This window comes from Enterobacter sp. JBIWA003 (assembly GCF_019968825.1).
GTDB classification, from domain to species: Bacteria; Pseudomonadota; Gammaproteobacteria; order Enterobacterales; family Enterobacteriaceae; genus Enterobacter; species Enterobacter quasiroggenkampii.
This window is the reverse complement of sequence record NZ_CP074172.1, coordinates 57672-114426: the sequence shown is the minus strand read 5'-3', so window position 1 is coordinate 114426 and position 56755 is coordinate 57672. Positions and strand designations below refer to the sequence as shown.

Annotated in this window: 59 protein-coding genes and 4 pseudogenes (2 of these 63 only partly in view); 46 read left to right on the top strand and 17 right to left on the bottom strand. The window is 53.3% G+C overall.

Annotated features, from left to right (window positions below):
• The 5 genes in view from KGP25_RS26185 to traD are tightly spaced (at most 41 nt apart) and all read right to left on the bottom strand, a layout consistent with a single transcriptional unit that may run on beyond the window.
• Positions 1–619, bottom strand: partial view of a hypothetical protein gene (locus KGP25_RS26185; RefSeq protein WP_223540754.1) — the 5' portion only. It extends 92 nt beyond the left edge of the window; 619 of the gene's 711 nt are visible here — the first part of the coding sequence; its start codon is at positions 617–619; its stop codon lies off the left edge, out of view.
• Positions 616–957, bottom strand: a complete 342-nt coding sequence (locus KGP25_RS26180; protein ID WP_223540753.1) for a hypothetical protein — start codon at positions 955–957, stop codon at positions 616–618. Before KGP25_RS26180 ends, KGP25_RS26185 begins: the two co-directional genes overlap by 4 nt.
• 41 nt (positions 958–998) lie before the next feature.
• Complete coding sequence (traX, locus tag KGP25_RS26175; RefSeq protein ID WP_223540752.1) at positions 999–1730, bottom strand: type-F conjugative transfer system pilin acetylase TraX; 732 nt, start codon at positions 1728–1730, stop codon at positions 999–1001.
• The gene (traI, locus tag KGP25_RS26170) at positions 1730–7027 is read right to left on the bottom strand and encodes a conjugative transfer relaxase/helicase TraI (protein ID WP_223540751.1); all 5298 of its coding nucleotides are present in this window, start codon (positions 7025–7027) and stop codon (positions 1730–1732) included. Before traI ends, traX begins: the two co-directional genes overlap by 1 nt.
• Positions 7027–9264, bottom strand: coding sequence for a type IV conjugative transfer system coupling protein TraD (traD, locus tag KGP25_RS26165; protein ID WP_223540750.1), 2238 nt, complete (start codon positions 9262–9264; stop codon positions 7027–7029). The genes traI and traD overlap by 1 nt, the downstream gene beginning before the upstream one ends.
• A 137-nt stretch (positions 9265–9401) precedes the next feature.
• On the opposite strand from traD, the gene KGP25_RS26160 reads away from it, so the two are divergent.
• Together KGP25_RS26160 and KGP25_RS26155 are read left to right on the top strand one after the other, a co-directional pair.
• Entirely contained in the window at positions 9402–9680 is a 279-nt protein-coding gene (locus tag KGP25_RS26160) for a DUF1778 domain-containing protein (RefSeq protein WP_223540749.1), read from the top strand.
• Positions 9671–10153 (top strand): GNAT family N-acetyltransferase, encoded by a 483-nt coding sequence (locus KGP25_RS26155; protein WP_223540748.1) that lies wholly within the window; start codon positions 9671–9673, stop codon positions 10151–10153. The genes KGP25_RS26160 and KGP25_RS26155 overlap by 10 nt, the downstream gene beginning before the upstream one ends.
• A 142-nt stretch (positions 10154–10295) precedes the next feature.
• Here the strand turns inward: KGP25_RS26155 and KGP25_RS26145 are convergent, their stop codons facing one another.
• The 10 genes from KGP25_RS26145 to KGP25_RS26100 all read right to left on the bottom strand — a co-directional run bounded on the left by KGP25_RS26145 (position 10296) and on the right by KGP25_RS26100 (position 18894).
• Entirely contained in the window at positions 10296–11867 is a 1572-nt protein-coding gene (locus KGP25_RS26145) for an IS66 family transposase (protein WP_223540620.1), read from the bottom strand.
• Positions 11868–11886: 19 nt separating this feature from the next.
• Positions 11887–12234, bottom strand: a complete 348-nt coding sequence (tnpB, locus tag KGP25_RS26140; protein ID WP_143345776.1) for an IS66 family insertion sequence element accessory protein TnpB — start codon at positions 12232–12234, stop codon at positions 11887–11889.
• Positions 12231–12854: an IS66-like element accessory protein TnpA gene (tnpA, locus tag KGP25_RS26135; RefSeq protein ID WP_143345831.1), complete on the bottom strand. Its 624-nt coding sequence runs from the start codon at positions 12852–12854 to the stop codon at positions 12231–12233. Before tnpA ends, tnpB begins: the two co-directional genes overlap by 4 nt.
• Before the next feature lie 46 nt (positions 12855–12900).
• Positions 12901–14246, bottom strand: a protein-coding gene (locus KGP25_RS26130; RefSeq protein ID WP_123060779.1) for an IS3 family transposase whose coding sequence is annotated in 2 segments (ribosomal slippage) — positions 12901–13761 and positions 13764–14246 — 1344 coding nt in all. Because the reading frame shifts where the segments join, the coding sequence is not laid out codon by codon here.
• Positions 14247–14449: 203 nt separating this feature from the next.
• On the bottom strand, positions 14450–14878 hold the full coding sequence (locus tag KGP25_RS26125; protein ID WP_223540747.1) for an antirestriction protein: 429 nt from the start codon (positions 14876–14878) through the stop codon (positions 14450–14452).
• Positions 14879–15285: 407 nt separating this feature from the next.
• A complete protein-coding gene (locus tag KGP25_RS26120) occupies positions 15286–16068 on the bottom strand; it encodes a hypothetical protein (protein WP_223540746.1) in 783 nt (260 codons plus the stop codon).
• 54 nt (positions 16069–16122) lie between these two features.
• Positions 16123–16542 (bottom strand): DUF1380 family protein, encoded by a 420-nt coding sequence (locus KGP25_RS26115; RefSeq protein ID WP_223540745.1) that lies wholly within the window; start codon positions 16540–16542, stop codon positions 16123–16125.
• Between the two features lie 278 nt (positions 16543–16820).
• Positions 16821–17840: an IS110 family transposase gene (locus KGP25_RS26110; protein ID WP_223539455.1), complete on the bottom strand. Its 1020-nt coding sequence runs from the start codon at positions 17838–17840 to the stop codon at positions 16821–16823.
• Positions 17841–17992: 152 nt separating this feature from the next.
• Positions 17993–18214 (bottom strand): hypothetical protein, encoded by a 222-nt coding sequence (locus tag KGP25_RS26105; protein ID WP_223540774.1) that lies wholly within the window; start codon positions 18212–18214, stop codon positions 17993–17995.
• Positions 18214–18894 (bottom strand): DNA methylase, encoded by a 681-nt coding sequence (locus tag KGP25_RS26100; protein ID WP_223540744.1) that lies wholly within the window; start codon positions 18892–18894, stop codon positions 18214–18216. Before KGP25_RS26100 ends, KGP25_RS26105 begins: the two co-directional genes overlap by 1 nt.
• A gap of 457 nt (positions 18895–19351) precedes the next feature.
• On the opposite strand from KGP25_RS26100, the gene umuD reads away from it, so the two are divergent.
• From umuD to KGP25_RS26075, 5 genes and pseudogenes are all read left to right on the top strand, one after another.
• Positions 19352–19771 carry a translesion error-prone DNA polymerase V autoproteolytic subunit gene (gene umuD / locus KGP25_RS26095; protein ID WP_223540743.1) on the top strand — a complete coding sequence of 140 codons (420 nt, stop codon included), beginning with the start codon at positions 19352–19354 and terminating at the stop codon, positions 19769–19771.
• Positions 19771–21045: a Y-family DNA polymerase gene (locus KGP25_RS26090; protein WP_223540739.1), complete on the top strand. Its 1275-nt coding sequence runs from the start codon at positions 19771–19773 to the stop codon at positions 21043–21045. The genes umuD and KGP25_RS26090 overlap by 1 nt, the downstream gene beginning before the upstream one ends.
• Before the next feature lie 193 nt (positions 21046–21238).
• A pseudogene (locus KGP25_RS26085) lies at positions 21239–21466 on the top strand (AAA family ATPase); the annotation flags it as partial.
• A gap of 599 nt (positions 21467–22065) precedes the next feature.
• Positions 22066–22554, top strand: a complete 489-nt coding sequence (locus KGP25_RS26080; protein ID WP_223540742.1) for a hypothetical protein — start codon at positions 22066–22068, stop codon at positions 22552–22554.
• Between the two features lie 94 nt (positions 22555–22648).
• Positions 22649–23470, top strand: a pseudogene (locus tag KGP25_RS26075) (IS256 family transposase); the annotation flags it as partial.
• A 62-nt stretch (positions 23471–23532) separates the two neighbouring features.
• Here the strand turns inward: KGP25_RS26075 and istB are convergent.
• The gene (gene istB / locus KGP25_RS26070) at positions 23533–24324 is read right to left on the bottom strand and encodes an IS21-like element helper ATPase IstB (protein ID WP_223540741.1); all 792 of its coding nucleotides are present in this window, start codon (positions 24322–24324) and stop codon (positions 23533–23535) included.
• Positions 24321–25298: an IS21 family transposase gene (gene istA, locus KGP25_RS26065; protein WP_245405062.1), complete on the bottom strand. Its 978-nt coding sequence runs from the start codon at positions 25296–25298 to the stop codon at positions 24321–24323. The genes istB and istA overlap by 4 nt, the downstream gene beginning before the upstream one ends.
• A gap of 15 nt (positions 25299–25313) precedes the next feature.
• On the opposite strand from istA, the pseudogene KGP25_RS26060 reads away from it, so the two are divergent.
• The 39 genes and pseudogenes from KGP25_RS26060 to KGP25_RS25870 form a co-directional block, all read left to right on the top strand.
• Positions 25314–25826, top strand: a pseudogene (locus tag KGP25_RS26060) (transposase); the annotation flags it as partial.
• A gap of 62 nt (positions 25827–25888) precedes the next feature.
• Positions 25889–25966 (top strand): annotated as a pseudogene (locus KGP25_RS26055) (peptidase); the annotation flags it as partial.
• Positions 25966–27240, top strand: a complete 1275-nt coding sequence (locus KGP25_RS26050; RefSeq protein WP_223540739.1) for a Y-family DNA polymerase — start codon at positions 25966–25968, stop codon at positions 27238–27240. The pseudogene KGP25_RS26055 and the gene KGP25_RS26050, both read left to right, overlap by 1 nt.
• Before the next feature lie 169 nt (positions 27241–27409).
• Positions 27410–28036, top strand: coding sequence for a ParA family plasmid-partitioning AAA ATPase (locus KGP25_RS26045; protein WP_223540738.1), 627 nt, complete (start codon positions 27410–27412; stop codon positions 28034–28036).
• Positions 28033–28335 (top strand): hypothetical protein, encoded by a 303-nt coding sequence (locus KGP25_RS26040; RefSeq protein ID WP_181244197.1) that lies wholly within the window; start codon positions 28033–28035, stop codon positions 28333–28335. Before KGP25_RS26045 ends, KGP25_RS26040 begins: the two co-directional genes overlap by 4 nt.
• Positions 28336–28442: 107 nt before the next feature.
• Positions 28443–28634, top strand: a complete 192-nt coding sequence (locus KGP25_RS26035; protein ID WP_176454398.1) for a hypothetical protein — start codon at positions 28443–28445, stop codon at positions 28632–28634.
• A gap of 359 nt (positions 28635–28993) precedes the next feature.
• Positions 28994–29245 carry a type II toxin-antitoxin system Phd/YefM family antitoxin gene (locus KGP25_RS26030; RefSeq protein ID WP_172686957.1) on the top strand — a complete coding sequence of 84 codons (252 nt, stop codon included), beginning with the start codon at positions 28994–28996 and terminating at the stop codon, positions 29243–29245.
• The gene (locus tag KGP25_RS26025; RefSeq protein ID WP_223540737.1) at positions 29242–29529 is read left to right on the top strand and encodes a type II toxin-antitoxin system RelE/ParE family toxin; all 288 of its coding nucleotides are present in this window, start codon (positions 29242–29244) and stop codon (positions 29527–29529) included. Before KGP25_RS26030 ends, KGP25_RS26025 begins: the two co-directional genes overlap by 4 nt.
• 355 nt (positions 29530–29884) lie before the next feature.
• Positions 29885–30202 (top strand): hypothetical protein, encoded by a 318-nt coding sequence (locus KGP25_RS26020; protein WP_223540736.1) that lies wholly within the window; start codon positions 29885–29887, stop codon positions 30200–30202.
• 171 nt (positions 30203–30373) lie between these two features.
• Positions 30374–30625 carry a type II toxin-antitoxin system Phd/YefM family antitoxin gene (locus KGP25_RS26015; protein ID WP_223540735.1) on the top strand — a complete coding sequence of 84 codons (252 nt, stop codon included), beginning with the start codon at positions 30374–30376 and terminating at the stop codon, positions 30623–30625.
• Positions 30622–30909 carry a type II toxin-antitoxin system RelE/ParE family toxin gene (locus tag KGP25_RS26010; protein ID WP_223540734.1) on the top strand — a complete coding sequence of 96 codons (288 nt, stop codon included), beginning with the start codon at positions 30622–30624 and terminating at the stop codon, positions 30907–30909. Before KGP25_RS26015 ends, KGP25_RS26010 begins: the two co-directional genes overlap by 4 nt.
• Positions 30910–31260: 351 nt before the next feature.
• Entirely contained in the window at positions 31261–31596 is a 336-nt protein-coding gene (locus KGP25_RS26005; RefSeq protein ID WP_223540733.1) for a hypothetical protein, read from the top strand.
• Positions 31597–32000: 404 nt separating this feature from the next.
• The gene (locus KGP25_RS26000) at positions 32001–32633 is read left to right on the top strand and encodes a recombinase family protein (protein ID WP_223540732.1); all 633 of its coding nucleotides are present in this window, start codon (positions 32001–32003) and stop codon (positions 32631–32633) included.
• Positions 32634–32921: 288 nt separating this feature from the next.
• Positions 32922–33620 (top strand): type VI secretion system protein TssL, short form, encoded by a 699-nt coding sequence (gene tssL / locus KGP25_RS25995; protein WP_223540731.1) that lies wholly within the window; start codon positions 32922–32924, stop codon positions 33618–33620.
• Between the two features lie 28 nt (positions 33621–33648).
• Complete coding sequence (vgrG, locus tag KGP25_RS25990; RefSeq protein WP_223540730.1) at positions 33649–36033, top strand: type VI secretion system Vgr family protein; 2385 nt, start codon at positions 33649–33651, stop codon at positions 36031–36033.
• A 9-nt stretch (positions 36034–36042) separates the two neighbouring features.
• Positions 36043–36801, top strand: coding sequence for a DUF4123 domain-containing protein (locus KGP25_RS25985; protein WP_223540729.1), 759 nt, complete (start codon positions 36043–36045; stop codon positions 36799–36801).
• A 46-nt stretch (positions 36802–36847) separates the two neighbouring features.
• Positions 36848–37321 carry a DUF3304 domain-containing protein gene (locus KGP25_RS25980; RefSeq protein WP_223540728.1) on the top strand — a complete coding sequence of 158 codons (474 nt, stop codon included), beginning with the start codon at positions 36848–36850 and terminating at the stop codon, positions 37319–37321.
• A gap of 52 nt (positions 37322–37373) precedes the next feature.
• Positions 37374–37883: a DUF3304 domain-containing protein gene (locus KGP25_RS25975; protein ID WP_223540727.1), complete on the top strand. Its 510-nt coding sequence runs from the start codon at positions 37374–37376 to the stop codon at positions 37881–37883.
• A complete protein-coding gene (locus KGP25_RS25970) occupies positions 37871–38374 on the top strand; it encodes a DUF3304 domain-containing protein (RefSeq protein WP_223540726.1) in 504 nt (167 codons plus the stop codon). Before KGP25_RS25975 ends, KGP25_RS25970 begins: the two co-directional genes overlap by 13 nt.
• The gene (locus KGP25_RS25965) at positions 38362–38868 is read left to right on the top strand and encodes a DUF3304 domain-containing protein (protein ID WP_223540725.1); all 507 of its coding nucleotides are present in this window, start codon (positions 38362–38364) and stop codon (positions 38866–38868) included. Before KGP25_RS25970 ends, KGP25_RS25965 begins: the two co-directional genes overlap by 13 nt.
• Complete coding sequence (locus KGP25_RS25960) at positions 38856–39353, top strand: DUF3304 domain-containing protein (RefSeq protein WP_223540724.1); 498 nt, start codon at positions 38856–38858, stop codon at positions 39351–39353. Before KGP25_RS25965 ends, KGP25_RS25960 begins: the two co-directional genes overlap by 13 nt.
• The gene (locus KGP25_RS25955; protein WP_223540723.1) at positions 39341–39841 is read left to right on the top strand and encodes a DUF3304 domain-containing protein; all 501 of its coding nucleotides are present in this window, start codon (positions 39341–39343) and stop codon (positions 39839–39841) included. Before KGP25_RS25960 ends, KGP25_RS25955 begins: the two co-directional genes overlap by 13 nt.
• Complete coding sequence (locus KGP25_RS25950) at positions 39829–40344, top strand: DUF3304 domain-containing protein (RefSeq protein WP_223540722.1); 516 nt, start codon at positions 39829–39831, stop codon at positions 40342–40344. Before KGP25_RS25955 ends, KGP25_RS25950 begins: the two co-directional genes overlap by 13 nt.
• A complete protein-coding gene (locus tag KGP25_RS25945; RefSeq protein WP_223540721.1) occupies positions 40329–42653 on the top strand; it encodes a DUF2235 domain-containing protein in 2325 nt (774 codons plus the stop codon). Before KGP25_RS25950 ends, KGP25_RS25945 begins: the two co-directional genes overlap by 16 nt.
• Before the next feature lie 2 nt (positions 42654–42655).
• Positions 42656–42913 carry a PAAR domain-containing protein gene (locus tag KGP25_RS25940; RefSeq protein WP_223540773.1) on the top strand — a complete coding sequence of 86 codons (258 nt, stop codon included), beginning with the start codon at positions 42656–42658 and terminating at the stop codon, positions 42911–42913.
• A complete protein-coding gene (locus KGP25_RS25935; RefSeq protein WP_223540720.1) occupies positions 42910–44055 on the top strand; it encodes a hypothetical protein in 1146 nt (381 codons plus the stop codon). Before KGP25_RS25940 ends, KGP25_RS25935 begins: the two co-directional genes overlap by 4 nt.
• Complete coding sequence (locus KGP25_RS25930) at positions 44036–47377, top strand: ImcF-related family protein (protein WP_223540719.1); 3342 nt, start codon at positions 44036–44038, stop codon at positions 47375–47377. The genes KGP25_RS25935 and KGP25_RS25930 overlap by 20 nt, the downstream gene beginning before the upstream one ends.
• Positions 47378–47418: 41 nt before the next feature.
• Positions 47419–47922 carry a DUF3304 domain-containing protein gene (locus tag KGP25_RS25925; RefSeq protein WP_223540772.1) on the top strand — a complete coding sequence of 168 codons (504 nt, stop codon included), beginning with the start codon at positions 47419–47421 and terminating at the stop codon, positions 47920–47922.
• On the top strand, positions 47910–48413 hold the full coding sequence (locus tag KGP25_RS25920) for a DUF3304 domain-containing protein (protein ID WP_223540718.1): 504 nt from the start codon (positions 47910–47912) through the stop codon (positions 48411–48413). The genes KGP25_RS25925 and KGP25_RS25920 overlap by 13 nt, the downstream gene beginning before the upstream one ends.
• Positions 48401–48901: a DUF3304 domain-containing protein gene (locus KGP25_RS25915; RefSeq protein WP_223540717.1), complete on the top strand. Its 501-nt coding sequence runs from the start codon at positions 48401–48403 to the stop codon at positions 48899–48901. Before KGP25_RS25920 ends, KGP25_RS25915 begins: the two co-directional genes overlap by 13 nt.
• Entirely contained in the window at positions 48889–49407 is a 519-nt protein-coding gene (locus KGP25_RS25910; RefSeq protein ID WP_223540716.1) for a DUF3304 domain-containing protein, read from the top strand. The genes KGP25_RS25915 and KGP25_RS25910 overlap by 13 nt, the downstream gene beginning before the upstream one ends.
• Positions 49395–49895, top strand: coding sequence for a DUF3304 domain-containing protein (locus KGP25_RS25905; protein WP_223540715.1), 501 nt, complete (start codon positions 49395–49397; stop codon positions 49893–49895). Before KGP25_RS25910 ends, KGP25_RS25905 begins: the two co-directional genes overlap by 13 nt.
• Positions 49883–50401, top strand: a complete 519-nt coding sequence (locus KGP25_RS25900; RefSeq protein WP_223540714.1) for a DUF3304 domain-containing protein — start codon at positions 49883–49885, stop codon at positions 50399–50401. Before KGP25_RS25905 ends, KGP25_RS25900 begins: the two co-directional genes overlap by 13 nt.
• On the top strand, positions 50386–52707 hold the full coding sequence (locus tag KGP25_RS25895; RefSeq protein WP_223540713.1) for a DUF2235 domain-containing protein: 2322 nt from the start codon (positions 50386–50388) through the stop codon (positions 52705–52707). The genes KGP25_RS25900 and KGP25_RS25895 overlap by 16 nt, the downstream gene beginning before the upstream one ends.
• Positions 52704–53243 (top strand): type VI secretion system lipoprotein TssJ, encoded by a 540-nt coding sequence (tssJ, locus tag KGP25_RS25890; RefSeq protein WP_223540712.1) that lies wholly within the window; start codon positions 52704–52706, stop codon positions 53241–53243. Before KGP25_RS25895 ends, tssJ begins: the two co-directional genes overlap by 4 nt.
• A complete protein-coding gene (gene tssF / locus KGP25_RS25885; protein ID WP_223540656.1) occupies positions 53240–55024 on the top strand; it encodes a type VI secretion system baseplate subunit TssF in 1785 nt (594 codons plus the stop codon). Before tssJ ends, tssF begins: the two co-directional genes overlap by 4 nt.
• Complete coding sequence (tssG, locus tag KGP25_RS25880; protein ID WP_223540655.1) at positions 55021–56052, top strand: type VI secretion system baseplate subunit TssG; 1032 nt, start codon at positions 55021–55023, stop codon at positions 56050–56052. Before tssF ends, tssG begins: the two co-directional genes overlap by 4 nt.
• Positions 56030–56416: a hypothetical protein gene (locus KGP25_RS25875; protein ID WP_223540769.1), complete on the top strand. Its 387-nt coding sequence runs from the start codon at positions 56030–56032 to the stop codon at positions 56414–56416. Before tssG ends, KGP25_RS25875 begins: the two co-directional genes overlap by 23 nt.
• Positions 56417–56574: 158 nt before the next feature.
• Positions 56575–56755 carry the 5' portion of a recombinase family protein gene (locus tag KGP25_RS25870; protein ID WP_223540659.1) on the top strand. The gene runs 437 nt beyond the window's last position, so 181 of the gene's 618 nt are visible here — the first part of the coding sequence; it begins with the start codon at positions 56575–56577; its stop codon lies beyond the right edge, outside the window.

Below are 56755 nucleotides of genomic sequence, written 5' to 3'. Positions count from 1 at the left end.
CTTTCGCCAGAAACGCCTCACGGAAGCAGTTCACCGGAAGCCTGTCCATCGCAACGTCGCACATCACAAACGCCAGCCCGGTGATGATATACATCGAAGCCAGTCCGCCTGCCGTCCACCTGACAATGCTTTCAGGCGGACTTGCCCTGAGCTGTTCGACGATTTTCACTCCCGTTTCAGGCTCCAGCCAGGACAGGAGGAATGCTGTCATCAGAACCATTGCGGGCAAATACCGAAAACTCAGCGTCAGATAACGGCCGATACCGCGCCACCATTCCTGCCGCTGTCTACGGATAACGTCATCATCGAGCAGCACCTCACGGACCAGACGGGCCTTCTCGTGAAGTTTCATTCTGGCCACAATGTCGGACTTACCGTTACGAACAGCGATCATACGTGAGTCAGCAAGCAGGCAGACACGGTCATTATCCCGCGTATAGAGCGCAAGCCCCCCCCACGTCAGCACCATCAGCGTCATGAACCAGACAAAAAAACACGGAACGGACCAGGTACCAGGTGGCGAGAACACCGTAGTCAGCAATATCGCCACCGGCATGCTGTATGAGAAACAAAGCATCTGCTGAGCCGCACGAAGGCGTAAATAGCGGAAGAAAGTCATGATTTTCCTCCTTCCACCCACTCCGGATAGCCGCTGCCGGTATCACAGCGCAGCGTTTTTTTATCGACGCTGATGATATAGCCCGGCGAGTAATGCCTGTCGCCATCGCTGCAGCGCCTCTCCTCTTTCAGACTGTTTGCCTTTATAAGCTCAGCCAGAATCTGGCGCAGAAGCACGTTGGTCGTGATCTGCTCCGGCACTGCGGGAGGCTCAGCCAGAATCTTTTCAGGTACTCCTGAATCGACTTGTACAGGCCGTTCGAACGAACCAAACGTCAGACCGCTGAATAACAGACAGCCTGTGATAATCGCAGATACAGCGATTCGCTTATTTTTCATGTTATGTCCTTTTGTTTGATTGAAGTAACAGCAAAGACAGATCAGAGAACACTGACCAGAAAGCCAATACACAGCAGATGAAGGGCATACGCTGGCGCAAACCACCGTCCGGCCTGCAGGCGTCGTCCGGAAGCCGGCACCACCCCGTGCACGCAGAACAGCACCGTCAGCGTCAGTAACACCCCGGAGAGCATCATCGCGTCACCGTGACGGGTATTAAGCAGCGCAACCAGCAGCAGCCAGACAGCAAACAGGCCGGGACGCAGTATGTCCCGTACCTGCCAGACCGCCAGCGCGCCCGCCAGCATCACCAGACCGGGGATGCCATAGCTGGCGCTACTGAGCGGCAGATAGGCCAAAAGGGCTGCGACCGCCGCAATCCCATTACGCGCGGTCACGCCCTGCAGAAAACGCGCTGCCTGCATCACGACGGCAAAGGTGAACAGAATATTCAGCTGCCACCACATGAGTCCTGCCTCCCTGAAGGCCAGCCAGTAGCCGGGCTGCGCCAGCAGCGCCATCAGCCAAAGACGGTTCAGGGACGACTGACGCAGGGCGTGTCCGGCCAGATTGCAGCCGCTCACCAGCGCAAACAGCGGAAAGGCGCAGCGTCCCGCCATATTCAGGAGGGGGACGTCAGCCTGAAACGCCGTGGCAAGATGGTCCAGCACCATCGCCACAAAGGCCACCATCCTGATAACGTCACGCTGCAGCGGAGACAGCATCAGCAGTGCGATGCGGGACGGTACGGATACCGGTAACGTAACTCGCATCAGTCACCCCCCAGCGTTTTTTCAAGCTCAATGACTTTCTCCGGCAGGTTAATAACCCAGTCCCGCTCGGTGCGCAGCATCTGTTCGCGCACATGCTGGCGGATACCCCGACCGTCCGCCACCGCGTCACGAATGGCCTCTTCCAGCTCGCGTTCTCCCCGTGCAGTACCGTCACGCAGACGACGCTCCTCACCGGCAGACAACACGGGGTCGGGTCTGGCGCTCTCCTCACCCGGCGCCACCGGCAGCCGTTCCTGCCGGGCCTTTTCCGCCAGCTCCCGGGCCGCTTTTTCCTGTTCCTCTGCCAGTTTCTGCTGCTCATCCTGAGGCCGCGTGATGAGGTCTTCCGCTTTCGTCGCCGTTTCGGCGTCCGCCACGCTGCGCACCGTCCGGGCCACCCCGTCAGGCTCCGTGATACGCCCCCCGGTCAGCCGTACGGCATTCAGCAACCGTTCTTCGCCGTGCAGGCGTATCACCACCCCGCTCTCCGGGTTCTCCTGTGCCAGGCGCAGCGCCGTCTGTGCATCATCAGCAATCAGTGTCTGTCCGTTACGGCTGGCCTGCAGGCCGACGAACTGCGCATCCTCCCCGCCACGCAGCCTGGACGCATCACTGAGCACCACGCGCATCCCGTCATCCTCAATGCGGATTTCAGTCAGCAGCGCCCCGGCCTCCTGTCCGTGACGGGTCCACGCCGGCAGGGCCACATACGGTGTCGGGTACTTTTTACCTGCCGCGATAAAGCGGGCCATCGTTTCACCCTCAAGGCCGTTTTCGGCCAGAACCCTGCGCCCCAGCGCGGTTTTATCCAGTCGGGAGGCTGTGGCCAGCAGTCGGTTACCGGTGGCGGCATCCCGGTCACTCTCCTGGTGCAGCAGGTCGTGGGCCGTTTTTCCGGCATCAGACTGCTGAACCAGCTGCTGCCAGCGCGCCTGGTTGTCCGTATAGACCTGAACGTGCTCCTTCGCGCGTGACAGCGTCACGTAAAGCGATTCCATCGACGCCATCCTTCCCCGCCCCCCTTCCGAACCGGTCAGGGCAATGGCAAAGCGTTCACTGGCCCCCTGCACCCCATACACCGTCAGGGCGTACGCGAGGTCAATATGACGGTCCTCCGTCATGGCCTGCGGGTCGACAATCTTCTCCTCATCTCCCTGGCGGAAGCGGATTGCCCCTTCGTCAGTGAAACCTGCCACCTCCCACAGGCTGTTGGCCACATAGCCGCGGTCGGTGTCCGAGCGGGTAAAGCGCACCCGGTCCCCCTGACTGATTGTCAGGCTGCGGAGTGTGAAGAGGGAAATATCCTGCGACGTGTTCTGCTGGGGGGAAATCAGCACCGACTCCCCGTCGGCATTACGCAGCGTGACCACGGCGTCCTGCGTATTAACCTCCGCCACCGTCCAGTAGCGCTCGTTCATCATGGCCACGGCGCCGGTGTACTCCGCAAAGGTTTCAGCCGCACGCAGGGCGTTGTCAGGCACCCGCAGCGGCTCCAGGACGGTGAACGTGCGCTCTTGCGCACCCGTATCGCCTTTCTCATGCCGGGCGGCATGAATGGCATCATTGATGGCGTGACGGTCGGCGTTGAGTTCAGCCACAACCAGCGTCTGCTGCTGCGCCTCCGGGGTACGGCCCATCCAGTCATCCCGGATAGCTTCAATGATGTCGGTCCGCACCAGTGACAGCTGCTCAGCTGTCGGCGTCTGTTCACCGGCGGCAGGCGTGTCCTGCTCCTGGCCCTTTTTCGGCGCACGGATTTCCATGACGGAATTATCGGGCACCCATGCCCCTTCCTGACGCGGGACCTGCTGCGGGCTGACCTCATCCACCTGTCGCAGGGCGGTATCGACCTGACCTGCGATGATGCTTTCAATCGCCGGGCGCAGCGCCGGGGTCTGGCGAACAATCTCCTGCATCACCACCGTATCGATGGCGCTGCGCTGCTGCACCAGGCGGAACGGCAGACCTGTTGAGATGGCCTGCAGCTGCGCGTTGTCCCCGCTCGAGACCATCCGTCCGCCGCCTGCGGCAACCAGCTGATAAAGCTCTGCCATATCGCGGTTGCCCACCATCGAACTCTCATCGGTCAGGAACAGCACGTTACGGAAGTCGGGCGTTTCCCCGGCCTGAATGGCCAGCCGCGTTTCGCTCAGGAAGCCTGCCAGCGTGCGGGCCTCCACCCCGGCCTCACGCATCTCATGCACGGCCCGGTGCGTGGGGCCCAGGCCGATAACCTGCGGGCGCACGGATTCAGACAGGGTATTCAGGGCACCCATCACCGCCCGGAACTGGGTGGTTTTCCCCACCCCGGCATACCCCTGAATGGCCATAAAGCGGTCAGTGTTCTCAAGCACTGTCCGCGTGGCCTCCCGCTGGCCTGCCGTCAAACCGGCCAGCACTGAGGCAGGCGTCAGCGCCATCAGGGGCTGAACGGAGTCCTTACCCTCAGCAATATGACGGATGATGGTCTTTTCCATCTCATACGCCACGCGTGGAACCAGCACCCTGTTTCCCGCCCCGGCAACCGAATCCAGCTTAATCAGCGCGCCACTGTCCACCTGGCGGGCGATTTCAGCCCGGACTTCAGCCAGCGGCTGGCCGGATTTTACCGCCTCTCCCAGCAGGGTAAGTTCACTCAGATGCACCTTCCCCTGCTGCGCGCGCGGAATCGCCAGATTCACCGCCTGCTCCGCATCCGTCATCAGACGGTCACGGCTTGCCATTATGGCCGCGTCCAGATTTGCCTCACCGGTCGACTGGCGGACCTGGTCACTGGCCAGCCGCACGGCAGACACGCTCTCCACCTTGCGCGCCGCCTGCTCAGGCGCAAGCGGCGTATAAATCCGGATGTCGCTGCCGCTCTGCGCCAGCGCGTTCAGGGTCTGTTTATTCAGGCCTCGCGGACCGACTGCGGCCAGTACCGTGCGCGCCGCGCTGGTACCCGCCCCGGTCCCTTCCACATAATCATGAGCCAGTTTCACGGCCCGTTCCGTGGGCAGGCGCAGCTCACGGTCGCCGCTGCGCAGCCGCACCGCGCCATTTTCCAGCCCCGCCACGGTGAACTGCTCTTTCGCCCTGATGGCTCCCTTCAGCTCTCTCCCCAGCGCCCTGACGCGGTCCCCTTCTGAAATATCCAGCGTCCTGCTGCGGTAAAGGCTCCAGCTGCCGTCAACCTGCGTGACCTTCAGGGTCTGGCGACGGCCGTCTTCTGCCTGCAGTACCAGGCTGTTGGTGGCCTCAGCCACCCGGTCAATGGTGTGCCGCGTCATCCTTTTCTTCTCAGCGTCCCACTGCTCCATCACCATCCCTGGCCGATAGTTATCGCGCTGATGACGGGTTTTGCCGTCCAGCCACACCGGCTCCAGTACCCGGAGTGTCACCTGTTCCCGACCCAGCTCACCCGCATCACGCCGCCTGTCCCGGATAACCTCCGTCAGCTGCTGCTGTTCCCGGGCACCGGTCACCTGTGCCACGACATCCCGCCCTTCCGCTGACAGGCGCACATACTCCTGCGCCAGCTGGCCGTAGCGGATACGCTTGTCCGCCTCGCTGACCAGACGTACTTCCGGCAGCTGCGTACCGTAAAACCGGTACTGTGGTACGTCAGCCTCTTTCAGAACGGACAGCCCGTTACCCGTTCCCTGCCGGTTCTCCGTATCCATGAATACCAGCTGCGCCCCGGCGCTGAGCGCCTTTTCCTGCAGCAGTAAGGTTTCTTTCAGCGACAGCCTCTCGGCACGGTCAACAATAACCGTCCCCTGCACCGGCAGTACGGTGTCAGCCTTCATCTGCGAGCGCAGCATGACATGGCCTGCCAGATGCGGGCTTTCTGACAGGAACTCACCGCTGCGGCCGTCAGCGGCAACGACAATCACCTCACGGCCCTGCGCGCGGGCCATCATCGCCACGTCTTCCGTGCGCTCACGGATGGCCTGCGCACCGCCGCGACCGCTGAGAATGGCCACCGGACTTTTGTCCTGCGCCAGTACCGATACGACATCACTGGACGGCATATCGCGCGCTTTTGACCGTTCAGGAAAGACCAGCACGGCCTGCTCCCGGACAGCCGTACGCGCCAGCTGATGGACGCTCAGCTCATTGAGGAGATGAATATCAGACGTGAAAATGCCCTTCTCCCGGTCGAGCGGGATAAGGCGCTGCCCTTCAATCGCGGCATCGATGCCCGCACGGGCCTGCTCAAAGAGTCCCTTTGCCGACGGCAGGCGGTTTACGGTACCAGCCAGGATTTCAGACCAGGTAAACTGCACCTTTTTCTCCGACAGCGCTGAAATGGTGTCGCTGACCGCCTGCTGAACGTCAGCATCGGCAATTTTTCCGGAAGACATGGCTGTCTGCACACCCGGATCATGGCTGACTGCAGGCTCTCCGGCAGCCGGTACGGGTGACTGCGTGCGCGCACCCGCCTGGCGGATATAGTTGTCGATATCGAATTTTTCATCGGTCAGCCGCCGGCGCCATTCCGCTTTGAGATGTTCAGGATCGGCCCAGGCTTTGGCCTGACGGGTATCAAGCGCGGCAACGTCGCGGGATTTTGCTGATGCATCCGGCCCGGCTGCCTCACTGATTGCCTGGCTGCGCGTTGAGAAGGGCTCAACAGGCACATCCTTAAGCTCCCACAGACCATGTTTACCCGCCGCCACCGTTTCGAATCCCATCGATTCAATGTCCTGACGCAGGGCAGTCCGGTACAGATTCCCCAGCGCTATCTTGGTGGCATACAGATTTTCGGAAAATCCCGTTTTCATCAGGGTATCGCTGGCCAGAGACCGCCATTTCTCCCCGGCAAAGGTGGCATTGAGCACCAGTGCATGGGTGTGCAGCTGCGGATCCAGATCGCGGGAGGTATCGTGGTTATACAGAGCAGCCACCATATTTCCCGTCAGCACCGTTTCCGTTTTACCGTTTTCAGTCATGCGGGCGCTGACCAGCTGCTCCACTTCCGTCATCGCCACCGCGACGGCACGATTATGAGCCTCGATAAAGCGACGGTCTTCCCCGACCAGTGCCATAACAGAGACGCTTTTGGGGGCTGAAAAGGTCAGATCGTAGCCGCTGCGGTGTTTATTGACGCCATTGACCATCCTGGAGAGATCGGAGCCGTCAGGCAGCTTCCCCTGACGTATTGCATCCATATCGGCGTTAGCCACTTCCCCTTTCAGCCCGAGTTTTTCCGCGCCCTCACCCAGCCAGCGTGACTCAAGCGAACCGCTGGCATAGTAGTTATCTTCATTGCTGTAATAGGCGGCATCGCCCTTAATCGACGAAATGGAGAGCATCAGTAAATATCCCTGCCGTCATCTGAATCATGCGTTTTATCTGCCGCATGGTTGATGTTGACCTCTTCCCTGCGGGTCATATCGCGGGTCTGATGCTGTGACTGCTGCCAGCTTTCAAACGCTGCCTGGTCGATCACCTCACCATCAGTACTGACACCCGGTGGATTATCACGTGGCTTCAGATCCCGTTCGATATCCCGCTCTGTCCCTCCTGTTGATGTCTGATTTTCACCACCGGCAACCGTCGTGGTATCCACGCTTTCAGTATCCGCATCTGTGGGTACTCCCGCCGTCTGTAATGACGAATTATCAGGCTGGTTATTCGTACCTGCAGCAACGTCAGAATCCTCCGGAGGATTCGACCGATTATCTTCAGGGATCCCGTCCTTGAGTGCCTGATTTACAGAATTATCCTCACGGGCGAACAGCCCATCCATGCTACGGCGCTCCTCGTCGGTACGACGGAGCAGTTCGTTTTCAATCTGCTCATCCAGGCTGGTATGAACATCTCGCAGCAACAGAGCATCTGCGGATTTGGGCATCGCCTCATATTTCATGGTGAGCTTCACTACCGGGTAGTTACCCGGCAGAGTGACAAAGCACTGCAGGTCATTGAGGGACTGCACGTCGGAATAACTGACGATACTGACGCGCTCCTCCTCCTTCCCGAAGGAAATACCGTCACGCACCTGTTCATGACCAAAGCTTGTCTGCTCGCTGAATTTCAGCCTGCGTGTTTCCCCCAGGTCTTCCTCCACAAACTGTGCGATTTCCGCACTCGGTGAACGGAAGAAGAATTTCGTGTTCAGCAGGTCAAACAAACCTGCCGCGGCCTTCGGTCCATAGATTTCTTCCATCTGTGCGAAGTTCTGGAACCCCAGCACAAAGCATCCCCCAAATTTACGCGCCTCGGAAATAATCCGTGGCAGCGTCGGTAATTTGTGCAAAGAAGCCAGTTCGTCATAGAAAAACCAGACCCGGCGCTGACGGTTGGGGCCCATTGCCAGCAGGCTTGTGGCGGCAATACTGAGCCACATCGAGATCAGTGGCTTCAGCGACTCGTGGTTCTGTTCATCGGAGGTAATGAATAGCCAGCCGTTTTTCGATTTATCGGCCTGGCCCTTCATCCATTCCCTGATGGTGAATTTTTCACGTCCGGGTCTGTCGATCCCCTGCAGATAACGCAGTGATTTAACGTAGTTAGTCAGCACACTCCGGATGGAGATGGCGGTCTTCTCAATTTTGCCATCAACCAGCGTGGAAGCTGGCGTGCCGGCAAGAAACGTTCGCAGCTGATCGAGCTGAATAGCCAGCAGGGTACGCAGGAATTTGTTGTAGCTGCGATCCTTATCCTTACGCATACGCTCAGCACCTTCCGCAAATATGGTGCGTGCACTCCCCTGCCAGAACGGATCTTCGCCGCTGCTTGCCGGAATGAGCGTTGAACTCGTATTCTCCAGCTCGGAGATAGTGCGACACTCCTCCCACAGGTCCCAGTTTGGGCATCGGATATCCAGTGCGTTCAGGACTTCATCGCGGGACTCGTCGTAGAAGTCCTCAACGAACGTACAGCCCTTGTCGTAGATGATGACCAGGTCTCCCCTGTCGCGCAGCTGCTTCATAATCTTACGCATCAGGGTCGATTTACCGGTGGATACCGTACCGTGCATCGCCATATTCTGTATCTCAGAATCCAGCTTCAGTGGCAGAGCATCAATACGGATATCAGACGCTTCACCGCGCTTTTTCATCATCCGTGCCACATCTTTAGGCGAATCGCTAAGTACGCGTCCACCGATCACCTCATCCTCGCTCTGTTTACGGCCGGTACGCCCGAGGTACCAGTAAACAACCAGCGTGGCCACAAATGCGGTTAACAAGGCACTGCAGCCTGCAATCACCAGCTCCTGCTTAAGTAACTGTCCGCAATAAACGGTATATCCGTCGCTGAGGATCTGCCTGACGCTGTAGTGAAGATTCTGATCGTAATAGCGAATGGTATAGACAGGTTGTCTGACCATTTTTTCGGTAAACGGTGAAAGCACCCGAACAAACCAGTAAATAACGCCATTATTAAGATTCTGAATACTAATACGCATCAGCAGAACAGCCAGCGTCATCAGTACCGTACCCATAATGACGTAAAAGGAAATCAGGTTATTTATCTGCAGGAACATTTTCAGGCGCATGAAAGCGACCTGACCACCCTGCGTTAAATCGCGTGGATTCAGGCTCACAGACTCTCCTTGACAGTGTCAAATGATATGCAGGCGAACATGACTGACGTGCTTCAGCATGCAGCACGCTTTTTTGTGTCGCTTTTAGGTTTACAAGGTGTATGCTTGTATATAAAACAGATATACAGAGGTTTATAATGAAGACCGAAGCCAGAGAAGCCCCGATTAACATCCGGGCAAGAACTTCACAGCGTGATCTTATCGATATGGCGGCAAGCCTTGTCTCAAAATCACGAACTGACTTTATGCTGGACGCTGCCTGCCGAGAGGCTCAGGACATTCTCCTGGATCAGCGTTTGTTTATTCTCGATAACGCGCAATATGAATCGTTTATTGCCGAACTGGATGCACCTGTCACAGCGGAACGCCAGGCCCGCATTGACGATCTGATGGGCCACAAATCCCCATGGGAATAAGCGCACCAGAACCGCTCAACAGCGGACATAACATTGCTGATTTTTGCTGCACCGAACCGGGGCTGAATGAATGGTTAAAAAAGAAGGCACATAAAAATCACAGCACCGGCATTTCCCGCGTGTATGTTATTTGTGCGGAAAACAGTCATCGGGTTATCGGATATTATTGCTTATCGACCGGCAGTGTTCAGCGTAATACCGCTCCGGGCGCTTACAGACGCAACGCGCCGGAATCACTCCCCGTCATTGTTCTCGGCAGACTTGCCGTCGACCAGGCTTATTCCGGCCAGGGGCTTGGCGTTGCCTTGCTTAAGGACGCGGTATACCGGACTGAACACATCGCACTACAGGTCGGCGTTAAAGCACTGGTTGTTCATGCACTGAGTGAAGAGGTCAGTAGTTTCTATACCCGATTCGGCTTTGACGCTTCAGTCGTTCACCCGTTAACGCTGCTGTATCCGGTTAAACTTTAAAAACCTGATGAGGTGGCACGAGGCCACCTTCACTCTGTTACAGAATATTCGCCACCGACTTCGCCAGTTGATCTTCAAGAGCAGGCCTGGCCTCTTCAAACTTCAGGTTAACGTAAGCGTCACATCCAGACCGTATTGACGCTTATGCAGATGTGAGATCGGTTTTCCACGGCAGCAGGTCGCGCAGCCGGTTTACCGGCCAGTCCTGGATATGTCCCAGGACATAGCGCAGCCACGCCTCCGGCTCCACACCATTCAGCCGGCAGGTGCCGATCAGCGAGTACAGGATCGCAGCACGTTCACCGCCCGCGTCTGAACCCGCGAACAGCCAGTTCTTCCGGCCCAGGGCTACGCCACGTAGTGCGTTCTCCGCGATGTTGTTGTCGATCTCCGCCCACCCGTTGCTGCAGTACAGGTTTAACGCGTCCCACTGCTTCAGCAGGTAGGCGAACGCCTTCGCCGTATCCGAGTGGCGCGACAGCACCTTCATCTGTTCCTGTATCCAGTCATACAACGACTGCATCCGCGGTATGGCTTTGGCTTTTCTGGTCGCCAGCCTTTCCTCTGCCGGACTGCCGCGTATCTCCGCCTCGATGGCGTACAGTTCGCCGATGCGCCTCAGTGCTTCGGTTGTGATATCTGTTGGGAGGCGGACGTGGACGTCGTGGATTTTTCGGCGGGCGTGTGCCATACACGCCGCTTCGGTGATGCGGCCGTCTTCGTACAGCGCGTTGTAGCCACCGTACGCGTCCGCCTGCAGGATACCGCTGTACCCGGCAAGATGTTGCTGTGGATGCACGCCTTTCCGGTCCGGCGAGTACGCGAACCATACCGCCGGTGGAAGTTGTGACCCCGCGTTACGGTCATCCCGGACGTAGACCCACAGCCGGGCCGTGCGGGTTTTGCCGCTGCCCGGCTCCTGCACCGGCACAGGGATATCGTCGGTATGCACCTTACCCGGCATCAGCACGTACTGGCGAAGCAGGTCGTACAGCGGCTCCATCAGTTCGCTGACCGCGCCGGACCAGCGCCCCAGCGTGGCACGACTCAGTTCAACACCCTGACGACGGTATATCTCTGACTGACGATAGTGAGGCACATGTTCGGCGAACTTCGCCGTGACGATGCGCGCCAGCAGGCCGGGCCCCGCATAGCTGCGCTCAATGGGTTTTGAAGGCATGGGTGTCTGAACGATGTGGTCGCAGCTGCAGCAGGCCAGCTTCGGCCGCTGCGTTTCGATAACCTTAAAGGCGCTGCTGATAAGCTCGAGCTGCTCCGATACGTCGCAGCCCAGCGCAGTGAGCTCGCCACCGCATTCCGGACAGGCGGTTTCTGCCGGCGACAGCGTGCGGGTTTCCCGGGGAAGCGATGCCGGCAGCGGTTTGCGAGAGGAAGACTGGCGCAGCGGCTGGGGCAGTACCGGGTCATGCTGCTCTCCCAGCACCTCCGCCATCTCCTCCTGCAGGGCGCTGATGCGCTCCTCTGCCTCGCGCACCTGGCGCTGCGTTTTCTCACGCAGCTTTTCGGAGCTTTTGCCGAACTGCATCCGCTGCAGCTTAGCGACCAGCGCCTTCAGCCGGTTAATTTCGCTGGCGTACGCCGCCACCCGCTGTGAGAGCAGGCGGTTATACTCCGCCATTTTGCGGATGGTGGTCTGCTGCTCCTGCAGCAGCGCCCTGAGCCGGGCGTTTTCATCAGGGTATGAGGTCTCCATAACCCCACTTTACAGCAGGTTACAGGCGTATTCCAGGGCGTTCCGTTCGCTGCGGATGCTTCCAGTTAATGCCTTCCAGCAGCATGGACAGCTGCGCCGGCGTCAGGTGGATTTTGCCGTCGCGGGTCACCGGCCAGACGAAGCGCCCCCGTTCCAGGCGTTTGGTGAACAGGCACAGGCCGTCCCGGTCCGCCCACAGCACCTTTATCATGTCGCCGCGACGCCCCCGGAAGATGAACAGATGCCCGCTGAAGGGGTCATCCCGTAACGTGTTCTGCACTCTGGAAGCAAGGCCATTGAAGCCGTTGCGCATGTCCGTCACGCCGGCGACCAGCCAGATGCGGGAGCCCGCAGGGAGTGATATCACCGGCATCCTCCCTGCATTTCCCGGATAAGCATCTGCAGCAGCTCTGGCGTCAGCTTTCCACTAATACGCAGCGTACCGGCGGGCAGAACCAGTTCGCAGCAGGGAGACTCTTCCGCAGAGGGTGTCAGCGGGCTGACCTGCCTTTCGGTAGCGGTCAGCGTCACGGGGAGCAGTGCTGGCGTGCTGGCCGGAGTCCCTGACAGCTCCTGCTGATAACGACGTCGCCAGTTGAACAGGAGATTGTCGTTAATGTTATTTTCACGGGCCAGCTGTGCCACGCTGACGCCGGGCTGCATCGACTGCGCCACCAGTGCGATTTTGAAGTCGCGGGGGAAGTTGGGACGTCGTGGTCGTTTGCGGGCGACAGGGATTTCGCAGAGCGCAGGGACTACGGGAAGAATGGACGATTTTCGGGAGTTCTGCCGGTAAAGGCGTTTATCCAGGTTTTTTGCGTTGATCCGTGGCGGCAAAGGCCAGGAGAGACCGGCTTTCCTGAAGCGAACAAAGAGATCGCAGGCCGTGGTTTTGGGGATGCCTAACCGGCGTCCGGCCTCAATGCGCGGCAGTTTTTCTTCAAAGTGGAGGCGAAGTACCTCGAGAAGCCATGTCCGGTGTTTCAAGCGATAGTGTCCATTAAAATGATCTGCGCCCCAGATCTTGGACAACTTATGCAGCCTGACTCAATCGATATTGTACCGGACTAAGACCGCCAAGTTTTTCCTTTATCCTCAATTGGTTATAATAATCAATGTAATCGATAATGTCTCGCTTTAAGTCATCCACATTTTTATATTCATTGAGGTAATAACATTCTGATTTCAATGTTCCAAAAAAACTCTCTATCACTGCATTATCAAGGCAATTTCCCCGACGAGACATACTCTGGGCGATGCCACTATCTTTTAACCATCGTTGCCAGCGTGACATCTGATATTGCCAGCCTTGATCGCTGTGCAATATTGGGTGTTCGTCTTTCGGCAACTGTTTCAGCGCATCCGTGAGCATAGTCTGCACCATTGAAGGTAGAGGGCGGTTAGCGAGGTTATAAGCAATGATTTCGCCATTATAAAGATCCATGATGGGCGACAAATACAGCTTTTTGCCATTCACTTTAAACTCAGTGACATCTGTGACCCACTTCTCGTTGGGGCGTTCTGCGTCAAACTGGCGTTTCAGGAGATTATCGCAAATTCGTCCTTGTTCTCCTTTATATGAACGGTACTTTTTGACGCGAATCAGGCTGCTAATACCCAGTTCCTTCATGAGTTTTCTAACGGTTTTGCCATTAAGTAAAACCCCCTCGTTACGACATGCCAGCCTGATGCGTCTGTAACCATAGCGACCTTTGTGCTGGTGATAAATTTTCAGCACAAGCGCTCTGGCAGACTGGTATCGGTCCGGAGCCGCAAGACGTTTTACATGATAGTAAAATGTACTCCGGGGCAGCCCAGCAACGATTAACAATCGGGACAATGGCCATTCCTGCCTTAGTTCACTTACAATGCTCACTTTTTCCTGGGCGCTGAGCATGTTTTCTGCTGAACCAAGGCCTTCAGCTTTTTTAAGTAGGCATTCTCGACCCTGAGTTGTTCAAGTTCCTCTCGCTCAACATCGGTTAATGCTGGCTGTGGTGGGACTGGCGTGATGCTTTTATCTGGCACTGGGATGATCTTTTGATTTTTTCGGGTGAAAGCATCCTCGCCATGTTTTCTATATTTTTCAAGCCAGGTACATACAGTACCAAAGGCTGGTATCCCATGTTTTACCGCAGTTTCACGAACAGAGAAGCCATCATCCACAACTTCTTTTACTACCATAAGTTTGAAATCAGCAGAGTAGCGTCCCTTTTTACCCGTAAGCACACCGATCCCATGCTCCCGGTAGGCATAAGCCCATTTTCTTACCGTGCAAGGGCTTATGTCGTACATCCTGGCTACAGATTTCAGACTCAACTCATCTTCCAGATACTTCTCTGACACTTCCTTTTTGAATTCCAATGAAAATTTTGCCATGCGCCCTCAGTTTTTGATCTGGTGTCTAACTTTTGGGGCGCACTACAAAATGATGGACACTATTTTCCCGGAACCGGAGCCTGCTGCACAGACGGTCTAATTGTGACGCTTACGCAGATTTCACTTACGGTTCCGTACATTATTAATTTCCTGTTGAGTATTTTTGTATCAGAGCGGGGCGGCTCTGCCGCCCCGTCGGTTAATCAGTCGAGCGCGGCGTAAATGGCGCAGCATTCGGGATGAAAGGCGATGTGATTCCAGAGCTGGGTATCACGCAGCATATAAAGACGGGTAAGCGCGACATTTCCGCAGTCGTGATGCGTCCAGCAACGGCGGTTAATGGCAAGCGAGGTCAGAATAATGCCCGCTGCATCAGCACTTACCGTTTGATCGAACCAGTTTTCGCCGTTGACGAGATGTACCCGCCCGCAGTCGGGCATCATGTACCCGCCGCCGTCCGGCAGACGGATGAAATGCCATAAACCGCCGCTGTATTCCGGCATCCACTTTTTCGCCAGCGCGTACACCTGCAATTCAGCCAGCATAAAATCGTTGCCGAAAAGGTACGGCAGAAAGGACAGACGGTCGGACTCCTCAACGTTCAGGACGGGCTGTGATTTCACATACTGCATGGTTAAACCTCCGGATTATCATGTTCTGCGACACCGGGCGGTGCCGTGCAGACATCCCGGTCGGGCGATCGGTCGTGGATACCAGGGCGCAAGGGAAGCCGCAGCCTGACGCACACGGCAGACGCGAGCTGGAGGGTGAGACCGTGAAACCTGAGCGGTCGAACGACCGGAAGATCGCGGCTGACGTGAAGGAAGGACCGGGTGACCGCTGCGGCGTCAGCGAACCCTTGTATCCACGACAGCCCGACTACGATGGATGCACGGCACAGCCCGCACACGACACCGGACTGACAGAGTGGAAAACCACCAGGCCACGTCACACCGGGACGGGGCCGCCATAAAAGCGGAGCCGGCGACAACCTTATCCTTCCGGGTTGCTTCAGGGGACCGCAGCCCCCTTCTGTTCGCTACACTGACCGGATTGCAGACAGCGCATTACAGACAAGACTGATTTCTGCACGCGCGTCTGCCATGACCTCATGTAACAGCGTTAAATCCATCCACCGGCGCGGAGGCTCACCGGGAATACGCAGCACATCGCATATCTGGCCACATGCCAGGATGTGATCCACTTTGTCACTGATAACAAAGCACTCCACGGAACTGTAACGCGCCCCTTTGTTCAGGATGGCATCGAGCACCACCGGCAACTTTTCGTCATTTTCATCAAGCCAGCAGGGCATATCGTTTTCCTTTACCACCAGGCGGAAATTTCGTGTCTGGCGGTAAAACAGCGTATCCCCCCGCGTGGTCAGCGCCGCCTTTATCCGGCGCGCATCTTCCAGTACCTGCCGGGAGATATCCCGCACGGCGCGGGACAGGCAATCCGTTACCGCCTTTATCTCCGGCTCCGTCAGCCATTCCCCGGCCCAGGGGAAAGCTATCTGCGTTCCGTCCTCCGGAAGCTGCGGCGAGTCGGCATAGCGGCTGCCGGATAAAATAATCTGCGCTGGCGTCCCGGCTATTTTTGTCATGGCACTTTGCAGCTCTGCGGGTACTTCACCGGTACAAAGCAACGGCAGCAGATGAACAATATTTGCCGCATCCAGACGGACATAAATGCTTATCCATCCCGGTTTATTGACCGGATCACGCTGATCAACATCGGTATGGTCAGGCCATCCATAATCAGCAATCAAATCGCGCGCACGGCGCATCACAAGGGCGTTTAAGGTGGTTACTTCCTGCATAATGAGTTCCTTCTGAACGGGTTCAGTACACGCCGCCCGGGCGGCGTGTTGATTTCAGTATTTCAGTAAGGCGCGGACTTTCGCCGCATCAGCCAGGCGGCGGGTAACGCTTTCCGGCACCGGATGATTGCTGTCACGGGCGGTCCATTCCCTTTGCCATAACGCCTGTTCGGCAGTGGTCAGCAGGGTTTCAAGCAGGTCAGCCGGCACCATCACCGCCGGAATGGCCTGTTTCACCTGCTCAATAAGCTCCATCACCACACTGGCAGACACGCCCGACTCAAGCCGTTGTTCTTCAGGTATGGCGTCCAGGCGCTCCAGTACCTCCCTTGTATCCTGTTCCGAAACGGCATATTCCATTCCGTCGGCCAGCGCCCCGATATCCGCCGGGGACCAGACAATCAGGTTCAGCGGGGTTTCTGCGGGATACTGCTCACTCAACAACCGGCAGAGGCTTTCACAGGTTCCGTACATGTTTTTTATATGAACGCATCCCGTTTGCAAGGCATCCATTGTTCTGACTCTGACGGGTAGGTTACAGTTTTATATCCGGCTTTTTTGCAGCCATAAAGCTGCGAGCCCCTATGTAATCCGCTGACTCACGCCTTATTTCCTTAGCGAGCTTTAAGCTCAGAAAAATATTCAGGTTTAGCGAGTCCCGGTCTTACCTGTCTTTGTCATCACTCTGTCCACCATAGCAACCTTTCAGCATTCACCCTTTTTTAAGAGTTAATGTTTGTCGGTATCAGCGATTAATACGGCCTGACACTGACATGATTTTTATCGTATTGACGATCATGGGCTGCTATCGCCCATACCGTCCGCGCCAGTTTGTTTGCCATCGCTACGATAGCCACACTGGTCGGACGCCGTTTTTTCAGTTCTGTTATCCATGGGCCGGGCTCTTTCGCTACTAATGAAGCAGCCCTTGCTCCGTGGATAAACAGAGTTCGCAAATAAGTGTCACCGCGTTTGCTTATCCCCAACAGGCGAACTTTCCCTCCTGAACCCGTTTGTTTCGGTACAAGGCCGACATAAGCGGCGAACTCTCGCCCTGATTTAAACGCGGATGCTTCTCCCATGGTGGCAACCGCCGCTGTAGCGATTAACGGTCCCACACCGGGAATTTCCATCAGTCGCTTACAGGTTTCATTCTGTCGCGCCACACTGTTAAGCTGTTTTTCAAGGCCATCTATCAGCGTATCCAGCTCATTCAGCCTGTGGTACTGGTCTTCCAGTACGGTGATAAGATACGGTGGCAGTTTCTCCTTCAGGCGCTCCAGGGCTGCCGGTAATTCCCTGTCCATCGCTGCCCGGCCTTTGTGGATGGTTTCGCCAAACTCCAGCAATGTCCCGTGCAGCGCGTTAATCTGTGCAGTTCTGAACTTCACCAGTTGTCTGCGTGAACGGTGTATAACCAGTACCGATTGCTGTTCTTCCGTTTTTACGGCTATCGCCTTCCCTGGCTGCTGTACCGCCATCCAGATAGCGCGGGCATCCATGACATCGTTCTTGTTGCCCATGACGAACGCCTTGACGAACCTTCCCTGCATCAGCCGGACTTTATGCCCCAGCTTTTCCAGTTCCCGCGCCCAATGCTGAGAACCTCCACAGGCCTCCATACCAATCAGGCAGGGTTCCCGGTTACTGAAGAAAGCCAGAAAGTCTTTACTGCGTACCTGTTTATCCACCACTTCACCTGTGTGCTCATTGATGAAGTGAACCTGAATCAGATGTTTTGCGATATCAACGCCAACCGGTGTATATTTCATGCTGTGGAGTCTCCAGTCTGAGGGAGCTTTATGCATCCCGTATTGGGCACTATGATGCCGAAAATCTGCGAGACTCCACACCTGCCGACTTCACGCTTTCAACCATCATGTTGCTCCGAACTTAATGAGTAGGATGCGTTCATTACATTTCCTTAGTCCTTAAAGCAGGCATCCAGCTCAAGAATTTCGTTGTACGCCGCCATAAACAGGGCATTGATGCGAAAAAGGGTCTGACGGGTCAGGCGTTCGGCCAGCACATCGGAGTCAAAGCGGTAGCGGTACTCCATACCGTTCAGCATCACCCGCAGGTCACACATGTTGTTGGCGATTTCCGCCACTTCTGCGCGGAGTTTTTCGTGTCCGGCATAGTTCATCACGCGGCCTCCGGATAAAAGACGTCGTTGGCGGCCGGGCGCTGCATAGCACGCTGCACGGCAGACAGGCGCTCAATTCCCGCTTTGTGGTACTGCTCCATCAGCTCAATCCCGATATAACGGCGCCCTGCCTGGACGGCGGCAACACAGGTGGAGCCGGAACCGGCAAAGGGGTCGAGAACAATGGCGTTCGGATGTGTGAAGCTCTCGATCAGCGGTTGCAGACTGGTAACAGGCTTTTCGGTCGGGTGGTGGCGGTTGCCGCTGTATTTCCAGCCCAGCACGTCCGGTAACGGGTTATGCGGCAGCGCCGGGCGGCCCTTCGCCAGGATATAAGCGCATTCATGACGGTAGCCGACATACGCCGATTTAGACGAGTACGTTTTGGTGAACACCAGATGCCCTACCACGCTGAACCCGGCACTTTTCCACGCGGCCATGAAGCGATCGACGCGGTTCCAGCCGTAAAAGCTGACCATCAGCGCATCTTTTTTGAGGACGCGGTACATCTCATTGCAGGCGGGCTGGAGCCATTCGTCCGTCCGGTCTCCGGCAAGCGTGCGCCCTGAACGGTCACGAAAACCTACCAGATATGGTGGGTCGGTAAGGATGAAATCGACAGCGTTATCCGGAAAGCCGGACATGATATGGACGCAGTTACCCAGGATGAAACGGGACATAGAGATACCTCGCGGTTACAGGGGGCACCCAGGAGGGCGCCACCACGGCGCCCGTTCCCTGCTGCCCGGAGCCTTTACGTCGCGTCCGGTAACGGGTCAGGCTGACCGTGGAATACCGCAGCCGTCATGCCGTTATGACGGCGAGGATATGCCGCGAAAGCAGCTTGAAGGGCGCGCCTTACATTGCGAGCGGACGGCGTAAAATAGCCACGACGCCGGACGTGAGCGGAAAAATCGCCCGTCCCGTGGCCACCGGACGCGGCACACTGGCTCCGGGCAGTGGTCGCCCGCGCGCGAAGCGCATAACAGCGGAGCGGAGCGACTTCCGTTTTACGGTGTGCCTAAATTCGTCATCAAATCAGACAGCTGAACATCCCACCGCGTACTGCGCTTGCAGGCAAACGCCCGATCAATAATACTGTATATAAAAACAGTATTATTATAAGGAGTACGTGCCATGTTTGTTGTACGCAGCGCCACCGATCCCGATCCGCTCCTGCTTCCGCTTTTTACGGAGCGCGTCTCGGCGGGCTTTCCTTCCCCGGCACAGGATTACGTCGAGGCGGAGCTGGATCTGAACGATTACTGCATCCGCAGACGCAGCTCGACTTTTTTTGTCCGGGCAACCGGCAATTCCATGACTGACATCGGGCTGCACTCCGGCGATCTGCTGGTTGTGGACAAGGCCGAGCAGCCTCAGCACGGCGATATTGTCATTGCGGAAATAGACGGAGAGTTCACAGTGAAGCGGCTGCTCTTAAAACCCCGCCCTGCGCTCCAGGCAATGAACCCTGCTTATCCCACTCTTTATCCGGAAACCCTGCACATATTCGGCGTCGTGACAGCATTTGTGCACAAAACCCGGAGTACCGACTGATGTTTGCGCTCGCAGATGTGAATTCGTTCTACGCCAGCTGCGAGAAAGTGTTCCGGCCTGACCTCCGGGACAAAGCCGTCGTCGTCCTCAGCAATAACGATGGCTGTGTTATTGCCCGCAGCGCGGAAGCCAAGCAGCGGTTAAGCATAAAAATGGGCACCCCCTGGTTCCAGTTGAGAGACGCGCAGTTTTCTGAGAAATTATACGTATTTTCAAGCAACTATGAACTTTACGCGAGTCTCAGCAACCGTGTGGTTTCGTTGCTGGAAGAACTATCTCCTCATGTCGAACAGTATTCAATTGATGAATGTTTCGTGGATGCCAGCGGTATCGATCATTGTATGGACCTGGAGGACTTTGGCAGGCAGCTGCGCGGGCACGTTCTGAGTGGAACCGGGCTGACAATTGGAGTGGGGTTTGGGATGAGCAAAACTTTAGCAAAATCAGCCCAGTGGGCCTCGAAACAATGGCCGCAATTCAGAGGTGTTCTGGCGTTGTCACCAGATAATCCCCGCCGCACAGCAAAATTACTTAGTCTGCAACCGGTGGAGGAGATTTGGGGCGTGGGAAACCGGATAGCGAAAAAGCTGAAGGTCATGGGGATCACCACAGCCCTGCAGCTATCACTGGCAAACCCTACGTTTATCCGCAGGAACTTTAACGTCGTTCTGGAACGGACTGTGCGAGAGCTTAACGGCGAAAGCTGCATTTCGCTGGAAGAAGCGCCCCCGCCGAAACAGCAGATTGTCTGCAGCCGGTCCTTTGGGGAGCGTGTCACGACGTATGAAGCTATGCGGCAGGCAGTCTGTCAGTACGCTGAGCGTGCAGCTGAGAAGCTGCGCGGCGAGCGTCAGTTCTGCAGGCATATTGCGGTATTTGTGAAAACGTCACCGTTCGCGTTGAACGAACCGTATTACGGGAACGTGGCCAGTGAAAAGCTGATGCTCCCCACGCAGGATACCAGGGACATCATAGCAGCAGCGGTGAAAGCACTTGATAGGATCTGGGTGAATGGCCATCGATATGCTAAAGCGGGGTGTATGCTCAATGATTTCACTCCTGACGGGGTTTCGCAGCTGAGCCTGTTCGATGATACTCAGCCCCGAAGCAACAGCAACCAGCTGATGAAAGTCGTGGACGGTATTAACCATTCCGGTCTGGGGAAAGTGTGGTTTGCGGGACGAGGCATCGCACCTGAATGGCAAATGAAACGAGAAATGCTTTCCCCTGCGTACACCACCAGATGGACAGATTTGCCAGTAGCCCGATTATGAATATCTAAGCCCCCACAGACTTGTTATCTTGTTATCTTGTTATCTTGTTATCTTGATATCTTGATATCTTGATATTATTACAAATCAGATGGTTAACAATTTATTAAGTTGTTAACACAATAAAATAATTGCGAAATCCGTGTTCAGGTGGCAATATTAAGTTGTTAGCTTAACAACTTAATATGAGGCTATAATGATAATAGTATTGGGTAGTCAAAAGGGTGGGGTAGGTAAAAGTACACTGGCGGTATCTATAGCTGCGTATCTGATGTCACTAGGCAATAGAGTGATTATTGTCGACGCAGATGACCAGAAATCAGTATTAACCTGGTACAACAACCGCCCTGAAGATCTCCCCCATATTCCGGTTACAGGCGCAACAGGCAACATCAAAGCAATGTTAAAGGAACACGGAAAATCCTAGGCGGACGGAGTGCTGTATGGCTTCTTCGGGACTGTCATAAAAGAACTCATGCGGGGTCTCATGGCCGTGCTCAGGAGGCGCGGAGACCATGAATCGTTTGGGATAGTGTCGGTACGGAATACGCCCGTCAGCAGGAGACCTGCCGGGTTTTCCGGGTTTGTGCTGTTTACGTTTTTTCGGAGATTTGTTGCGCGGCATGCTGGAGATATCCTTCGGGTATTAACATACCGCAGAGTATAAAGCCGTGAGCCGGGCATGAACACCATCGGAACGGCAAAGCCGTGACGCTCGCCCTGTAAGGGCGCTATTGTTCTATCTGATGATTGCCTAAAAAACAGGGGCTGCAAACTTTCTCGCGCTCTATCCCTTAATGCAACAGAACTTTTTTTATACAGTAGTTATGGTAGAATAAAAAGAGGGGGCAAGCGAATACATTCAAGTATCAGAGGTGGACTAGTAATACTTTGATTTACTTTGATTTTTTATGGCAAAAATCAGGGCAGATCGGAGTTATATGGAAGGCTCTGCTATCGGATTAGTGCTGCCTTCTATCTAATCACTGTTATGAGCAAATTACACAATGAGACTATGATGCAATGAATAAAGAGAAGGAATTTAGAGCTGGTGTCAGGCGCTATTTAGATGCTTTAGACCAAAGTATTACCCCAATTCTGTCACAGCTGATCGCATATCGTTATCCTACGGAAGTGGTTGCTATTCATTTCGAAGTCTTCGGTTATGAATTTACGCAGGGATTCCCTGTCCGTGCTTTTTTCATAGATTCGAGTAACTCTGAGTTTTTCGTGTATGTCGATGGAAAGGCTGAGTATCCATCTCCTGTAGATCCTGGGCTCATTAGCATATCTGGAGTTTACCCGCTGGAATTCGAGGACCCATTCATAGAGTTAGATGAGTTTGATGCCTGGCGTGTTGCTACGGAAGTTCTAATCGGCTGGTTCTCTGAAAAATGGCTTAGTGCTGGGGGGGCCAACTTTGAGCTAAGAGCCACAATAGCACCTCACGGCGGCCCGAACGAATTCAATTTAAAAACGGCTAAATGGCAGGGTAGAGTGGTAGAGTCTTAGGGCGTGGTGTAAATTCGGCAGGATGGTGAGAGCCATCGGCTTATCCGGTAAGGTAATGGTTGCAAAAGCATTATCTTAATTAAGGAGTCAACCGATGGCTGACAACAGTATGACATTCAGCAATACCCTGATGCAACTTGGCGGTGAGGATTTTCTGCGTGAGCTCACCGAGTTTATGCTCAACCGCATCATGGAAGCGGATGTTACCCAGCGCATCAATGCAGAGCCTCATGAGCGCAGTGATGAGCGTGAGACCTACCGCAACGGCTACCGTGACCGTCAGTATAACACCCGTTTGGGCACACTGGACCTGCGTATCCCGAAGCTGCGGGAAGGCTCATACTTCCCGCCCTTCCTCGAGGCCCGAAGGCTCTCTGAGAAGGCCCTCAACGCGGTTATCCAGGAAGCGTGGATCAACGGTGTATCCACCCGCAAAGTGGACGCGCTGGTCCAGTCGATGGGGATGACCGGCATCTCCCGCAGTCAGGTGTCGTCCATCTGTCGTGGCATCGATGAGCGCGTGCAGGCCTTCATGCAACGACCGCTGGAGGGCGAATGGCCTTATCTGTGGCTGGACGCGACCTATGTGAAGGTCCGCAAGAACGGCCGGGTGGTCAGCGTGGCAGTGATAATCGCCTGCGCGGTTAACTCGGACGGTCGCCGGGAAATCATCGGAATGGGCATCGGCGAGTCAGAAGCCAAAGCGTTCTGGCTGGCCTTCCTGCTGAGCCTGAAAGAGCGTGGTCTCGAAGGCGTGAAGCTGGTTATCTCCGACTCGCACAGCGGCCTGAAGGCGGCAATACAGCAGGTGTTCTGTGCCAGCTGGCAGCGCTGCCGTGTCCACTTCATGCGCAACGTGCTGGGTCGCGTCAACCGGGCCAGTCAGTCGGTGGTCCGTGCGGCCCTGCAACAGTTGTCAATACCGATCGAATAGTGACCCACCCTGCCAAAGTAAAACAGACCCACCCCTGTTAGCGGTTAGCCAGAAATGTCGGCGGTTGCAGACTTCTTCAACTGACCACTTTTTAACTTATCCTTCAGCCTGTAACTTTGCCCGCTAATCTGAACAATGTGGGCATGATGTAGCAAACGATCCAACATCGCTGCTGTGAGCGTCTCGTCATCCCCAAAGGTTCCTGACCACTGTGTAAATGGCAGATTACTGGTCAATATCAGACTGCCTGACTCGTAGCGTCTGGCAACAACCTGGAAGAACAGGTTGGCTTCCTCCTTACCGAACGGCAGGTAGCCAATCTCGTCAATTACCAGCAGTCGTGGCTTGTGAATGATGCGGTTCAGATAGCCTTTAAGTTCACCCTGACGATGGGCGGCAACCAACTGCAACATCATGTCCGCGGCGGTGATAAACCGGGTACTCAGCCCGGCCATGGCACACCGGTACGCGAGAGCAGCGGCAAGATGGCTTTTACCTACACCAGAGGGCCCCAGGAACACGATGTTCTCCTGCCGTTCGATGAATGCCAGACTTGTCAGTTCTTGTATCTGCGCCCGGGGAGCACCGCTGGCGAACTTGAAGTCAAACTGTTCCAGCGTCTTGATCGCTGGCAAACCAGAAAGGCGTAACAGCGTCTGGCGCCGACGCTCATCACGGCTGTCCGCCTCCAGCTTCAGAAGTTGCTCAAGAAAATCCCCGAATGACGCGGTGTCATCTATCGCCTTCTGGGCCAGAGCAGGCCACTCGGATGCAATACGATCGAGGCGAAACTGCTGGCATAGCTCATCAATGCGTTGATGCTGAAGATCACTCATGAACGCTCCTCCAGTAAGGACTGATAAACCGACAGAGGGTGCTGAATACTCTCTACTGGCAGAGCCCGTCGGGGAGCATCGGCCAGTCGGGGAACGGAGAACGGCCCTGGTGCCGGCAATGGCAGCAATGCTGCGAGCTCCTTCTGTAATCGCTGGTCAGGAGGAACCCCGGTCGTACCGTGCTTCCGGGCGTTAGCCGTATGAACAAGCCATGCCCCAACACGGGCGTTGGCGGAGTCAACATCCAGGAGAAGGCCCGACTGCTTGAACGTTGTCGCCAGCGGTACGACAAAACTCTCCTTGAGATAGCGGTTAAAGCGTTCAACTTTACCCTTAGTCTTCGCGCGATAAGGCCGACAAACTCTGGGCGTAAAGCCGTACTTCTCGGCTAAAGCCAGTAGCGTAGGGTTCCAGCGATGAAGCCCCTCGCCATAGACGTCCCGCTCCAGAATAATGGCCTTAGCATTATCAAACAGCAGATGCCGTGGCGTGCCGCCGAAGAAGGCCAGTGCATGTTCAATCCCGTCGCACCATGCAGCGGTATCCTGGTTCGCGTAAAAGCGGACGTAAGTAGCCCGGCTCCAGCCCAGAGTGGCGACTATCGCCAGGAGAGGGCTCGAACCCTGACGAATGATGGTGAAGTCAACCTGCATCTGCTCGCCCGGTTCTGTCTCAAACCGAACCACCGGCTCAGCGGGTTGTTGCTTCAACGGAAATAAATAAGCGGTCAGCATGCTGTAGCCGCCGGAATAGCCTCGTGCGCGGATCTCCTGAAGCATAACGCTGGCGGGTATCCAGTGTGGTCGGGCAGCCTCGACACGTTCGTTGATATAAGCCTTGAACGGATCAAGCTTGCCCGGGCGTGGAGCTCTGGTGGAATAACGGGATGAGGACGCAGCATCTCCCATGCGGATATAACGCCGGATAGTCTGGCGGGAACACCTCAAATGACGGGCAATAGCACGGATGGACATGCCTTGCCGACGAAGAACAGCAATCTCCACTCTTAACTCCAATGTTAGCATCGGCAGCTCGCTTAAAACTGCCAGTTTTACCCATGGTGGGTCCGTTTTACATTGGCATGTGGGTCATTTTTACATCGGTACTAACAACAAGTGTTCGTGCAGACCGAAGAACAAAGCGCCCATGCCACCTGGCGCGAGGTTGCAGCCCAACTGGAGAAAAGCTTCCCGTCGGTCACGGAGATGATGGATGAGGCGGAAGCGGACGTGCTGGCATACTTCGGCTTCCCGAAAGCGCACCGGGTGAAAATCCACTCGACGAATACACTGGAGCGGCTGAATAAAGAGGTGAAGCGGCGTTCCGACGTGGTAGGTATCTTCCCCAACGAAGAGAGCATAACCCGGCTTCTGGGTGCAGTGCTGACGGAGCAGAACGAAGAATGGCTGTTGCAGAACCGCTACCTGCCGCAGCACAGCATGGCGGAGATAGATCAGACCGCAGAAAACGATGTGATCGAGGCGCTGCCACTCAGCGCTTAACAGACATATTACCGGACCGGAAGGCTGGCTCTGAATTTACACCACCTTGACGGACTCGACCTCCCACTCTTTATCCGGAAACCCTGCACATATTCGGCGTCGTGACAGCATTTGTGCACAAAACCCGGAGTACCGACTGATGTTTGCGCTCGCGGATGTGAATTCGTTCTACGCCAGCTGCGAGAAAGTGTTCCGGCCTGACCTCCGGGACAAAGCCGTCGTCGTCCTCAGCAATAACGATGGCTGTGTTATTGCCCGCAGCGCGGAAGCCAAGCAGCGGTTAAGCATAAAAATGGGCACCCCCTGGTTCCAGTTGAGAGACGCGCAGTTTTCTGAGAAATTATACGTATTTTCAAGCAACTATGAACTTTACGCGAGTCTCAGCAACCGTGTGGTTTCGTTGCTGGAAGAACTATCTCCTCATGTCGAACAGTATTCAATTGATGAATGTTTCGTGGATGCCAGCGGTATCGATCATTGTATGGACCTGGAGGACTTTGGCAGGCAGCTGCGCGGGCACGTTCTGAGTGGAACCGGGCTGACAATTGGAGTGGGGTTTGGGATGAGCAAAACTTTAGCAAAATCAGCCCAGTGGGCCTCGAAACAATGGCCGCAATTCAGAGGTGTTCTGGCGTTGTCACCAGATAATCCCCGCCGCACAGCAAAATTACTTAGTCTGCAACCGGTGGAGGAGATTTGGGGCGTGGGAAACCGGATAGCGAAAAAGCTGAAGGTCATGGGGATCACCACAGCCCTGCAGCTATCACTGGCAAACCCTACGTTTATCCGCAGGAACTTTAACGTCGTTCTGGAACGGACTGTGCGAGAGCTTAACGGCGAAAGCTGCATTTCGCTGGAAGAAGCGCCCCCGCCGAAACAGCAGATTGTCTGCAGCCGGTCCTTTGGGGAGCGTGTCACGACGTATGAAGCTATGCGGCAGGCAGTCTGTCAGTACGCTGAGCGTGCAGCTGAGAAGCTGCGCGGCGAGCGTCAGTTCTGCAGGCATATTGCGGTATTTGTGAAAACGTCACCGTTCGCGTTGAACGAACCGTATTACGGGAACGTGGCCAGTGAAAAGCTGATGCTCCCCACGCAGGATACCAGGGACATCATAGCAGCAGCGGTGAAAGCACTTGATAGGATCTGGGTGAATGGCCATCGATATGCTAAAGCGGGGTGTATGCTCAATGATTTCACTCCTGACGGGGTTTCGCAGCTGAGCCTGTTCGATGATACTCAGCCCCGAAGCAACAGCAACCAGCTGATGAAAGTCGTGGACGGTATTAACCATTCCGGTCTGGGGAAAGTGTGGTTTGCGGGACGAGGCATCGCACCTGAATGGCAAATGAAACGAGAAATGCTTTCCCCTGCGTACACCACCAGATGGACAGATTTGCCAGTAGCCCGATTATGAATATCTAAGCCCCCACAGACTTGTTATCTTGTTATCTTGTTATCTTGATATTATTACAAATCAGATGGTTAACAATTTATTAAGTTGTTAACACAATAAAATAATTGCGAAATCCGTGTTCAGGTGGCAATATTAAGTTGTTAGCTTAACAACTTAATATGAGGCTATAATGATAATAGTATTGGGTAGTCAAAAGGGTGGGGTAGGTAAAAGTACACTGGCGGTATCTATAGCTGCGTATCTGATGTCACTAGGCAATAGAGTGATTATTGTCGACGCAGATGACCAGAAATCAGTATTAACCTGGTACAACAACCGCCCTGAAGATCTCCCCCATATTCCGGTTACAGGCGCAACAGGCAACATCAAAGCAATGTTAAAGGAACACGAAAAATCCTATGATTTTGTCATTGCAGACTGTGCTGGCCGTGATAGTGCGGAAATGCGTAGTGGATTGATGGCCGCAGATGTATTCATTTCTCCTTTGCGTCCTTCTCAGATGGACCTGGATGTTGTGCCTCATACATGCTCCGTTTTTACAGCAGCAAAAGATTTTAATGAGGATGTTCGGGGATATCTCGTTTTAAACATGACTCCCACAAACATGTTTGTTAATGAAGCCAATCAGGCAGCTGACGTACTCAAGGATTACCCGGAAATGCATCTGGCTAACTCCCGTGTATGTGATCGTAAAGCACATCGAGATGCCTGGGCCGAATCAATGACAATTTTTGAAACGCAAAATGAAAAAGCACAGCAAGAAATCGAAGCGTTAGTTAAAGAGGTTATTCTGTGAGAAATAGAGCAAACACTCCACCTCGTGACGAGGCAGCATTTATTAACGGTGGCACGGCTGGTCTTGATAATGCCAAAAAGTCATCAGATAAATCATCGGTTGTAAGTAAAGCAAAACCAGTGAGTATTTCCTTTTTTGAAGAAAATCTAAAAGACATTGATGACCTTATAACTGCAGAGATGGTTTCAGGTAAAGGCAGAGTCAATCGTTCTGATGTTGTCAGAGCGGCAGTAGAAGCACTAAAAACACTATCAAAAACAGAGATATCACGATTGATTGCAGAAGCCAAACAAAGATAGCACTTTGTTATCTTGTTATCTTGTTATCTTGTTATCTTGTTATCTTGTTATCTTGTTATCTTGTTAGAATGGTCTTTGCTGTTGATAACAAATAGGAAAGTTGACTTATGGAATACTCAACAATCTCTGAAGCTTTAATTGGTGGTCTTGCTGGCGGCACCATCGCAGCCGGATTTATCTGGCTCTTATTCAGACCAGGAAAACTTGAATGGCTTTGGTTAACCTGTGTTGTCCTTGCTTCACTTTTCACGTTTTTCTTTGGTACCTCTTTACCAAACCCATTTACAATGTGGCAGTAGGCATATTCCCAGTACCGTTGGACACTCCGGTAATTACGTCCAGTTCTGCTGGCTGCGCGGGATCTTGCTTTGTATAATTTTTAATCTAAACATACATCCAGCAGGTGAATCATGTTCAATAATGATTTTCTGTTTTATGCACCTATCTGTATAGGTGTAGGCATAGTTGCCTATTTTCTATTTCTTAAAAACAGCTAAGGCCGCGCCAGCGGCCTTTATTACGCCTCTCGTTTAATTTCCCGCGCCGTTAGACATACAGGTCATTTTGTCCACCTGCATAGTAAATAGCAAAAAGACTTGTTAGTAGGTCTTTTTAGGTGTATTTTAGAGACTAGTTAAACGGTCTCAAAAGGTAATCTATGCCCAACATCATTCTCAGTGACACAAGTGCCAGTGTCAGCGAACTCAAGAAAAACCCTATGGCAACGGTCAGCGCTGGTGATGGCTACCCGGTTGCTATTCTGAACCGCAACCAGCCAGCTTTTTACTGTGTTCCGGCAGAGCTGTACGAGAAGATGCTCGATGCCCTCGACGATCAGGAACTGGTTAAACTTGTCGCAGAACGCAGCAGCCAGACGCTTCACGACGTGGATCTGGATAGCTACCTATGACTTATACAGTCAAATTCAGGGACGATGCATTGAAAGAATGGCAAAAGCTGGACAAGCCCATTCAGCAGCAGTTTGCAAAAAAGCTGAAGAAGTGCAGTGAAAATCCGCATATCCCTTCAGCAAAACTGCGCGGGATAAAGGACTGCTACAAAATCAAACTTCGAGCGTCTGGCTTTCGTCTGGTCTATCAGGTGATTGACGATCAATTAATTATCGCTGTTGTAGCTGTAGGAAAACGTGAACGCAGTGAAGTTTATAATCTTGCCAGTGAACGAATGAGGTAATTTTTCGACATGGAAGAGTGTATTTTTGATTTAGGGTTAATAAGCTATAACCCCTCTATTACATGGCCTGTACCAATTGCATTTTTTTTCTTATCGTTGGTAGTTGGTATATTATTCAATGTTGGTAAGAAAAAGAATCTAGTCGTGTTTATCTTAGCTATATTGCTCCCTGTTGCGACAGTTTTAATTTTTATGTTATTGGGTGGTAAGATTAGTATGTGCTGATGGGGGCCAGACTGACAGCACGGGATATAGCCTAAGTTGGACATTCTGCAAATTCCGTCCAGTTCTACTGGCGGGGCGTGATCTGGCCTGTTATTCTTGGGTATACACATCTTCCTGTGAAGGTATTCATATGGCTGATTATCCTTATGATGCGCCAGTTACGTTGACAACCAACCCTGTTGAGGGTGAGGTTTCTCAGGCACTTGCACTGTATAAAATCGCGTTAATCAATGCTTCCTACCGTAATTTCTGGCATCGCCTGTCCTGTAAAATGGGGGATAAAGAGGCGCTGGAGCATGAGCAGCGGCTTGTTGCACAAGAGCTACAGTGCCGAAATACGGTTAATCAGTCTGCGGAACACCGGGAAATGCTGGAATCCCTGATTAGCCGCCAGTCAGAAGAAAACCGACTGAGGGATCAGTTCACTCGGTTGCTGAACCGTTCATAATCAATCATCAGGCCGCGCAAGCGGCCTTTTTTACGCCTCCCGTTTATATCCTTTCGACGCTGGACATAAAGGTTATTTTGTCCACCTGCATAATAAATGGTAAAAAGACTTGTTAACAGGTCTTTGCATGTGTATTTTAGAGACTGGTTAAAGGGTCTCAAAAGGTGGTATATGCCCAACATCATTCTCAGTGACACAAGCGCCAGTGTCAGCGAACTTAAGAAAAACCCAATGGCGACTGTCAGCTCCGGTGATGGCTACCCGGTTGCTATTCTTAACCGCAACCAGCCCGCCTTTTACTGTGTTCCGGCAAAGCTATACGAGAAAATGCTCGATGCCCTGGACGATCAGGAACTGGTTAAGCTTGTCGCCGAACGCAGCAACCAGCAGCTGCATGACGTGGACCTGGATAGTTATTTATGACGTATAAGGTCAAATTCAGGGATGATGCGCTGAAAGAGTGGCTGAAGCTGGATACAGTCATTCAACAGCAATTTGCGAAAAAGCTAAAGAAGTGCAGTGAAAATCCGCATATCCCTTCAGCAAAACTTCGCGGGATAAAGGACTGCTACAAAATCAAACTTCGAGCGTCTGGCTTTCGTCTGGTCTATCAGGTGATTAACGATCAATTAATTATCGCTGTTGTAGCTGTAGGAAAACGTGAACGCAGTGACGTTTATAATCTTGCCAGTGAACGAATGAGGTAATTTTTCGACATGGAAGAGTGTATTTTTGATTTAGGGTTAATAAGTTATAACCCCTCTATTACATGGCCTGTACCAATTGCATTTTTTTTCTTATCGTTGGTAGTTGGTATATTATTCAATGTTGGTAAGAAAAAGAATCTAGTCGTGTTTATCTTAGCTATATTGCTCCCTGTAGCGACAGTTTTAATTTTTATGTTATTGGGTGGGAAGATTAGTATATGCTGATGGGGGCCAGACTGACAGCACGGGATTTAGCCTGAGTTCGACATTCGGGTTGTTACTTCCTGTTCTGCTGGCAGCGCAGGGTCTGGTCTGTTATCGTGTTTTGAAATCGCAATCAAAGGAGGATGCATGGATTCCAGCATTATTTTTTCTTTTGGAGTGGCAATTGTTATTGTTGTGGGCGCTATTACAAATGTACTTTATGCTTATAAGAGAACGAACTCTTTTTTTCTGATTGTTTTTGGAGGTATCATTACCGCTATTTCTGCATTTGTGCTGCTTTCATACTTAGGTATCACAAATGACTGGATAGTTTCAATCAGTGGAGTGCTTGCGGCCTTTTTATATACGATTTGTGTGTTAATGTTAAATGGAACAATTAATAATATATTTTCAGACCTCAAGATTTCTCGCGATATTGATGCTGCTTTGCAAAAACCAATTTCCCGCAATAAGGCCGCTTGAGCGGCCTTTTTTACACCTCTCGTTTAATTCGCCTCACGGTTAGACATACAGCGCTTTCTGCCCAGCATTATATTTGCCATCTTATTCCACTCGTCGCGGCCCTTCTGCAATGCACGAAAAATGCTTTCTAACCTGGACATTTCGGCACTATCGGAAAAATTGTCTACAAAATGTTTCTGGTGATCGTATTTATTTTTGTTGACCTGTTTCCGAAACCGTGAGTCTGTTCAGAGCTTGCATCTGAGCAGGCGAGGGGTTGGACAAGCCCGCCGGGCGCGTCATCATGTCACATTTGGGTATGCTCTATATATACCATCCGAAAAATTACCCACGAATGTTATTGTTACCACATAAGTGATACCATTATTGGCAATACCACTTAAATGTTACCATAAGGGCAAAAAATGTTCGTTTTTGGTTACCTCCGGGCATCCACTTCAGAGCAGGATGCCAGTCGTGCAAAAAATGCACTGAAGGCGTTTGCAAACCAGCATGGTAATCGTATCGCTGGCTGGTATATCGATAATGTCTCAGGTACGACAATGAACCGCCCTGAACTGATCAGACTTCTTGGCGATGCGGAACCAGGTGATGTCATTCTCATTGAACAGGTCGACAGGCTTACTCGACTTGATGATGCAGGCTGGGAGACACTAAGAAAGCAAATTACCGACAAGCAGCTGGCCATCGTCAGTCTTGATCTACCGACCAGCCATCTGGCGCTATCCAGCACAGTAAGTGATGACTTTACCCGAAGCATGCTGAAGGCCGTAAATGGCATGATGCTGGATATGCTCGCCGCCATTGCCCGAAAAGATTACGAAGACCGTCGACGTCGTCAGTCAGAGGGAATAAGTAAGGCGAAAGCCGAAGGAAAATACCGGGGTAGGGTGGCCGATGCACAGAAACATGAACTGATACGCACTCTGCGCCTGGTCAACGGAAAATCTTTGCGCGAAACAGCTCGCCTGGCTGGCGTATCAAAGATGACAGTAATCAGGGTCTGTAACGGCAATCATAAGCAGGATACTGATTGACGATACTTATTCACGTTAGGTTCAGAACAAACAATTAAGCTTATGGAGCGAATATGGCTGAAAGAATATCTCAAAGAGAACAGGAGTTGTTGGAAGTATTCCTTTGTACTGTTCTGGATGATTTCAGTAAAGGCAGTATAACCCGCCATTAGGCTGTCAGCGGTATCGCGACATTATATACAGCTGCCGCAGAAGGACGGAGAGAAGATTTAAGGTATTGCTCAATATGTAGCAACTCTATTAGGATGCTCGTATAATAAGCGCTATTCATATCATGGACATATCATCGTGGCTTCAGCAGATTCAGGGATGGATGAGCAAGTAGTACCCATCACGTCTTCATTCATCGATACTATATTTCAGGAAACATGGCTTCTCGCCCTGGCTATTAGGAATATTCCCGGTGTCGTTGTTGATAAAGCGCTTTATCAGCATTGCGAAAGCATGATTGAACAAGTTCAAGAAGCTCTCAATAAAGCTGGCGCTACCAGCCATCTTTCCGATGAAATTAAGTTCGCACACTGCGTTTTTTTGGATGAAGCAGTGATGACTCAGCCCGATACCGATGTGTCTGTCTGGTATTCAGAGACGCCGTTACAGGGTCGTTTCCTGTGGAGTCTTCAGGGCGGTGAACACTTCTACGAGAATATTAAAAAATTGCTGAGAGAGCCTGCTCCCTCCGAAGCCATGCTTACTTGTTACCACCGCATGCTGACGCTGGGCTACCAGGGCAAATTTTACCGGGATGGTGGCGAACAGAACGAAGAACGGCAATCGCTACTTAAGCAGCTGAGCGAGCTGCTACCCACAGCCAAAGGCAAAATCAACACGCCGATCTTTATTCGCAACCGTCGCCCGGACATTCGATTCTGGCGACGTTCGCCGTGGGTAATGCGCTTTCTGGGATTGCTGCTGATTGTCGCCGCATCCTGCGCGATGAGTGTTCATCTGCACTATTTGCTCGGACAGTGGTTCACGCTGAGCTGATAACAACTGACCAGGGAGAAAGCAGGTCATGAGCGAAAACACGTTTACCCTTCCGGGGAGCAGTATTCCGGTCTACAACCACTACCAGCTGAAAGTGCCGGAGCTGCAAAAACAACGTCCGGACATTCAACTGTCGGTGCTGCGTTTCAGCGGTGAAGAAGCCCTGAATACCCCGTGGCGCTACTCGATTGAGCTGACCAGTGCGACTCCCGATATTCCCGCTGATGTGCTGATCAACACCACGGCACAGCTTCTGTTTTACCCGGACGGTAAGCCCTGGCAGGCCGTGAGTCCTCGCGTCATGCGCGGTGTCATCACGTCTTTCCAGCAGTGCGAGCGCTCTTCCGATACCACCCGCTATGTGGTGGTGCTGGAAGCCAGCCTGGCGTTGCTGCGTAACAGCCTGACTTATGCGGTGTACCAGAATAAAAGTGTCATTGGGGTCGTCGAAGATATCCTGAAGCGCTGGGCGTTCTCCAGTCTCGATTATCGCTATCAGCTGAATACACAATACCCGGTGCGGGAGTTCTTTATCTCTTATGCCGAGAGCGATCTGGCCTTTATTCAGCGTCATCTGGCCCGTGTTGGCGTGTTCTACTACTTTGCATGGGATGATGAAAATCACCGTGATGTTCTGGTGCTGGGTGATTCCGGGTACGCCTTCACGGATGGCCCTAAAATTGCCTTCCGTCATCCTTCAGGCCTGTTTGATGGCGGTCTGGAATCACTGTGGGATGTGACGGTCAATCGCCATTCGGTTGCCGGGCAGACGCGGGTGAACGATGAATATTACCGCGAAGCCCAGAGTGATATGCAGGCGCTGCTGGAAACCGATCTGGATAAGCCAGCGCTTACCGGTGAAGAATACCGCTACGGAGAGCATTACAAAGAGCAGGGCAGGCAGGCTGCAGAACAGCCGGAGCAGGGTCGCTGGTTCGTTAAGCGTCGTCGTGAACGACTGGTCACAGAACAGGTTGTCTTTGACGGTAAATCGAACGGCATGGATATCCGACCGGGGATGATTATCCATCCACAGGGTAAGAGCTGGGAGGATGCTCCGAACGGGTTGTTAGTGGTATCGACCTCATCCCAGCGCGTTTCCCGCGATACGGCCTACATCATCAGCTTTACTGCCGTTCCTAATCGCCAGCACCTCTCGTATCGTCCTCCGTTGCTGGCCCGGCCACACATCGCCGGTACGCTGCTCGCCAGGGTGACAAGCCCGGTAGAAAATGCGCAGTATGCCGAGCTGGATGAATTCGGGCGCTACCGGGTGCGATTCCAGTTTGACCTCAACACCACCTGGCAGGCCGGTTTTGAAAGCCTACCTGTGCGCCTGGCGAAACCTTACGCCGGGAACGTTTACGGCTGGCATTTCCCGCTTATTGCCGGAACAGAGGTGATGATTGCCTTCACTAACGGCGACCCTGACCGGCCGTACATCCTCTGCGCCATGCATGATTCCCGGCATGAAGATCACGTCAATCTCTATAACTATCAGCGTAACGTGTTACGAACTCCGGCGAACAACAAACTGAGATTTGAGGACCGGCGCGGGGCAGAGCACGTTAAAATTTCGACAGAATATGGCGGCAAGAGCCAGCTGACGCTCGGCCATATCGTTGACAGCTCGCGTAACAAACGCGGTGAGGGTTTTGAGCTGCGTACCGACAGCACCGGCACACTCCGCGCCGGTAAAGGGCTTTTTCTGACCGCAGATGCGCAGGCCACGGCCACCGGTCAGGTGCTGGATATGTCTCCGGCAATCAGCCTGGTCAAAGGGGCCATCAGCCAGATGGCCGACTGGCACACAATCACGCAGTCACATCACAACCTTCAGCCGGATGCCACACATCTGAAGGCTTATCTTGCTGCCGTCGATCAACTGAAGTCTCCGGCCATGCTGCTGAGCGCCCCGCAGGGCATTGGCGTGGTCAGCCCGGAAACCGTGCTGGTTAACAGCGGCCAGACGCTGCACCTGCAAAGCCAGGGTGAAGCCAGTATTGCCAGCGGAGAGCGAATTTCCCTGAACGCCAGCCAGACCATTTCACTGCTCGCACAGCAGGAAGGGATGCGCATGGTGTCCGGCAAAGGACCGCTGACCATCGAATCTCATGGCGACCTGATGGGGCTGACGGCCCTGAAGGATGTCACCGTGCAGTCCACGCAGGGGGTTCTGCATCTTTCCGCAAAAAACGGCATTGTGCTTGGCTGTGGCGGCGGGTCGATTCGCATTACCCCGCAGGGCGCGATAGAAATCCATAGCCCAGGGAAACTGAGCCTGAAAGGCCAGCACGTCTGGGATGCGCCAGCCAGCGTTGAAACACAGCTGCCGGAACTGCCGAAGTCGGTGTGTAAGGACTGCCTGAAGAAAGCGCAGGAAGCCGCTGCTGCATTTGCGCCGCGAGGATAAGGACATCTGATGACAACAACACCGCCGATAACGCTCAAAAAGCACATGCTCTGGATGCAGCAGGCTGAATCCCTCTGTTCAGCTGCCGGGCTGGAGTACATCGATGTTCTGGTAGACCAGGCCGGAACCGACCAGCCGCTGCAAAATGCCCTGCGCCAGTTATCGCCAGAGGTGCTCTGGTTTGAGCTGTTCGAGGGAACCCCGGAAGGGGGAACGCTGGAGTATTCCCCGGTCGTCATGCGTCTGCATTTTGCTGTGACGAGTCACCGGATGTGGCTGGAACAGCTGCTGGAATACTTTTCGGACTCGCCGCGCCTGACGCTGCTTATCTCCCCTCTGGCCTTTGATTTGCTGTGCCGCCACTTGCAGGCCTTGTCGCAGGTGCAGTGGGAGGAACAAACCGGTCTGCTGCGGTACTACGATAACCGCGTATTACCATCTCTGCTTGCTCACGTCCTCACCGCAGAGCAACAGGCCGCATTTACGGATATCGCGCTGTTCTGGGGCTGGAGAGACAGAGACGGCGAGATTGTCTGGAAGTCAGGCAGTTTCTTACCGACGCGCACGCTGGCCGATGACCCGGAACTGAGCCGGGTTGACGATGCTCAGGTTGGCCTGATGGGATGCATCGGTGATGCCGAAACGCTGATGAAAGAGAAAAGCGTCTGCAATATCAGCCGGGAAAGCCATTTTGCGCACTGCCTGGATATCGCCTTCAAAGCGAACGAGGCTGGGTATTTCGGTGCATTGCAGGATTTTGAGGGATAACGCAATGAGGCAGACTCACAGTGTCCTCCTGATCAACAGCATGCTTATGGCCGCGCTGCTGAGTGCCGGATGTTCACCGTCAGCACGTTCGCCATCAAGCGCGGCGAACATCAGTGGCATCAACCATGTTGCGGGGCAGACCGTGAACTCGTTTACGGTCAACGGCTACGGCGGTTCGCTCAATGGCAATAGCTGCTGCATCATGCTGCCCGATAAATGGCTGGCTGGGTTAAAAGCCAATATCCAATGGGAAGTCGATCCTCAGACTGTCGGAAATCCGCCAAGCTATTCAGATATGGATAAATTTTTAGCGTGGGAAAAAGCTCTCAAAGCGAGCTTTCAACAGCACTCTACGGTCGTCGAAATTCCAAAATATGACCAGGCATGCGGCCTCACAGTTCACTTCTTGCCATGTAATCGGGTCAAAGTGACCACCTCTTGCTACGGCTATGGTGCGCCTGAATATCCTGTAAAGGAGCCGCTTAACATGAAGGAGCCTGCGTTATGTCCAGTGAATTAGGTCTGTTTCTGTGTTTATCAGGACAACAAATAGATAAGGAAGGATATCCGGGATGAAAATAAATCGCATGCTGAAGGTGTGTTTCACTTTCCTGATGGTTTTGGTTGCAGGATGCGCTAAGGCGACTGACTCGGCATCCAGTGCAGCCAACATCAGTGGTATCAATCATGTTGCGGGGCAGGCCGTTAATTCATTCTCGGTCAACGGATATGGCGGTTCGCTCACTGGTAACAGTTGCTGCATCATGCTGCCCGACAAATGGCGACCTGGATTAAAAGCAAACATTAAATGGGAGTCAGATCCTAATGCGAATGAGCCAATTCCCATGAAGAAAAAGGGATTTGGCTACGATGAAGATGCATATGCAAAACATGCTGAAAAGTATCAGCAGCATTCCGCAGTCGTTGATATTCCAAAATATGATCAAGCGTGTGGCCTGACAGTTCACTTCTTGCCTTGTGATCAAGTCAAAGTGACCACCTCTTGCTACGGCTATGGTGCGCCTGAATATCCGGTGAAGGAGCCACTCAATATGAAGGAGCCAGCATCATGTCCGGCTTAAAATATGCTTTTTTGCTGTTGATATTGTTTGTTTCTGGTTGCTCACATGCCAGTGATGAGGGGTATACCTCGGGAGATTTACGAGCAGTCAATCATATTGATGGCATTGGAATCAATGGCTTTTCTGTGAATGGGTATCATGTTCCAGGTTTGGGTGGTGGTTACTGTTGTATTCAACTTCCGGAAAAATGGAAGCCAGGCTTGAAAGCCCATATCGAGTGGGAAGTTGACCCTCATACGGCCCCATTGCCTCCTGGTTATCAAGATTGGGAGAAATATCAAGCATGGGAAAAAATACTGAAAAGTAGTTTTCAAACACATAGCACAACGGTTGATATCCCTCAATATGGCAAAGAGCGCTGCGGTTTAACCGTCCACTTTTTGCCCTGTAACCAGGTGAAAGTGACAACGGTTTGCTCAGGATACGGTACGCCGAATTATCCGATTAAAGAGCCTCTGAATATGAAGGAGTCTGCGTCATGTCCGGCTTAAAATATGCTTTTTTGCTGTTGATATTGTTTGTTTCTGGTTGCTCACATGCCAGTGATGAGGGGTATACCTCGGGAGATTTACGAGCAGTCAATCATATTGATGGCATTGGAATCAATGGCTTTTCTGTGAATGGGTATCATGTTCCAGGTTTGGGTGGTGGTTACTGTTGTATTCAACTTCCGGAAAAATGGAAGCCAGGATTAAAAGCCCATATCGAGTGGGAAGTTGACCCGAACCCATTAGAGAAAATACCCATGAAGAAAAAAGGATTTGGGTACGAAGAAGAAGCTTATGCCCGACATAAAGCCAAATACCAACAGCACAGCGCTATTGTTGATATCCCCCAATACGGCAAAGAGCGTTGCGGTTTAACAGTGCACTTTCTGCCCTGTAACCAGGTGAAAGTGACAACGGTTTGTTCAGGATATGGTACGCCGAATTATCCGATTAAAGAGCCTCTGAATATGAAGGAGCCTGCGTCATGTCCGGCTTAAAATATGCTTTTTTGCTGTTGATATTGTTTGTTTCTGGTTGCTCACATGCCAGTGATGAGGGTTATACCGCTGGCGACTTACGCGGTTTTAACCACATGGCTGATAGCGGTGTTAACTCATTTTCAGTCAATGGTTACGGCGGAACACTGACGGGGAATTCGTGTTGTATCATGCTTCCAGATGAATGGAAACCGGGATTGAAAGCCCATATTGAGTGGGAAGTTGACCCGAACCCAAATGTCATTTTGCCTCCATTAGGCACTGATGAGTTCCGTAAAGCATATGCGCTCCATAAAGCTAAATATCAACAGCACAGCGCTATTGTTGATATCCCCCAATACGGCAAAGAGCGTTGCGGTTTAACAGTGCACTTTCTGCCCTGTAACCAGGTGAAAGTGACAACGGTTTGCTCAGGATACGGTACGCCGAATTATCCGATCAAAGAGCCTCTTAATATGAAGGAGCCTGCATCATGTCCGGCTTAAAATATGCTTTTTTGCTGTTGATATTGTTTGTTTCTGGTTGCTCACATGCCAGTGATGAGGGGTATACCTCGGGAGATTTACGAGCAGTCAATCATATTGATGGCATTGGAATCAATGGCTTTTCTGTGAATGGGTATCATGTTCCAGGTTTGGGTGGTGGTTACTGCTGTATTCAACTTCCGGAAAAATGGAAGCCAGGATTAAAAGCCCATATTGAGTGGGAAGTTGACCCGAACCCAAATGTCATTTTGCCTCCATTAGGCACTGATGAGTTCCGTAAAGCATATGCGCTCCATAAAGCTAAATATCAACAGCACAGCGCTATTGTTGATATCCCCCAATACGGCAAAGAGCGCTGCGGTTTAACAGTGCACTTTCTGCCCTGTAACCAGGTGAAAGTTACAACGGTTTGCTCAGGATATGGTACGGCGAATTATCCGATTAAAGAGCCTCTGAAGATGAAGGAGCCAGCATCATGTCCGGTTTAAAATATTCTTTTCTGCTTTTAATGCTTATTGTTTCTGGTTGTTCACGTGCTGGAGATGAGAGTTATACTTCCGGTGATATTGGTGGAATTAATCATACTTCAGCAGTAATTAACTACGTCAAAGTAAACGGTTACGGTGGTCCCAACATAAGCCCATTTGGTGATGGGGGGGGGTACTGCTGCGTTCAGCTTCCAGAGAAATGGAAACCGGGATTGAAAGCCCATATTGAGTGGGAAGTTGACCCGAACCCAAATGTCATTTTGCCTCCATTAGGCACTGATGAGTTCCGTAAAGCATATGCGCTCCATAAAGCTAAATATCAACAGCACAGCGCTATTGTTGATATCCCCCAATACGGCAAAGAGCGTTGCGGTTTAACAGTGCACTTTCTGCCCTGTAACCAGGTGAAAGTGACAACGGTTTGTTCAGGATACGGTACGCCAAATTATCCGATCAAAGAGCCTCTGAATATGAAGGAGCCTGCATCATGTCCAGTGAAGTGAGTTTAGCGAACCCCTGCTGGGCACCGCCGTTATTTCCTGAAGGCGGGCGTTTACCGTTGAGTGAGCAGCAGGTTAATGCCAATTATAAAAAGCAAATACAGGAAGAACTGGATTATAAAACCCGCTTAGGGGAGAACACGGGGCGGAGAGCGGGTTTTACCTGCTGTCGTAGTCTGCATATTAGCCTGTTTTTTGATGGTACGGGTAATAACGAGCATAACGACACCAATAGCACTCCGGCGCATCCCACCAATATCGCAAAACTCTACCATGCAACCTATCAGGATGCAGAAAGAGATGGCTATTTTCGCTACTATATTCCGGGTGTAGGCACTCCGTTCCCTAAAATTGGTGAAATAGATTACAGCGGTGATGGCCTGGCCTTTGCCACAGGTGGGGAAGACCGTATTAACTGGGCACTGTTAAGACTGGTTGATGCGTTAAGCTATGCAATCACCAAAGGCGCAAAGCGCCTTGACGATGGTGTAGCCAAAGGGCTGCTGCCGGGTATGCGTGCACACGCGCCGTTCTCCGGGGAGGTGAACCGCCGCAACGCCATTAATCCACTGTTGAAAACGCTGGAAGCTCAGGCTAAAGAGAGCCAGCAACCTCATCTGCTGGGCGTTAAGCTGTTTATCTATGGTTTTTCACGCGGCGCGGCGGAAGCCCGAACCTTTATTAACTGGCTGACGCAGCTCCCTGCTCCAGATAAAGCAGTCGGAAACCAGCCCATCACGCTGGCCGGGTTGCCGGTCAGCATCGAGTTTGTCGGTTTACTGGATACAGTCGCGTCAGTCGGTGCTGCGCATGTCCTGCCTGGTGCAGCCGGACATATGGGCTGGGCCGATAATACCCAGCAACTGCCCGATGAGGGAAAATTCCCTGGCCTGATCAAATGCTGTCGCCACTTCGTTTCTGCGCATGAACAACGCCTGTGCTTCCCGCTGGATTCTATTCGGCGGCCAGATGGCAGCTACCCGCAAAATACGCAGGAAGTTATCTACCCAGGAATGCACTCTGATGTTGGCGGTGGTTATCCTCCCCGCGATCAAGGCAAATCCTGTGGCGGTACAGGAGAAGTGCTATCCCAGGTTGTTCTTCACGATATGTATGCAGCGGCATTTGATGCCGGTGCGCCATTAGCGGTTCTACCTAAAAGTATCACTGCGCTTATAAAAGACATTTCACCGTCGCGAACAATGTCGCCTGAATCACAAGGAGAGTTCGACTTCAGTAAAACACTGGTCAAACGCTTCAACATTTGGCGACAAACCCTGCTGAATACCACCCTTCAGGGCACTGAAGAGACCTCTGATGATAAAGGCGGGTATCGCCCTTATCAGCTTTCCCAGACGCTTGAAAGTGCCGTCACCGAGCAGATTGGCTGGATCACCGCCTGGCGTATTGGCCGTTATGCGCACGGCAGTATGCTGCCTCAGGGGCCAATGTTTGCCAACAGCTTCTTCAATCAGGCTCCGCAGTTAAAACCTGATGAGCTGGAAAAAGAAGCAGAAGATCATAAAGCAGCAGTAAGAGTGCTCAACGCCCGCCGTGCCGAAGCAAAAAAAGCACGAAAACCGCTGGATGAGAGCTTGCAGGGTAAGCCCGACCTTGACCCGACCAATGCGCAGTACCAGTTACGCGAAGCCGCCCGTGAGTTCCAGCATGACTACAAAGAATGGGTGCGGGACATCAATGGGCAAAGCGTCTGGGATAAACCCATCCAGATTGTGCTGGACGTCATTCCTAAACATGCTGTTTTCCTGATTAATGGCGATGATGAAGCCGCTGAATATGAGGAAATGAAAGCAGACGGCAACCGGTTATACCCGCAGTTGTTCATCGATTCGCTGGGAACCGGAATCCGTACCCAGCCCCGCGCCGAATTACTGGCCCTCTACGACGAGCAGATCCATGACTCCCGCGCCTGGTTTATGCAAAGCACCCTGGGTGGCCGTGAACCCTGGGGCGGCTACTTCCGCTATCGCATGATCTACTGTGGCAACAAGGCCAATAAAAAACTGCAACTGATCTCCGTGGAGGGCAAAGTCGTTGGCGCACAGCCAACCTCTAACCGGGTTGTGTATCTGGTTGAGCCAAAGTCAGCCTACAAAGGTGAAGCTCAAAAGGTGACGGATCTGGCTACAGGCTCGACGCAGACCCTGAGCGCCGGTGCGCAGTCGGCAGCAGGGTATGAACCCGGCAGCGTTGCGTCACAGACCCGCTCAGACACCATTAATGAACAGCACCAGGCGATGATGAATTCCTCCATCGATATGCTGAAAGCGTCGGGGGTGAAAGTCCTGTGAGCCTGAAAAAGCTGATCCGCGTGGGAGATACCCTGAAGGAATATGGCGGCGAAGTGCTGAGCGGCAGCTATGAGGCCTTCGGTAAGCCGGTGGCCTGCGTGGGGGATAAAGCCCGGTGCAATAAACACGGCATGACCACCATTGCCCAGGGCGCACCAGGCAGCACGGTTAACGGTAAGGCCGTCTCGCTCGACGGCCATAAATGCACCTGTGGCTGTACGCTGGTCAGTTCACTCAGCACGATGGATGTTCACGGATGATCTTCCCGCCGCGTTACCCTGAGTATGCCGAACCTCATCCCGCGCGATGGCGGCGATGGTGGATTGCACTGCCGGTGATTTTGTTTCTGGCGGCACTGGCAACAATGCTGTTGTGGCCGGAAGGCAAACCCACCCGAACGCTGTCCTTCTGGTTCTGGAGTGTAATGTGTCCGTTGATTGTCTGGCTTGTCGCCGTCGCGCTGCGCTGGCTGGTCTGGCTTCAGTCTGTTTCGAACAGTGAGACGCATCGGGAGGAAATTGCGTCCTCTGTCCGGGCCTGGTGGCGACACCGTTCGCGAATGCTGCCCGTGGAAGCCGTGATGCTGGTTACGCCAGTGGGCGATAAAGAGGCTGACCATCAGGCGCTGTTGTCGCCGCCGTTTCCTGTTGTTCCGGTCACGGTCGATGATCCGCAGGGCAATGTGCTGCTGCATTGCCCGAAAGTGCTGGGGCTGGGAGGCCGGGAAAGTCGGGCTGTGTTGCTGGCTCGCTGGCTGGCCCGTCTGGTGCTGACCCGTTTGCGCGAAACCAGTGAAAACCGACCGGTACAGGTGTTTTGCTGGCTGGGCGATGAACAGAGCCTGAGTGCGTTCAGCCTGGTGCTGGAATCCGATGGCATTCGCCTGCCGGAAGATGTGCTTCAGCTGCAAAGCGCTGCCGAACTGGACAGGGTTATTGATGCCATGCCCGACGATGAACAAACCCTGCTGCTGTGCGCGGGGTTTGGTGAGGCAAAACCATCACCGGAATACACCGCTTCAGAAGCTGGTTTTGCCTGGCTGTGTGGACACCAGGCTGAAGCCCTGATGACGCGCAGCGAAATACTCCAGTCTGACGCGGGGGAAACCGCCGCGCAGCTGACGGAGCAGCTTAGCCGGTATGCCGGTCTGCGCGGCGTGCCAGAGGGCATGCTGGCCGCCGATTCATCCTCGATGGATGCGCTTTTGCCGTCCGGCTGGTCAGCCGTCGATTACGTTCTGATGCCGTGGCTGGGTAACGCCGGGCCGGTTACGCCTTTTGTCATGCAGTCTCTGGCCGTGCTGTCAGCCCTTCAGGGGCAGTCCTGCGGCTGGACAGCGACATTGAAGGAATCTCAATTTACTACAGGAGTTTGCGTTCCCCGTGGAAACCTTCCGCACTGAAACCCGTCACTCATTATTCTGGCTGGTCACTGGCTACGTCATCGCGATCACCCTGCTGGTTCTGCTTGGGGCGCTGCTTTATTACTTCGCGGGAAGCAGCCTGGACCTGCCGGAACTGTTGCCGGGGCAGATTGCCTTCCGGGCCACGATGGTCTGGCTGGTACTCATCTGGTTCTGTGCGCCGTTCATTCTGTGCTGGAAAGCGCTGGTTAAGCTCAGGGCGCGAGAGGCAACCGGTGTTACCGGGAATAAGAAACAACGTCCACCTGAAAACCAGCTGGTGAAAGATATTTCCACCCAGTTGAGCTTCCAGTACGGCAGGCGCTGGCGCAGCAAGGTGCGCATTATGCTGGTTGTCGGGGAAGAAAACGAAGTGGAGCAGGCCATTCCGGGGCTGACGACGCAGCACTGGCTTGAAGGGCATGGCGCACTGCTGCTGTGGCACGGTAGCCCGGTGCAGGAACCGGATGCCTCACAGCTGAAAGCCCTGCGCAAAATCCGCCGCCGTCTGGCCGATGCGTTTATCTGGGTCGTGAATGAACAGACCGTTCTTTCGCACGACACTCTTGATACCGTTGCCCGTCAGCTGCAAAAACAGTATCACCTGCTGGGCTGGGAAGTGCCGCTGTGGCTGTGGGAAACCCACGCGCCAGCCTGGGAACAATCAGGGCTTCCGTTGCAGGGAACCGGCTTCCTGTCAGCGCCGGGCGATGAAGCCGATGATTTTCGTCATTCCCTGAACCAGCTTGAAGCGGCCCTGGTACAGCAGGGGATGCAGCAGACGCTCAATGACCGCAGGCATACGTTCCTGTTGCAGCTGGCCCACAGCCTGCGTGATGGCGGTACAGAACGCCTGACGCACACGCTTTCACAGCTGGCAGAAGGCGCGCGTTCTCTGCCGCTGGGCGGGATGGTCTTCAGCCCGGTCATCACTTCGGGCGCAGCCTCCTTACGGCATGCCTGGCAACCGGGTAAAGCCTGGCTGGATTTACTCGCGCAGCGCTGGCGAAAACCGGTAGCAAACGGCGTGTCGTGGCGCAAATCCTTACTGCTGGCCTGCACCTGTCTGCTGGCGTTCTGGCTGGCGGCAACGGTCTTTTCCTGGGCAGCGAACCTGCGTCTGATGCAGGCCGATCAGCAGCTTGCGCAGAGTGCCATCGATACGCGCCAGACAATGCCGAAACGACTGATGGCACTTTATCAGCTGCAACATGAAATTGAACGTCTGCAACACCGCAAGCTTTACGGTGCGCCGTGGTATATGCGCATGGGCCTCAGTCGTAACGATGACGTACTGGACGCGCTCTGGCCGTACTGGCAGCAGGCGGCGATGCCATTGTTGCGGGATGCGTCAGCACAGCACCTGTCCTCACTGATGAACAGCTGGCGCAATCTGCCGCCAGACGACCCGCAGCGAGCCACGCAGTCGAAAGTGATGTATGACCAGCTTCGGGCGTACCTGATGCTTTCCCGCCCGGATAAAGCTGACCCGGCTTTCTTCAGCACGACGACCATGCAGTTCTGGCCGCAGCGCGAGGGTGTGCAGGATGGCACATGGCGAGCGGTTGGTAACAGCATGCTGGCGTTTATGATGCAGAACCTTCCTACGCACATGGAATGGCGAACCATCCCGGATATGCGTCTGGTCAGCGGTATGCGCTCAGCCCTGCTTCGCCAGATAGGGGCCAGCAATGCGGAATCCACGCGCTATCAAAAGATGCTTGAACAGGTATCCCGTGATTATGCGGATATGACGCTGAGTGCAATGGTTAATGGTACGGACAGCAGCCAGCTGTTCAGTACCGACGTGAGTGTACCGGGCGTATTCACGCGTAAGGCCTGGGAAGAAGAAGTGCAGCCTGCCATCGAGAAGCTGGCAAAATCGCGCCGGGAAGAAATTGACTGGGTCCTCAGCGATGCACAGCATTCCAGTGACACCGCCGATACGGTTTCCCCGGATACGCTGAAAGCCCGGCTGACGGCGCGATACTTCTCTGATTATTCCGGGGCGTGGCTTAAGTTCCTCAACAGCCTGCAATGGCATCAGGCCGGAAGCCTGTCTGAGTCAATTGATCAACTGACGCTGCTGGCGGATGTGCGGCAGTCACCGCTGATTGCGCTGATAAACACCCTGAACGTGCAGGGCCGTGCCGGGCAGACCGGGGGCGACCTGACCGACTCGCTGGTGAGTTCAGCAAAAAACCTGATCCACAGCGACAAGGCGAAAGAGGCCATTCAGCAGGCCGGGAATGAGGCGCACGGGCCGCTGGATGCGACCTTTGGCCCGTTACTGTCGCTGACGGGCGGGAACGACTCACAGAACAGCCTGAGCCTGCAAACCTTCCTGACCCGCATCACCCGTGTTCGCCTGCGCCTTCAGCAGGTGACGAATGCGCCCGATCCGCAGGCGATGATGCAGTCACTGGCGCTGACCGTGTTTCAGGGCAAGGCGGTCGATCTCACTGACACCCGTGACTACGGCAGTCTGATCGCCGCGAGTCTTGGTCAGGAGTGGAGCGGCTTCGGCCAGACTGTTTTTGTGCAGCCGATGATTCAGGCCTGGGAGCAGGTGCTTTCCCCAACCTCAGCGAGCCTCAACAGCCAGTGGCAAAGCGATATCGTGACCCCGTGGAACGCGTCGTTCGCAGACCGTTATCCGTTTACTGACCGCCAGAGCGAGGCTTCACTGCCTGAGCTGGCGCAGTTTATGCGCTCTGACACCGGCCGTATTGCGCAGTTTATCCAGACCCGTCTGGGTGGCCTGCTGCGACTTGAAGGTGATAAGTGGGTGCCGGATGCGATGAACAGTCAGGGGCTGACCTTTAACCCGGCGTTTCTTGACGCGCTAAACCGCCTGACCCGCGTGGCAAATGTGGCCTTTGCTCATGGCGACGTGGAGCTGCATTTCCAGCTGATGGCGAAGCCTTCCCGCGATGTGGTGGAATCCGACCTGACGCTGGACAGACAGAAACTCCAGTATTTCAACCAGGAAGAAAGCTGGCAGACCCTGACCTGGCCGGATAATCGCTGGCAACCCCAGACCACGCTGACCTGGCGTACCGTGAAAACCGGCGCGCGTCTCTATTCCGATGAGCCGGGAAGCTGGGGCTTTATCCGCCTGTTGGATAAAGCACTGGTGACGGATTTGGGTGACAACCTCTATCGTGTGGCCTGGATCACCCCGGACGGCGTGGCGCTGAATTACCAGATGCGCACGGAGCTGGGGAAAGGGCCGCTGTCGCTGCTCGATCTGCGCGGGTTTGTGCTGCCATCACAGATTTTCTCGTCCGGTGGTGCGGTTGATGCAGGAGGTGAACAATGAAAAAACAATTTAAGAATTTCTTATCTGAAGGAGCCAGCATCATGTCCGGCTTAAAATACGCTTTTCTGTTGTTGATACTTTTTGTCTCTGGTTGTTCTCATGCCAGTGATGAGGGTTATACCGCTGGCGACCTGCGAGGTTTTAATCACATGGCCGATAGTGGTGTTAACTCGTTTTCAGTGAATGGCTATGGTGGAACGCTAACAGGCAACTCATGCTGCATTATGCTCCCGGATAAATGGAAACCGGGATTGAAAGCCCATATCGAGTGGGAAGTTGACCCTAATCCATTAGAGAAAATACCCATGAAGAAAAAAGGATTTGGGTACGAAGAAGAAGCTTATGCCCGACATAAAGCCAAATACCAACAGCACAGCGCTATTGTTGATATCCCCCAATACGGCAAAGAGCGCTGCGGTTTAACAGTGCACTTTCTGCCCTGTAACCAGGTGAAAGTGACAACGGTTTGCTCAGGATACGGTACGCCTAATTATCCGATTAAAGAGCCTCTGAATATGAAGGAGGCTGCGTCATGTCCGGCTTAAAATATGCTTTTTTGCTGTTGATATTGTTTGTTTCTGGTTGCTCACATGCCAGTGATGAGGGGTATACCTCGGGAGATTTACGAGCAGTCAATCATATTGATGGCATTGGAATCAATGGCTTTTCTGTGAATGGGTATCATGTTCCAGGTTTGGGTGGTGGTTACTGCTGTATTCAACTTCCGGAAAAATGGAAGCCAGGATTAAAAGCCCATATCGAGTGGGAAGTTGACCCTCATACGGCCCCTGCTTTTCCGGGATATAAAGATAGGGTCAAATTTCAGGCGTGGAAAAATGCCCTGGAAAGCAGCTTTCAAACACATAGCACAACGGTTGATATCCCTCAATATGGCAAAGAGCGCTGCGGTTTAACAGTGCACTTTCTGCCCTGTAACCAGGTGAAAGTTACAACGGTTTGCTCAGGATACGGTACGCCTAATTATCCGATCAAAGAGCCTCTTAATATGAAGGAGCCAGCATCATGTCCGGCTTAAAATATGCTTTTTTGCTGTTGATATTGTTTGTTTCTGGTTGCTCACATGCCAGTGATGAGGGTTATACCGCTGGCGACTTACGCGGTTTTAACCACATGGCTGATAGCGGTGTTAACTCATTTTCAGTCAATGGTTACGGCGGAACACTGACGGGGAATTCGTGTTGTATCATGCTTCCAGATGAATGGAAGCCAGGATTAAAAGCCCATATCGAGTGGGAAGTTGACCCTCATACGGCCCCATTGCCTCCTGGTTATCAAGATTGGGAGAAATATCAAGCATGGGAAAAAATACTGAAAAGTAGTTTTCAAATACATAGCACAACGGTTGATATCCCTCAATATGGCAAAGAGCGTTGTGGATTAACCGTCCACTTTTTGCCCTGTAATCAAGTGAAGGTGACAACAGTTTGCTCAGGATACGGTACGCCGAATTATCCGATTAAAGAGCCTCTTAATATGAAGGAGCCAGCGTCATGTCCGGTTTAAAATATTCTTTTCTGCTTTTAATGCTTATTGTTTCTGGTTGTTCACGTGCTGGAGATGAGAGTTATACTTCCGGTGATATTGGTGGAATTAATCATACTTCAGCAGTAATTAACTACGTCAAAGTAAACGGTTACGGTGGTCCCAACATAAGCCCATTTGGTGATGGGGGGGGGTACTGCTGCGTTCAGCTTCCAGAGAAATGGAAACCGGGATTGAAAGCCCGTATTGAATGGGAAGTTGACCCGAACCCATTAGAGAAAATACCCATGAAGAAAAAAGGATTTGGGTACGAAGAAGAAGCTTATGCCCGACATAAAGCCAAATACCAACAGCACAGCGCTATTGTTGATATCCCCCAATACGGCAAAGAGCGTTGCGGTTTAACAGTGCACTTTCTGCCCTGTAACCAGGTGAAAGTGACAACGGTTTGTTCAGGATATGGTACGCCGAATTATCCGATTAAAGAGCCTCTGAAGATGAAGGAGCCTGCATCATGTCCGGCTTAAAATATGCTTTTTTGCTGTTGATATTGTTTGTTTCTGGTTGCTCACATGCCAGTGATGAGGGTTATACCGCTGGCGACTTACGCGGTTTTAACCACATGGCTGATAGCGGTGTTAACTCATTTTCAGTCAATGGTTACGGCGGAACACTGACGGGGAATTCGTGTTGTATCATGCTTCCAGATGAATGGAAGCCAGGATTAAAAGCCCATATCGAGTGGGAAGTTGACCCTCATACGGCCCCTGCTTTTCCGGGATATAAAGATAGGGTCAAATTTCAGGCGTGGAAAAATGCCCTGGAAAGCAGCTTTCAAACACATAGCACAACGGTTGATATCCCTCAATATGGCAAAGAGCGTTGCGGTTTAACAGTGCACTTTCTGCCCTGTAACCAGGTGAAAGTGACAACAGTTTGCTCAGGATACGGTACGCCGAATTATCCGATTAAAGAGCCTCTGAAGATGAAGGAGCCAGCATCATGTCCGGTTTAAAATATTCTTTTCTGCTTTTAATGCTTATTGTTTCTGGTTGTTCACGTGCTGGAGATGAGAGTTATACTTCCGGTGATATTGGTGGAATTAATCATACTTCAGCAGTAATTAACTACGTCAAAGTAAACGGTTACGGTGGTCCCAACATAAGCCCATTTGGTGATGGGGGGGGGTACTGCTGCGTTCAGCTTCCAGAGAAATGGAAACCGGGATTGAAAGCCCATATCGAGTGGGAAGTTGACCCTCATACGGCCCCATTGCCTCCTGGTTATCAAGATTGGGAGAAATATCAAGCATGGGAAAAAATACTGAAAAGTAGTTTTCAAACACATAGCACAACGGTTGATATCCCTCAATATGGCAAAGAGCGTTGTGGATTAACCGTCCACTTTTTGCCCTGTAACCAGGTGAAAGTGACAACGGTTTGTTCAGGATACGGTACGCCAAATTATCCGATCAAAGAGCCTCTGAATATGAAGGAGCCTGCATCATGTCCGGTGAAGTGAGTTTAGCGAACCCCTGCTGGGCACCGCCGTTATTTCCCGAAGCCGGGCGTTTACCGTTGAGTGAGCAGCAGGTTAACAGCAATTATAAAAAGCAAATCCAGGAAGAGCAGGACTATAAAACCCGCTTAGGGAAGAAAACGGGGCGAAGGGTGGGTTTTGTCTGTTGTCAAAGCGTGCATATCAGCTTGTTCTTTGATGGTACAGGTAATAACGAACATAACGACACCAATAGCATTCCGGCACACCCCACTAATATTGCTAAATTATTCCATGCCAGCATTGAAGGTCATGACAAAGGTTACTTCCGCTATTATATACCCGGCGTAGGCACACCGTTCCCTAAAATTGGCGAAATAGATTACAGCGATGATGGCCTGAAATACGCCACCGGCGGGGAAGATCGTATTAATTGGGCACTGTTAAGACTTGTAGATACTTTGAGCCGGGTTATCACTAAAGGCGCTAAGCGCCTAGACGATGGGGTAGCCAAAGGAATGCTGCCAAATATGCGTGCACACGCGCCGTTCTCCGGGGAGGTGAACCGCCGCAACGCCATTAATCCACTGTTGAAAACGCTGGAAGCTCAGGCTAAAGAGAGCCAGCAACCTCATCTGCTGGGCGTTAAGCTGTTTATCTATGGTTTTTCGCGCGGCGCGGCAGAGGCCCGAACCTTTATTAACTGGCTCACGCAACTGCCTTCTCCCGATAAAACCGCAGGATACCAACCCATCACGCTGGCCGGATTGCCGGTTAGCATCGAGTTTGTCGGCTTACTGGATACGGTCGCGTCAGTCGGTGCGGCGCATATCGTGCCCGGAGCCGCAGGCCATATGGGCTGGGCGGATGACACACAACCACTACCTGATGAAACTAAATTCCCCGGACTGATTAAATGCTGTCGTCACTTTGTTTCTGCGCATGAACAGCGCCTGTGCTTCCCGCTGGACTCCATTCGGCGGCCAGATGGCAGCTACCCGCCAAACTGTCAGGAAGTCGTCTATCCGGGAATGCACTCGGATGTTGGCGGGGGGTATCCTCCGCGTGATCAAGGTAAATCCTGTGGCGGTACGGGTGAAATTCTTTCTCAAGTAGTTCTGCATGATATGTATCTCTCAGCTTTTGAGGCTGGCGCACCACTTTCAGTGCATCCGTCTTCGGTCACTGAGCAGATAAAAGATCGATCCCCTTCGAGAATTATGTCTGGTGCTTCCGTTACAGAGTTTGCCATTGCTCCAAAAGTAACAGCTCGTTTTAACATCTGGCGGCAAACCCTGCTGAATACCACCCTTCAGGGCACTGAAGATACCTCTGATGATAAAGGCGGGTATCGCCCTTATCAGCTTTCCCAGACGCTTGAAAGTGCCGTCACCGAGCAGATTGGCTGGATCACCGCCTGGCGTATTGGCCGTTATGCGCACGGCAGTATGCTGCCTCAGGGGCCAATGTTTGCCAACAGCTTCTTCAATCAGGCTCCGCAGTTAAAACCTGATGAGCTGGAAAAAGAAGCAGAAGATCATAAAGCAGCAGTAAGAGTGCTCAACGCCCGCCGTGCCGAAGCAATAAAAGCACGAAAACCGCTGGATGAGAGCTTGCAGGGTAAGCCCGACCTTGACCCGACCAATGCGCAGTACCAGTTACGCGAAGCCGCCCGTGAGTTCCAGCATGACTACAAAGAATGGGTGCGGGACATCAATGGGCAAAGCGTCTGGGATAACCCCATCCAGATTGTGCTGGACGTCATTCCTAAACATGCTGTTTTCCTGATTAATGGCGATGATGAAGCCGCTGAATATGAGGAAATGAAAGCAGACGGCAACCGGTTATACCCGCAGTTGTTCATCGATTCGCTGGGAACCGGAATCCGTACCCAGCCCCGCGCCGAATTGCTGGCCTTCTACGACGAGCAGATCCACGACTCCCGCGCCTGGTTTATGCAAAGCACTCTGGGTGGCCGTGAACCCTGGGGTGGATATTTCCGTTACCGCATGATCTACTGCGGCAACAAGGCCAATAAGAAACTGCAACTGATCTCTGTGGAAGGGAAGGTTGTTGGCGCACAGCCGACCTCAAACAGGGTTGTGTATCTGGTTGAACCAAAGTCGGCCTACAAAGGTGAAGCTCACAAGGTGACGGATCTGGCTACAGGTTCGACGCAGACTCTGAGCGCCGGTGCGCAGTCGGCAGCAGGGTATGAACCCGGCAGCGTTGCGTCACAGACCCGCTCAGACACCATAAATAAACAGCATCAGGCGATGATGAGTTCCTCCATCGATATGCTGAAAGCGTCGGGGGTGAAAGTCCTGTGAGCCTGAAAATCTTACCCTCTTGTGTCTGGAATGCCGGTTGGTTTTGCCTGTGCATATTGCTACTGAGCAGCTGTGGCCTTTACCAGAAAACAAAGCAGGGTACGCAGAGCGTGGCGAAAGCGATTTTCTATCGCCAGGTAGAGACACTGCACCTGAGCTTCGCTGCCCGAAGTGCCATTAACGCCGATGACGCGCAGCAGGCGATGCCGCTGCGTATCCGTGTCCTGCAACTGAACGACCGCAAGACCTTTGATAACACGGAATACACCGACCTGCTGACACAGCCGGATTTGGTGCTGAAGGAGTCGCTGCTGACACAGCGCCAGCTGAGCGTTTATCCCGGTCAGACGGTCAACCTCGATATTCCAGTGGATGAAAAAGCGCAGTTTGTGGCGGTAGTCGGGCTGTTCCGCAAGCCGGACAGAACCCGTGGCACCTGGAAGCAGGTGCTGAGCCGCGATGCTCTTGACCCGGATGAGCCGCGCGTCATTGAAGTCCGTGATAACACGCTGCTGCTGAAACCGGTGAAAGAATGAATGACCATGATTTTCTGAAATATTTCGACAGTGAAATGCGCTGGCTGAAGGCGGCGGCGCGTGAGTTTGCTGAACAACATCCGGAGGCCGGTCGGCGGCTGGGTATCGACCGACAGTCTCATAAAGCTGATGATACCGTAGAGCAGCTGTTCCAGGGCTTCTCGCTGATGATGGCCCAGCTCAGGCGCAAGCTGGATGACGATATCCCGGAGCTGACGGAGCCGCTGCTGGGCCATCTGCTGCCGATAGCCAACCGGACACAACCCTCGATGGCCGTGGTCGAGCTGACCCCGGAAATGGTTGCGCAGGTCAGGGATGTGGTGATCCCCGCAGGCACGACACTGCTGACCCGGCCAATGGATGATACCGGGCTGCGCTGCCCGTATCGCACGACCGATGAACTGGTACTGCACCCGCTGGAGCTGCACAACGTCCGACGACAGTTTCACACTGACGGCCATCAGGTGCTGACGCTGCGGTTTTCATTCAGCCAGTACGCCGACCCGTCGCAGACGGATTTGAGCCAGATCCCGCTCTATATTCACGGTGATCGGCCCTTACAGTCGATGCTGTATCTGGCGCTGACGCATCATGTCTCGCATATCACGGTGCGCCTGCCACAGACCGGTAATCTTGACCCGCAGCCGTTTCACGGCAAGCTGTCGTCGCGCTGGCAGCAAAACTGGTCGTCAGTCTGGCCGGAAAGCGACAGCCCGGCGCTGTGCGGTGAAGTTCGCCCGTTACTGGAATACTTCAGCTTTCCGGCCCGGTTTGCGTTCTTTACCCTGACAGGCCTTGAAACGCTGCCGCTCGGAGAAGACTGTCAGCATTTTGAGCTGGAATTTCATCTGAGCAAACCACTGAACCGGGATATTCCCGTGCCGGAAGATATTCTGCGTATCCACTGTGTACCGCTCATCAATCTGTTTACCCTCAACGCTGAACCCCTGAAGGTGGAACCCGCACAGCTGGATTACCGGCTGCGGCCACACCGGCTTCGCGATCATCACACTGAAATTTACAGCGTGGATAAGGTGGCCGCGAGCGAGACGCTGGACAAGCGTCAGTATGTGCCGTACCGGCAATTCCGGCACAAGGGCGGGATGTTGCAGCGTAAGGAGAGCTGGCCGGAACGGTACTTTCATACCCGTATCTGGCGCGGCGTAAGTGGTCTGCATGAGACGTTGCTGATGCTGGGCGGTACGTCCGGTGAGCAGGATCTACACGAAGAAAATGCCACGCTGTTTATGAACATCACCTGTACCAACGGCAACTATCCGCGCATGACGCTGGATGCTGCGGTCTTTGATGGCGTAACCATGACCGGCAATCATACACTGCGCTGCCAGACCCGGCATGCGCCCTCTATGCCTTGTTACCCGCCGTTATCGCAATTGCACCAGTGGCATATCATGGCGCAACTGCATCCCCGCGCCCTGAGCCAGATGATAAGCGATGCCGAAAATCTTCGGGCGGTCTTGCAGCTGTTTAACTGGACGGAAGATGAGAACAACCGTCGCCGGATTGAGGGTATCCGGGAGGTCAGCTATCAGCAGGCGTACAATTCTTCCCGCAGCTGGCACGGCGTACGCATTCGCGTCGCACTGGATGAAACACAGTTCAGTGGCGTGGGTGATGCGCGGTTATTCTGCGAATTGCTGGAGCAGTTCTTCACACAGTACGCCAGCGTTATTCGCTTTACGCAGCTGACGGTGGTGCTCACCGAGTCCGCCACGGAATGGGTGTGGCCGGAACGCCGGATTGACAGGGTGCTGATGTGAACGACGCTGAAGATAAAAAAACGTTGCCGCCTTTCTGGCTCGACAGCGACGGCAACGATCAGACTGCCCGGTTCAATTTCTACCGCTTCTGTCAGCTGCTGGAGAAGGCTGGCGGGAACTCGCTGGGTACAGGTTTTTATCCTGACAGCGACCCGGTGCGCTTCAGGCCCGATCCCCATTTAGGTTTTCCATCCGGCGAACTGAAGCGGACTGAAATCGACCCGGATAACCCGGATGCCCCGCCGACCGTCAGAACAAAATTTCTGGGATTGTACGGCGTGGATTCGCCGCTGCCGACTGCCTACATTGACGATATCAACCAGGGGCGGGAAGGGGCTGATGCAATGGCCGCGTTCCTTGATATCTTCAATCACCGGCTGATGACGCAGTTTTACCGTATCTGGAAAAAATACAGTTACCCCGCAACCTTTGAAGACGGCGGCACGGATAAGTTCTCCCGCAGCCTGATGGCGCTGACCGGCATTACCCACAGTCGGGAACTGCCTGCGTCACGCCTGCTGGCAATTATTCAGCCGTTGCTGCATCCAACCCACACGACTGAAGGTGTGGCCGCAGTGATCCGCAGCCAGGCTCCGAATACACAGGTGAAGGTCATCCCGCATCACCCGGTCTGGATGCCGGTGGCTGAACGGGCGCGACTGAAGATTCACGGAGGAATGACGCTGGGAGAACGTCCGATTCTGGGGGATGAAGTCGAAGATGCAAACTACTGCATGCGGATTGAAATGAGCACCGAGGATGCCGATGAGGCGAAAGGGTGGATGCCTCGGGGCCAGCTGCGCAGGGACGTGTTTGCGCTGCTGGAAACGTACCTGGGATGTGATTATGATGCCAGCCTGCACCTGACCATCCCGATTCGCCTGCTGCCTCGTCCGAGGCTTGGCGACCCGGATCTCTTTTCGGGGTACAACATCATGCTCGGGCTTCGGGATGACAATGAAGATCAGATGCCGCAGACGATGCGGATGAGGGTAGGGAAACTTCGTGGCAAGGACTTTGACGACTGACAGCTGGCGGGTAAACGTTCCGGTTAATCTGCATACGGAGGCAGAAACGTTCCTCGGATACCTGCGCCTTATACCAGCGATGAAACCTGTTTGTTGCCCGTGGTGCGCCGCAAAAAACTTCGTTTTGCGCGATCCGCGACTGTATGAATGCCGCAACTGTAAGCGACGTTTCACACCCTGGACAGGCACACCTTTCGCTAATTGTCGTCATCAGGATTCATGGTCGGCTTATGCTGTTTTGCGGCTGGCCGGACTCCTGCCGGGAAAAGCCGGTGATACGGCTGGTTTAAGTCATGGTGCTCAGACCTACCGTGAGGAAGTGCTGGAGGATCTTATTGGGGTTCCGTGGTCATTTCTGCAATAATACACGCTAAGCGATTTTCGCCCTGACGGAAAACAAGTGTTTTCCGTCAGATCTTGCCGCTGGAGAAAATTGAGGGGGTAAACTCCTTATTTTTTACGTGACAAACACTGTCGGAATGAGACATTGTACGACAAGCTCAATTTTAAGGTTTGTCGCACATGTTGATTGGCTATATGCGAGTATCAGGCAATGATGAACGTCAGTCTGTTGCTTTGCAGCGTGATGCATTGATTGCTGCCGGAGTTGACCCCCGCCATTTACATCAGGATCATGCCTCTGGTGCGCGCGATGATCGCCCGGGACTTAAGACCTGCCTTGCAGAGGTGCGAGAAGGTGACG

What these genes read in the sequence shown, in the direction of transcription:
- KGP25_RS26115 (WP_223540745.1), bottom strand. Translation starts at nt 16,542, where the DNA reads ATGTACGGAACCTGTGAAAGCCTCTGCCGGTTGTTGAGTGAGCAGTAT.
- KGP25_RS26160 (WP_223540749.1), top strand. Translation starts at nt 9,402, where the DNA reads ATGAAGACCGAAGCCAGAGAAGCCCCGATTAACATCCGGGCAAGAACT.
- KGP25_RS26105 (WP_223540774.1), bottom strand. Translation starts at nt 18,214, where the DNA reads ATGAACTATGCCGGACACGAAAAACTCCGCGCAGAAGTGGCGGAAATC.
- KGP25_RS26120 (WP_223540746.1), bottom strand. Translation starts at nt 16,068, where the DNA reads ATGCAGGAAGTAACCACCTTAAACGCCCTTGTGATGCGCCGTGCGCGC.
- KGP25_RS26155 (WP_223540748.1), top strand. Translation starts at nt 9,671, where the DNA reads ATGGGAATAAGCGCACCAGAACCGCTCAACAGCGGACATAACATTGCT.
- KGP25_RS26100 (WP_223540744.1), bottom strand. Translation starts at nt 18,894, where the DNA reads ATGTCCCGTTTCATCCTGGGTAACTGCGTCCATATCATGTCCGGCTTT.
- KGP25_RS25895 (WP_223540713.1), top strand. Translation starts at nt 50,386, where the DNA reads ATGTCCGGTGAAGTGAGTTTAGCGAACCCCTGCTGGGCACCGCCGTTA.
- KGP25_RS26010 (WP_223540734.1), top strand. Translation starts at nt 30,622, where the DNA reads ATGACGTATAAGGTCAAATTCAGGGATGATGCGCTGAAAGAGTGGCTG.
- KGP25_RS26000 (WP_223540732.1), top strand. Translation starts at nt 32,001, where the DNA reads ATGTTCGTTTTTGGTTACCTCCGGGCATCCACTTCAGAGCAGGATGCC.
- KGP25_RS25910 (WP_223540716.1), top strand. Translation starts at nt 48,889, where the DNA reads ATGTCCGGTTTAAAATATTCTTTTCTGCTTTTAATGCTTATTGTTTCT.
- KGP25_RS26020 (WP_223540736.1), top strand. Translation starts at nt 29,885, where the DNA reads ATGGCTGATTATCCTTATGATGCGCCAGTTACGTTGACAACCAACCCT.
- traX (WP_223540752.1), bottom strand. Translation starts at nt 1,730, where the DNA reads ATGCGAGTTACGTTACCGGTATCCGTACCGTCCCGCATCGCACTGCTG.
- KGP25_RS26025 (WP_223540737.1), top strand. Translation starts at nt 29,242, where the DNA reads ATGACTTATACAGTCAAATTCAGGGACGATGCATTGAAAGAATGGCAA.
- KGP25_RS25980 (WP_223540728.1), top strand. Translation starts at nt 36,848, where the DNA reads ATGGCCGCGCTGCTGAGTGCCGGATGTTCACCGTCAGCACGTTCGCCA.
- KGP25_RS25985 (WP_223540729.1), top strand. Translation starts at nt 36,043, where the DNA reads ATGACAACAACACCGCCGATAACGCTCAAAAAGCACATGCTCTGGATG.
- istB (WP_223540741.1), bottom strand. Translation starts at nt 24,324, where the DNA reads ATGAGTGATCTTCAGCATCAACGCATTGATGAGCTATGCCAGCAGTTT.
- KGP25_RS25900 (WP_223540714.1), top strand. Translation starts at nt 49,883, where the DNA reads ATGTCCGGTTTAAAATATTCTTTTCTGCTTTTAATGCTTATTGTTTCT.
- KGP25_RS25950 (WP_223540722.1), top strand. Translation starts at nt 39,829, where the DNA reads ATGTCCGGTTTAAAATATTCTTTTCTGCTTTTAATGCTTATTGTTTCT.
- KGP25_RS25920 (WP_223540718.1), top strand. Translation starts at nt 47,910, where the DNA reads ATGTCCGGCTTAAAATATGCTTTTTTGCTGTTGATATTGTTTGTTTCT.
- KGP25_RS26015 (WP_223540735.1), top strand. Translation starts at nt 30,374, where the DNA reads ATGCCCAACATCATTCTCAGTGACACAAGCGCCAGTGTCAGCGAACTT.
- tssF (WP_223540656.1), top strand. Translation starts at nt 53,240, where the DNA reads ATGAATGACCATGATTTTCTGAAATATTTCGACAGTGAAATGCGCTGG.
- KGP25_RS26080 (WP_223540742.1), top strand. Translation starts at nt 22,066, where the DNA reads ATGAATAAAGAGAAGGAATTTAGAGCTGGTGTCAGGCGCTATTTAGAT.
- KGP25_RS26145 (WP_223540620.1), bottom strand. Translation starts at nt 11,867, where the DNA reads ATGGAGACCTCATACCCTGATGAAAACGCCCGGCTCAGGGCGCTGCTG.
- istA (WP_245405062.1), bottom strand. Translation starts at nt 25,298, where the DNA reads ATGTCCATCCGTGCTATTGCCCGTCATTTGAGGTGTTCCCGCCAGACT.
- KGP25_RS25960 (WP_223540724.1), top strand. Translation starts at nt 38,856, where the DNA reads ATGTCCGGCTTAAAATATGCTTTTTTGCTGTTGATATTGTTTGTTTCT.
- KGP25_RS25925 (WP_223540772.1), top strand. Translation starts at nt 47,419, where the DNA reads ATGTCCGGCTTAAAATACGCTTTTCTGTTGTTGATACTTTTTGTCTCT.
- KGP25_RS26005 (WP_223540733.1), top strand. Translation starts at nt 31,261, where the DNA reads ATGGATTCCAGCATTATTTTTTCTTTTGGAGTGGCAATTGTTATTGTT.
- KGP25_RS25955 (WP_223540723.1), top strand. Translation starts at nt 39,341, where the DNA reads ATGTCCGGCTTAAAATATGCTTTTTTGCTGTTGATATTGTTTGTTTCT.
- KGP25_RS25965 (WP_223540725.1), top strand. Translation starts at nt 38,362, where the DNA reads ATGTCCGGCTTAAAATATGCTTTTTTGCTGTTGATATTGTTTGTTTCT.
- traI (WP_223540751.1), bottom strand. Translation starts at nt 7,027, where the DNA reads ATGCTCTCCATTTCGTCGATTAAGGGCGATGCCGCCTATTACAGCAAT.
- umuD (WP_223540743.1), top strand. Translation starts at nt 19,352, where the DNA reads ATGTTTGTTGTACGCAGCGCCACCGATCCCGATCCGCTCCTGCTTCCG.
- KGP25_RS26180 (WP_223540753.1), bottom strand. Translation starts at nt 957, where the DNA reads ATGAAAAATAAGCGAATCGCTGTATCTGCGATTATCACAGGCTGTCTG.
- KGP25_RS26050 (WP_223540739.1), top strand. Translation starts at nt 25,966, where the DNA reads ATGTTTGCGCTCGCGGATGTGAATTCGTTCTACGCCAGCTGCGAGAAA.
- KGP25_RS25945 (WP_223540721.1), top strand. Translation starts at nt 40,329, where the DNA reads ATGTCCAGTGAAGTGAGTTTAGCGAACCCCTGCTGGGCACCGCCGTTA.
- KGP25_RS26125 (WP_223540747.1), bottom strand. Translation starts at nt 14,878, where the DNA reads ATGCAGTATGTGAAATCACAGCCCGTCCTGAACGTTGAGGAGTCCGAC.
- KGP25_RS25975 (WP_223540727.1), top strand. Translation starts at nt 37,374, where the DNA reads ATGAAAATAAATCGCATGCTGAAGGTGTGTTTCACTTTCCTGATGGTT.
- KGP25_RS26045 (WP_223540738.1), top strand. Translation starts at nt 27,410, where the DNA reads ATGATAATAGTATTGGGTAGTCAAAAGGGTGGGGTAGGTAAAAGTACA.
- KGP25_RS26030 (WP_172686957.1), top strand. Translation starts at nt 28,994, where the DNA reads ATGCCCAACATCATTCTCAGTGACACAAGTGCCAGTGTCAGCGAACTC.
- KGP25_RS25915 (WP_223540717.1), top strand. Translation starts at nt 48,401, where the DNA reads ATGTCCGGCTTAAAATATGCTTTTTTGCTGTTGATATTGTTTGTTTCT.
- KGP25_RS25970 (WP_223540726.1), top strand. Translation starts at nt 37,871, where the DNA reads ATGTCCGGCTTAAAATATGCTTTTTTGCTGTTGATATTGTTTGTTTCT.
- KGP25_RS25935 (WP_223540720.1), top strand. Translation starts at nt 42,910, where the DNA reads ATGATCTTCCCGCCGCGTTACCCTGAGTATGCCGAACCTCATCCCGCG.
- KGP25_RS26090 (WP_223540739.1), top strand. Translation starts at nt 19,771, where the DNA reads ATGTTTGCGCTCGCAGATGTGAATTCGTTCTACGCCAGCTGCGAGAAA.
- vgrG (WP_223540730.1), top strand. Translation starts at nt 33,649, where the DNA reads ATGAGCGAAAACACGTTTACCCTTCCGGGGAGCAGTATTCCGGTCTAC.
- KGP25_RS25905 (WP_223540715.1), top strand. Translation starts at nt 49,395, where the DNA reads ATGTCCGGCTTAAAATATGCTTTTTTGCTGTTGATATTGTTTGTTTCT.
- KGP25_RS26035 (WP_176454398.1), top strand. Translation starts at nt 28,443, where the DNA reads ATGGAATACTCAACAATCTCTGAAGCTTTAATTGGTGGTCTTGCTGGC.
- KGP25_RS26110 (WP_223539455.1), bottom strand. Translation starts at nt 17,840, where the DNA reads ATGAAATATACACCGGTTGGCGTTGATATCGCAAAACATCTGATTCAG.